Genomic DNA, 57,671 nt, shown 5'->3' with positions numbered 1-57,671 from the left:
ATACTTGCTTTTGGCAGTAATTTTCTCTTTGCCTTATTTCTTTAAACTGTAATTCGTCATGAATAACCGAAATTATAATATCTACTTCAATACACATACCATCAGTGGCATTACCATTTGTGCTATCCTCTATGTGATATTCTTTGCGGGTTCATTTGCATTTTTTAGACATGAAATTGCTGCCTGGCAGAATAATACATCCTATAAAACCTACCGTGAAGATCATCAAAACTTTGACCGATTGCTAGATTCACTTAAGGGGCAGACCAATTTACACGGACGTGATATTACCTTTTATATGCACCGCGAAGGCACAGCAGCTTACGTAGCACTGAGTGCATCTAACGACACAATCATAAACAAAGAAAATTTAGCCAAGATAACGCCCGAACAAAAAGCTGCAAAGAAAAATGGCCGAAGAAGAGGAGGAGAGGATGATTCGAAAAACTTTACCTACAATTTCGCCAATAAAAAATATGGTGATTATGTACAGAATTATGATATGGGAGAGTTTTTATTCCGTTTACATTTCTTGGCCCAGCTTAATCAAGTACCGATTAGGGTAGGCATAGCACCATTTGGTTATCTTATCGCAGGCATAACAGCTTTTATTTTTCTATTTGCTCTTATCACTGGGTTACTGCTACATTGGGACAAGATTGTGTCAAATTTCTTTGTATTCAGGCCTTTCAGCAAATGGAAAACAGTATGGACCGATATGCACACTGCCTTAGGTGTTATTGGTTTCCCTTTTCAATTTATCTTCGCCGTGACCGGAACCTTTTTGATTATCAATTCGGTATTGGCTTTACCACTTAGTAAGCTGCTTTATGACGGTGATCAACAAAAAATGTATCAAGATATAGGTGTTAGTGCGGATATAAATTTCCCCTATACCTATAAGCCCCTTGATGCACATGTTAAGATCGCTCCATTTTTGGATTTGGCAAAATATAAATGGCCAGAATCCGATTTTCAGCGCATCACGATCAAAAATTACGCAGATTCCAATATGCATGTTGTCATGGAGCTTGAGCCGCATTTTAATAAAAGTTTTGCCGGATCGGGTATATTATCCGTTAGAGTTGCCGATAATACAATTGTTGCCGAAAAATCCCCTGTAAGCGAAGCTACCTATGCAGACGGGGTCCGCAGCATTATATATCGGCTGCATTATGGCGATTATGGAGGCTATCCGCTTAAGATGGTGTACTTTATTTTGGGAGCTATGGGTTGTCTGGTCATTATCTCAGGTATATTAATCTGGTTAGTTGCGCGTGACAAAAACAATGTAATTCCACGAAAACGAAAATTCAATTTCTGGGCAGCCAATATCTTTACCGCTATATGTCTGACGATGCTGCCTGTCACAGCCTTGGCTTTCATTGCAATCAAATTGAGCCCAGCAGTCAATCAGGACTTTATCTATCGGGTGTATTTTTACAGTTGGTTGCTGTTTTCTCTGTACTATATACTTCGAAAAAGCATTAGAAGAACCAATCGCGAAACCTTGCTGATTGGAAGTGTCTTAGCATTTTTTATCCCATTAGTCAACGGTTTTATGACCGGAAGCTGGATTTGGGATACGTTTCACAATGGTCAACGTGATATTTTTGTCGTCGATTTTTTATGGCTTATGATAGGCATTATTGGTATAATCGCCTATAACAAGACCAAAAAATTCTTTGAAACTATTCGTTAGCAAGGATTCTTTTCTCTGCGAGTAAATATACTTCGTTTTTTCAATTCTCAGCGCGCTCACAAAGCGCCCTTGAAACGTGTATAGGAACGGGTTAAATTCCTCTAAGAGCAGATCCTGGTAGATAACTCCTCACGGCGTAGAACAATTCTTATCCAATGATACCAAACTGATGATCGCGGAAATATTTGATACGGAGTTGAGCCGTGATGGAAAAGTGGTAATATTTCCCAAAGAAGGTCCCAATGGTATTCCTCTTACAATACGGCCTTGAAAAATCGCCCAAGGCGCATCAGATCCTGTGCCGTCTTTTCGTTCCAGTCTACGGCATAGTTAAGCCGAATACAATTCTTAAACTGATCGTGCTGTGTAAACATTCTTCCGGGAGCAAAGCTCAACTTTTGTCTGAGGGCATAATCGTAGAGCATCGTTGAGTCAATCTTAGCATCTAGTTCTAGCCAAAGTACAAATCCGCCCTCAGGCTGTGACATTTTTGTGTTTTCCGGAAAATGGGTCTCAATGCTGTTTCTAAAATTGACATAATTGCTGTACAATTTTTTTCTGAAGCTATTGAGGTGATGGTCGTACCTGCCGATCTGTAAGAATTTGGAAACCGCCTCTTGATAAATAGCAGGCTGCGAAATCGTCTGTATGAGTTTTTGTTTTAGGATTTTATCCTTGTATTGCCCGGGCTCAACCCATCCAAGCCGAAAACTTGGCGCCAATACTTTGGTAAATGATCCACACCACATCACCAGTCCCTCTTCATCAAAATATTTGCACGGCTTGGGCCGTGACGAACCGAAATAGATGTTTCCATACAGGTCGTCTTCAATCAATGGAATATGGTAGTGTGAGAGCAGTTTGACGAGTTCCTTTTTATGCTCATCGGGCATGAGCGCACCCAGTGGATTGCTAAAGTTGGTAACGAAGCAACAGACATCAATTTTATGAATAACTTTTTTCAGGGCATCTAATTCAATTCCCGTAATAGGGTGGGTCGGAATCTCGATGGTTTTGAGCCCCAGTAGTTGAAAGGCCTGAATAAAACCAAAATAAAGGGGGCTTTCCACCGCTATGGTGTCGCCGGGTTTAGTGACGGCACGAAGGCAGCTGTAGATGGCATTCATGGCACCCGACGTGATAATAAGATCCTCGTCACTTATTTTTCCTTCAAGTACCAATGACCATTTGGCAATTTCTTTCCGCAAGCTCGGACTTCCCTGTACCTGTCCATATTGATCACCATAATCATGCAGGTCATGAACCGACTCTATAATGCATCGATTGAGTTTCTGAATCGGAAGTAATGATGCACTCGGTAAACCCAGTGAAAAGCGTGTAATTTCCTTGTCTTCCAAGGAGTGGAAAACTTTATCGATCAATGCCGCGGGATCTTGTTTCTTTTCGTCGATTTTGAAGGTAGAAATGGAGGGAATCGCCATCCGACGAAGCCCAGACCGGCTAACGAAATAGCCTGATTTTGGACGTGATTCAATGAGCGATCGACTCTCTAGTTCCATATAGGCACTTTTTGCCGTATTTAAACTTACATTGTATAATTTCTGAGCGCTGCGGACAGAAGGCAAACGATCGCCATAGACCAAAGAACCATTTTTGATCTGGTTCTCGACAATATTGGCTATTTTTTTATATAACAGTTGCTGTTCCATCCTTATGCTAATTTACTGTTTCTGTTTTGATTTAACCAGTTATTATATCGGTGGATTCCTTTTCTGAGCGATTCTTCCGAACCAAATAGGTCCATCAACTGCTGTTCAAAGAAGGATTGCGCTTTGTCCATAAATACGATGGAAAGCGTATCCGAAATAGGACCCTCGTAGGTCATTTCGACCGACAGTAAATTCTTTTTGCAGAGTATTACAGATGAAAAGGCTTTTAATTGATTGCCTTGGTCGAGCACTAGGAAAGGCATGCTTATGCGTGCTGTATCTACCTGCTTTTTGTTTTGCATTTCTTTGATAAGCGCTAAATCAGAAAGTTCCACTTGTCTGATCAGATACGGTTGATGTGCAGTTGTCGCCATAAGAATAAATCTTTTTGCTAATTTAAGAAGGGTACAGGATGCTGTTTAGGTACAGAGTGCCGTTAAAATAGGGGTACAGAAAAAAATTAGGTTGTCCTTTGATTTTTGTAATTTCCATTTGAGATCTTTACATTATTCCCACTTTACCCGTAGTTACGATTGATCCGGATGTCATCTTTCTCATTTTTCTGCCGCCCTTGCTTTGCGAGGCTTCTTGGTCAGTTTTGTTTAGGGAGATGAAGAAATGGTGGCTTTCCATCTCCTAGTTACATTATTCGATAAATATTTTGGTGATTTCTTTAAGGCTTCGACTGATGAATTCTGGGGATCCCATCGTATTTAAGGCAGTATTTAATAGTATAAAAAGTTATATGATATTATAATTCACCAAAAGTAATGCTTTNNAAAGCATTACTTTTGGTGAATACAAAATGTACTATGATACAGCGATTAATCAAAAATAAGTTGGAGCAAGCACTTTTTAAGGGGAAAACTATCCTACTAATTGGTCCGCGGCAAGTAGGTAAAACTACCCTGATCAAAGAGATACTTTCTGGTGACGATTATTTATTTTTGGATGGGGATGATCCCTTGGTAAGGACTTATCTCAACAGTCCTAACACAAAAGAGATTGAAACAATTATTGGTCAAGCTAAAGTGGTATTTATTGATGAAGCACAGCGTATCGAAAATATTGGTTTAACAGCAAAAATTATACATGACCAATTTAAAGATGTACAGCTTATCCTCAGTGGATCCTCGGCGCTTGAGTTGAAAAACCATACACATGAGCCATTGACAGGACGTAAGAGAGAGTTCAATCTTTTCCCTATTTCTTATGCAGAATATGAGCATAGTACTGGCTTTCTTAATGCTGCAGGCGATCTGGAAACTAGACTGGTTTATGGATTTTATCCAGAATCGATTACTAGCCGCGGTGACGAACGGGAAGTACTCAATGAGATCTCTCAAAGTTATTTGTATCGGGATATTTTGACCTTAGCGAATATAAAAAAACCAGAAGTTCTCGAGAAGATCCTTCAAGCCTTAGCCTTTCAAATTGGATCCGAAGTGAGCTATAATGAAATTGCCCAGCTTACAGGAGTTGATAAAAACACTGTTGCCAATTATATTCATCTCTTGGAAATTTCTTACATTATATTCCCCTTGACTTCCTTTAGCCGAAACCTGCGTAATGAAATAAAGACAAATCGAAAAATATATTTTTATGACAACGGAATCCGCAATGCTGTGATACAAAACTTTAATCCAATCGAATTAAGGGATGATGTGGGGGCACTCTGGGAGAATTTTCTGATTTCAGAACGCTTAAAACACAACAGTTATAGCCGGCGCTTTGTCAATAAATACTTCTGGCGGACTAAACAGCAGCAAGAAATCGATTATGTAGAAGAAGTGGACGGCAAAATAACCGGTTATGAATTTAAATGGAACCCTAAGGCGAAAGCAAAAATACCGTCAAATTTTGTAGAAGCCTATAGCGCAGATGTTCAGGTAATCTCAAAGGATAATTTTAGAGCGTTTATTGGTCTTGAATAATCGTTGAAATAAGGGGGCTCAGGCTTCTATTTTTAATAATCTCTTCTATTCAACTTGTTCGACCAGCTGTTGGCTAGAAATCCTCTCAAAATAGCTTTCCATCTCTTGGTTACACCTTTCTATAAAAGTTTTTGTGCGTTTTTGCAATTCTATAACTGCTAATGGATCTCCTTTATAATTTGCATTGTGCGTAAATTGTTGTTGTGCTTCCGTTATGTTTTTAAAGGCCTTAAGCGGCTCTTCATGATCTAAGCAAAATGTGGCGTAGACATCAGGAACTATCAATTTGCAGAGTTGCATGAGGAAAGTGAGATTGACCCGTTGCGGTTTGTATTGAAGTACGCTATTGATTACACCGAGACAAGTCTGCTCCAACGCCTGCGATAGCATATAATATATGGCCTCGATGCTTATTGACGACCAGTCTTCCTCATAAGGTAAGTATAATGTACGCGCGTTATTATAGCGCGTCTTCCATTGTTGACGTACATATTCAAGATGTAACTGTGGAGTGGCGATGCTTTCCCGATCGATATTGGCTATGGATGGATTCTGAAACCAGATGTCGCCCACTTTGAGGAGCGACACAAAAAATGGATGCCCGTTTGAGAGCTGTTTGGTGAAAGCTTTCGTGTTTTCCGCGACCATTGTAAGTGATACATTTTTGGGAAGCATATCTGTTATGAGCTGCGTTAGATTATTGATCTCGGTGCTTAAAGTATCATAAGCGACCAAGATATAGTAAGCATGCGTGATGCAATCATTTTTTACCCTTTTCAGCGCATTATGATAGTTGTGATGATCAGAATCATAACCGAAACATACGACCAGCGCAGGAGTGCAATAGCGCTCTATAGCGTTTAAAATGAGGTCTCGATAATTAGCGTTACAATAACTTTGATTGTATATTTCATTGTTATTTTTGCAATTTTCAACTTCGAAGTTAGTGACTGCAGGCGAGTTAAGTTTTGACTTAATTTCTTTGAATAAAATATTCGAATAATCGTATATCCAGTTTAATGTATTGATAGCAATCTGATAGGCTGTTTCTAATACATCTTCATCGATAAGATAATCTTGATTATAGCGATAACCAATATAAGCTTCATCGATTTTAGCTAAGGCTTGCTTTTCTTCTTTGTTGTCGATTAGTATCGCCAGTTTAGAGTCAAAATTTTTAAGATAGCCCATACTACCTGTAAGCGAATGTGATTTTCGATCATCATTCAAAAGGATATGTTCTGCAGTTTTCAGGGATAGTTCGATGGCCTGATGTAGCATAAAGGCTGCGTGAGCATGGTTGTTACTATCCAAATAGTAAAAGTGTCCATCTATAAACGATCTGATTTTACTTTTTTCTTTGTCGATATATGATCTTGTTTTTTCGATAATCTCTGTAGCTGTATAATCCGGAAAGATCAGTGGGATTTCTTGCGCCGGATTTTGATAAACGCGGTTTTTAGGCTGGTAGATAAGATGAGTGCGAGCCTGTCCGAGATCCAGTTGTTTTTGTGCTTCGTGCGTAAGGCACACTTTGATATATAAGTCTGATGGGCGGTTTTTGACAATTTTGTTAATCAGGCTACTCGGATCCGAATGTCGCATTCCTTTATTTGATGCTATATTAATCTGTAGCATCTGAAACTTTTTATTATCGTGGTCAAAAGTCCAATGGTAGATTTCATCGACAGCAACGGCACGAAGGATTGCCTCAATAATAGGGTTAATATCGGTGTTCATAATATGGATTGAATAAATGGGCTTTATATTTCTGTTTCTAGAGGAGCTGTTTGTTTTTGATTGAGAGATTCTATCTCTTCAGAAAAAGCTGTTAAATAGGCGAGTTCTATTATTTTGATCATAGTCTGGTAAATTCGTGTACTGTAATCTGAATAGGCGCCGGTATATCGGTTTTTGGCGAGCCCATAGTTGATCCATTCAAACAAGATTTCATTCCACTCTTGCTGATCGTATAATTTAACTGTTGCCAATAGTGCTGACAAAGGATTGTCCAGTTCTTCATTTAAAACATAATAAAGCACGATCTCTTTATTCATGTGCCCAATCAAAACTGATTGGCATTCGGGCAATATCGAAAATGAATCGTCCATGCCGACTGGAAGAATAGGGGATTCCTCAGATTTATTGGATAACATTTCCAATAAGGCGTAAACGCAGGTATAGTTAAAGAGTAAATTTGCGCCAGAAAATTTACTGTTTTCGTGGTCCGCCGACCAGAATTCTTTTTCGTCGATGACCGTTTGGTACCAATATCGGATGTCTTCTCGCCAACCATTTAGATCGTCTCTATCAAAGAAATCTTTTAATGCTGAGATGGAATAAGGTTGGGAAGCAAGCCAGTCAGGCAATATGATGCATTTTTTGGTGTGAAGTATTTCGTCTTCCGTTTCGTCCAAAGATTGCTGGGTTTGGCACTGCTCATTTGCAATGTCTTCTTGATTTTCTATAACATTGTCGGGAAGTATTTTATTTTCATAGATCTTTCCGAGAGAAGCCACCAGACGCATTAAGAATTCTTTTACAGCAAGTATTGCATGGCCGTTATTGCCTAAAAAATCATTATACCTGTCTCCTAAACTTATCCATAAATCATCAAGAATGTCGTACCATTTTTGCAAAGACTGATAGGAAAAAAATCGACTAATGCTGTCTGCTGCTGTGTCAATATTACGTGCCGGTGAGTCTGTTGCTAATAGCTGACTCCAGTAGTCTGAAACACGTTTATTGAACTTCAACGGTTGTTCTATTGTTTTTAGTTTACATCTCCTAAAAATGACATACGCCAATTCTACCTGTTCAATTAATTTTTTGGTGAGATATCCGTTAGAGGAACGCGGTGGGCTCATCTTTGCGTTTGAAGCCGCGTTGATTAACATATTTAAGTCTGCTAACCAGTCCCGTATGGACGTTTCGCTTTCAAAGAACTCTATAAGATATTTCATCGGATCGTCGATGTGTTCTTGGGTTAAATAGCGAAAATGTTTCGCTTTTAGTTTCTTTTGCGTATTTTTCATCAGATTATATTTTTTTAGTTGATGAAACTGCTACTAGGGCAAATACTGATCCGTGCACTGATCTAAAGCCTTTTCGGTTTCATATTTAAGGTTTTTGATTAAATGTTGTGTTTATAATTATCAATGGTAAAGCTAATTTAAACACTAATTTTCGATTAAACAAATTTTATATTGATAATTATTGATTATGAGTTCTTTTTTAACGAGAATTAAAGTTATTGCAGATAGAGAAGGACTGAGTGTAACAGCCTTTGAAACTGCAGTAGGAGCGAGTAGGGGTGTATTTACACGTGCTTTAAGCAATAACACTGATGTGCAGGCAAAGTGGTTAGTGAGTATTGTTGAAAAATTTCCAGCGTACTCTTCGGAATGGTTATTAAAGGGTGAAGGTGAGATGTTAAAACCCGCTCTTGCTCAGGAGGAGGACGAGAGAGGCTATGTAACTAATGAAATAGATGGCATAACCAATGCAGTAGTCAATTCATTAAAACAGGTTATATCGTCACAAAATATCACTATTAAGTCTCAAGAAAAGACAATTATTTCGTTAGAGCGATTATTGTCGATACAAGAGCAAGAAATAAAATCTTTAAGGAACAAATAAAGCACAAACATTTTTTAAAAAAGGGGCAAAAGTGAATGTAAAGGAACGCGTGCTGCTGATCGCCGAAACCAAAGGCATCAGTAAAACCGAATTTTTCAGAGATGTGCAACTTTCCTATGCAAACTTTAAAGGAGGGCAGAAGAATACCGCACTTAGTTCGGATGCCATGATCGCTATATTGTCCAAACATCCCGATATTAGTCCCGCATGGTTGTTGATGGGCGAAGGAACCATGATGCGGAAGTATGAGAAAGTAGAGGTAAGTGCACCGCCTGTCGAAACAACTCCAGCCACAGCCGAGGGCCTCGGAATTTATAAGCAGTTGATCAATGCTTTAGAGCAAACGGTCAAAGCACAAGAAAAGACAATCCTCTCATTGGAAGGTCAGGTGAGTTTACTGCAACGCAAATAGTGACATCCGGTAGTTTATACATCTGATCGTTCCCTAGCTCAAAAAATACCTGATTCCGGTGATTTCATTGGCCCCTTTTTTGTTTAATTTGGTTATCGAAATGGTGTTTGTTTAACCAGCATCAATGAAGGCTGCAATTGCATTTGTAGAAAAGGTATTACCTGCTATTGATCGCAATGGAACGGCAACTAGTCATGCATTCAAAGAATTAATTTGTGTCAAAAAAAGGATTACTTATACTCTGCTTTTTTGTTAGTTGGTTTATCAATTACGCAGTAGCACAGCCAGCAGGTCAGCGACCAATGTATACCTCAACATGGGGGCACCTTTACCGTGAAGCAGGAAATAATAAAGATCTCTTGGGAGTTTTCCCGACTGAGGCACCTGTCTACCTGCTAGATTCCACCAATACACAGTATAAGGTGCAGGTGAGTAATGGCGATATTGGTTTTATAGACCGTCAGCCCCTGAAAAGCGCTATGTATGGAAAGAAGTCGGCCGGGGAGCCGCAGCAATATTTCTATCGCGGAACAACGGGTGCTCAATGCCCACATTTCTATATACAGGTCTCGCAATTGCGCGTGCGTAAGGCATCCAATACAACAAGTACCGCTGTGCGTAGGGCAGGTCTCAATGAAATGGTGTGCATCGATTATGTGCCGCTGTATACTGACGGATGGGTGTATATTGGTGACCACTTTCATCAGCGACCTGAATATATTCAGATGAAATATCTGGGTGCCCAACTCACCTACGAAAAGGTTTTAAAAGATTATTTGGACGTCAAAGGAAAGGATCAGGAAAAGGAGCTGGCGGCGGTAGGCCGTCTGCGGGAAATAGGCTGGACCAAGTATTCCAAATTGAAAGAAGCTCTTACTTATTGGAAGGAAACCTACACCAAAGCAGGAGTAGTGGATCCCAAAGTTGATATCGATTTTGAATTGGTCTTGGCCGATAAGTTTCACAATGAACTCCAGTCTGAAGTATATGCAAAGAAACTAAAAGCTTTAAACTTTCATTTCGAGTGGAAAGGCGTATCTTTATTTGACGGAAAGATCACAGATGCTCAAATGAAGCAACTGGCTTTGCAACGGGTTTCCGAAATCCCGGATATGCCCGAATGTGGGTGGGAGCCACAGTACTATTATAAAACACCCAATATGATCGTTGCCTTTGAAAAAAATAATAAAGGGCGAGTGGCGGGTAGTTTGTACCAGCTATTTTTTAGTGCTGGCGAAACCATTGTCATGGGGAGTGAGCGGATGGATGCTAATTATGCAGAAAAAGACTTTGTAGACCACTTTGGCGACCTGCTTTCGGCGAATTGGATCACTGATCCGCATGTATATTATATCCAGAACGGCGATGCTGGGCTATTTATCTTCAGATTTGCCGATGGGAAACTCGCCAGCTACGAATGTATGTTTTACTGTTAATATTCGAAAATAGCGTCGGGGGCACGTAAAGACCATTAAGTGTCTGAAAATGTCCTTCGTTTGTGTCCTTAGCAGGAGTTTTATTAAACAGGAGGAACGGGGATGCTCAGAAATAAGGCCCTTTGAAGGGAAATTAAAATTCCGCTTTCAAAGGGCCTTAGTATGTTGTTGAAAACTTAAATTACACTATTTGCATTTCAAAGAGTTGCGCAATATGGCCTTTCAGTTTTTCTTTCACATCTACCATGTCGACTTCTTTGCCAAGTTCCCGCTTTAATGACGTAACATCTTTATCGTCTATGCCACAAGGAATGATATTGCTAAAATAGTCAAGATCTGTATTGACATTGAAGGCAAAGCCATGCATGGTCACCCAGCGTGAAGCGCGTACTCCCATCGCACATATTTTGCGCGCTGTTGGCTTATCCGGTTCAATCCATACACCCGTAAACCCGGGATATCTTCCGGCTTCAATACCAAAATCAGCACAGGTCAATATGATCGCTTCTTCCAGTGTGCGCAGATAAAGGTGGATATCCGTAAAGAAGTTGTCAAGATCCAGAATCGGGTAGCCGACAATCTGCCCGGGGCCGTGATACGTAATGTCACCACCGCGGTTGATCTTATAGAATTTGGCCTCCTTCTCTTCGAGCCCTTTTTCATCTAATAGCAAGTATTCCTCGTGCCCGCTTTTCCCCAAGGTGTAAACATGCGGATGTGCTGTGAAGATCAAGTAATTTGGGGTAATGGTCGTTGTCGCATTGACCCTATTGTCGTGCTTGATATCCAATACTCCCTTAAAGATGGATTCTTGTCTGTCCCATGCTTCTTGGTAATCGACAAGACCCCAATCTTGAAACTGCACCTCTTTGTTCATTTCGTATTTTTTTAAACTGTGAATGGGCATAAGGCCCATTTACAGGATTGTTTGTCAAAATTAATACAATAAGTTATTGTATGGATAACGTTCATTGTGCATCTTCACAATGATATCGTACAGTTTTTGTTTGAACTCTTCGATATTCGTTTTATTTGTTGCTGATAGGAAGATTGCAGGATCTGCATTTTTTGCCATCCATGAATTACGGAAATCATCCAATGTGACCTCGATCTCTTCGCCATCATGCCCTTCTTCAACAGCCGGTTTGTAAAGATCAATCTTGTTAAATACCGTAATCACTGGTTTGTCCAATGCCTTAAGATCTTTCAATGTCTCATTTACTGCTTGGATATGGTCCTCAAAGTTGGGGTGTGAGATGTCGACTACATGGATCAGTACATCGGCTTCGCGAACTTCATCCAATGTCGATTTGAAACATTCCACCAAATGGTGCGGTAGTTTACGGATAAAGCCGACCGTATCTGAAAGCAGGAAGGGGAGGTTGTCGATCACAACTTTGCGTACTGTGGTGTCCAGTGTAGCAAAAAGTTTATTCTCGATCAGTACGTCAGACTTGGAGATCATATTCATAATCGTCGATTTTCCTACGTTGGTATAACCTACCAAAGCTACACGGATCATCTCACCACGGTTTTTCCGTTGCGTCTCGTTTTGCTTGTCGATTGCTTTTAGGCGTTCTTTGAACAAAGAAATTTTGTCCAGGATTATACGTCTATCGGTTTCAATCTGTGATTCACCCGGACCACGCATACCAATACCCCCCCGCTGACGTTCCAAGTGGGTCCACATACGGGTCAGACGTGGTAAAAGATATTGCAATTGGGCCAATTCTACTTGTGTCTTTGCCTGTGCAGTTTTGGCATGACGGGCAAAGATGTCCAAGATCAGATTGGAACGGTCCAGTATCTTGCGTTTGAGTTCTTTTTCAATATTGCGCAGCTGGGAAGGTGAAAGCTCGTCGTCGAAAACAACGATGTCAATTTCTTCAGCTTCAACATAAGCTTTTATTTCTTCCAGCTTTCCGCTGCCGACAAATGTGGCACGGTCTGGGAAACCCAACTTTTGTGTAAACATGCCTTTGGTCTCCCCACCGGCAGTCTGCACAAGAAATTCAAGTTCCTCCAAGTATTCCTTTGCTTTTGTTTCCGTTACGCTTGGGGTGATGACACTCACCAAGACGGCTGTTTCGGGCTTTATAGCTGTATCGTGTATTTTAAATCTGGCCATTTTGTACTATTAAGTCTTTTAAGTGAAATCGAAAGGTCATTGAGCAGTGCTCTGCAAACTATTTATTACCTAACTCTTGTTATTCATTCACTTTTTTAATTATTGTTCAATGAGCCCGAAAGCTCGATGTTTGTTTGAAAAGGTAAATTTAAGAATTTATGTATTTGTACACCACACAAGACTGATGCCGATTATGACATAATTCTCCATTAACCAATAAATTTCCTGTGATTTGCTTACCAGGGCAACTCAAAATATGTAAGCGTTCGGTCGCCATCTTTTGCCTAGTAAAAGAAGGGATATTTTCTATATCATGTTCATAATGATGCAAAAGTAAATAAATTTGGTTTTATATACAAAAAAGATAAGGTGCTTTTAGGAAGCCCTGCCCTGATGGATCAATTTTCCTAGCGAAAATGACATGCGGTTAAGAAATCTTGTCCCAGGCGATACCATCTGATTTTCTTGCGAGGAAGTTTCGGAGCAAATGATTTTTTTCGCTTTGGAGCATCGGGTCTTCTTTGAAGATTTCGATAACGGTATTTCGGCACTCGGTGAGCAGCGCTTGATCTGTGGCCAGATTTGCCATTTTGAGATCAAGAACACCCGACTGCTGTGTCCCGGATATATCGCCCGGCCCACGGAGCTGCAGATCCACTTCTGCAATTTCAAATCCATCGTTGGTACGCACCATGGTATCCAGTCTCAACCGTCCTTCTTTGCTCAGTTTATTCCCCGACATCAGGATACAGAAAGACTGTTCGGCACCACGGCCTACGCGGCCACGCAATTGGTGCAGCTGGGATAGCCCAAAACGTTCGGAATTTTCAATGACCATGACCGAAGCATTCGGGACATTGACCCCGACCTCAATAACGGTGGTAGCAACCATGATCTGCGTTTCGTGTTTGACAAAGCGCTGCATTTCAAAGTCTTTATCTTTTACGGGCATTTTGCCATGGACAATGCTGATCTTATACTGTGGTAGCGGAAATTCACGTTGCAAATTTTCTAGGCCTGCTTCTAAATATATCAGATCAAGTTTTTCGCTTTCCTTGATGAGCGGGTACACCACATAGACCTGCCTGCCTTTGGCAATCTCCTCACGCATAAAACCAAACATTCGTAAACGCGAACTTTCAAAAAAGTGGACAGTTTTGATTGGTTTACGTCCTGCTGGTAATTCGTCTATGACGGAAATGTCCAAGTCGCCGTACATGGTCATGGCTAGTGTCCGTGGGATTGGTGTCGCTGTCATAACCAGCATATGCGGTGGAATGACATTCTTGCGCCAGAGTTTTGCCCGCTGTTCTACACCAAAACGGTGCTGTTCGTCAATTACTACGAAGCCTAGGTTGTTGAATTTTACCTTATCCTCGATCAGGGCATGGGTGCCAATCAAAATATCCAGGCTACCATCCTCCAGGGCCTGGTGGATCAGACGACGTTCTTTCGTACTGGTGGAGCCAGTGAGAAGCTTTATCGTAACAATATCTTCGCCCACAAGATCTTTAAGTCCATGATAATGCTGGGTCGCCAGGATTTCTGTCGGAGCCATCATGCACGCCTGAAATCCATTGTCTACAGCGAGCAGCATGCTCATCAGGGCAACAACAGTTTTCCCGGACCCTACATCGCCCTGTACGAGGCGGTTCATCTGCGCGCCTGTGTTGGTATCCAGGCGAATTTCCTTCACAACGCGTTTCTGCGCTCCTGTTAAAGGAAATGGAAGGCGCTCGTTAAAGAACGTGTTGAATTTTTCACCGACTTTATTGAAGCGCTGGCCTCTAAACTTCTGGGTATTGAGCTGTTTATTGTTGAGCAACTTGAGCTGTATAAAGAATAGCTCTTCAAACTTGATGCGTTTAATCGCTTGGTTCAGCTCCTTTTGATCGCTTGGAAAATGTATGGATGCAAAAGCTTGTTGTCTGGAAATCAAACGATGCTTAATGATGACATCCTGAGGAAGCAATTCGTCAATACCACGGAATACGGTTTCCAGTGCAGTCTGCTGCAAGCGTTGGATCCCTTTGGTATCCAGATTGAACTTTTTGAGTTTTTCTGTCGACGAATACACCGGCTGCAAACTCATGTTGCCGATCTGTTTAACCTGCGGATTATATAAATCCATTTCGGGATGCGTAATGGAAAGCTGCCCATTGAATTCGCTCGGCTTGCCGTAAATAATATAGGCTGAGCCGACTTTTAATGATTTTTGGAGCCATGGGATGGACTGGAACCAGACCAGCTCCATGGAGCCCGTTTCGTCTTTGAAAGAACCGACAAGACGTTTCGTTCTTTTCTCGCCCACGAGTTGTAGCGAAACCAATCGCCCCAGTACCTGTGCCGCCATCATATCGGGATGAAGTTTCCGGATTTTATGAAACGCTGTACGGTCGATATAACGGAAAGGATATTGCGTCAGTAGATCACCAATGGTAAATACCTGTAACTCTTTCTTGAGCACATCTGCCTTTTGTGGACCTACACCTTTGAGGTATTCTATGGGGGTAATTAAACTTAATTCAGCCATTCTTCTTGAATGGCTAAATTACGAAAAATTTATGCGTTTATGGAGCCGTTTCTTGGGCTAGTGTGACTATTTTGAAGCAGATTCTTCATATTTAATGTCTGCTTTTCCTTCTTTACAGATCACGCCCAATGGTTTGCGATAAGGTATACAATTTATTTTGGGAGCCACCATTGGCTGGTATATCTCCATCAACCGGTTGTTGTCATTGATCATATTTTGCAAGGTTGTTTTGTCAACGGATTTGTGATAGGGAAGGTAACTTGTCCCACATACTGTCCGTATTTCCATCATTTCCCATTCTGTGGCGTCAGTACATGATTTTGGACTGGCAAAGGCAACGATTTTGCTGTACTTCTCATTGGAGAGCGACTCAAGTTCCTTTTCTGTTTTGTCCTTGTAGGGATTTTCTAAATGTGACTCCGATTTACAAACAACAAATAGCATGCAACATGCCAATAGGGTGGTAATACTCAAAATTGAGAGATTTTTCATAATCTTCTTCTTGGTTTTATTAATCAGACGGGTAATTCTTGGTCTTTGCTACAAAGGATTTCCATGAAGTTTTTGTCAAGAGAAATTTGATTTTGAACTCTATTGCGCATAATTTTCATTAGATTGTAGGTTTGAAACAACAATATGTTAGTAAAAATGTAGTTTTAAAACAACAAAATTTAGTTATTTTTGTAATATAGAAACGACAATATGGAAACTTTGATCAATTTTCAAGATATTCTTTTGCAGGGCATCAACAATGATTTCAGGAGATACCTTCATGAAAAAATTAACTGGAATCAACGGATGATAGGGATCAAAGGTGCACGTGGGGCAGGTAAGACGACGATTTTATTGCAGCATATGAAATATGATCTGGGCGCATTAAAAGATAAAAGTCTCTATATTACCGCTGATCATACCTGGTTTTACAACCATAGTTTATTAGATACCGCAATGGATTGGTATCAACAGGGGGGGCAACTCCTTCTGATTGATGAAGTACATAAGTATCCTAACTGGTCCAGGGAACTCAAAAATATTTATGATGGGATTCCCGGTATGCGCGTTATATTTTCGGCATCATCGGCTTTAGACATCTATCGTGGTCAAGCCGATTTAAGCAGGCGAGTGGTGAGCTATACATTGGCAGGACTTTCTTTTAGAGAATATCTCCAGTTCTCGGGAGTGGCCTCATTCTCTCCGATGACATTTGAAGACATTCAAAAGCAACATCGCGAGATCAGTGTGAATATTACTTCCTCCATAAGACCGCTGCCACTATTTGCAAAGTATCTGCGATCGGGTTATCTGCCTATATTTACCGAAGGTGAAAACGAATATTTGCCTAAACTAGAGCAAATTATAGATGCGGTCGTTGATATTGATCTTGCTTACATTGCATCTTACAATGCTGGTACGGCTGTGAAAGTAAAACGCTTATTAGCAGTAATAGCAGAATCCGCTCCTTTCAAGCCTAATATTTCCGCCTTAGCAGCCAAAATGGATATTTCCAGAGATCGCATATTAGAATACATCTATCAATTGAAGGACGCAGGACTCTTAAATGTTTTATCCGCACAAGGGAAAGGCGTATCGCGGCTACAAAAGCCGGACAAACTTTTCTTGGAAAATACCAACCTTTCTTATGCAATTCACCCAGATCCAAACCAAGGAAATCTACGGGAAACTTTTTTATTGAATCAATTGCTTCATGCAGGGCTGGAAGTATCCGAACCGCAGACTGGCGACTTTTTAGTCGAGCAGGTTCATATCGAAGTGGGCGGTAAAAATAAAGGTAGTCAGCAGGTTCGAAATGCGGATCGTTATCTGATTGCGGCAGATGGTATAGAAACAGGTTTTGGCGCAAAGATTCCGCTATGGTTATTCGGATTTTTATATTAGTATTCCCGCTGGATCATTGACCCGCTTCCCACATTGGGATCTTGCGTTGAACGGGACAGTAAAAATTATATAAAAACGGGGCTATTCAAAACTTGAATAGCCCCGTTTGAGAATTTATCCCGGATGATCTCTCGATTAGAAATTACCCTTATTTAAATCCCACCAAAGTCTGGTACCCCCGTTGTCAGGTCCGCCCAACAACGAGATTGCAGATTGTACTTCAGCTGCATTAGTGTTGTATTCATTTTGTGGGAACGGTAAGCGACGGATCTGTATTTTAGTATCGATCAGTCCACCGCTATTGTTGACCACAACTGGGAATAGACGTGGATATCCAGTACGGCGGAATTCACTCCAAGCTTCTTGTCCTTCCGGAAAGATCGCCAACCATTTTTGGGTGATAATACGTTCTAGTTTTTCCTCATTGCTTGCACCTTCGTTCCACTTGATGGTTAATGTACTTGGCGATTTAGCATTGTTTTCTTTATTGACTGGATCTTCATAGTCTGCGGCAGTACTTGTATTATCATTCAAATAGTTGCTCAACCCTGACGTTACACCCCATTGCGTGAAGGAAGTCTCCACTCCTTTCTCATAAAGTGATTGTGCTGTGCCCCCTGCATTGTTCCAGCCTCTTAAAGCCGCCTCGGCACGTAAGAAGTAGACTTCTGCTGCCGTCATTAGGACGGGAGCTGTGTTTGCAGTTAGTGTAGGTGTATTTCCTTCTGTATTGAGTGCAGAAAAATTTAGGTGTGTTTCCTTTTTTATATTGACTCCTCCTGCACGGATACCGATATACTTTCCTTTAGAGCCAAGGAGTAAAGTATCTGTTGATACTGGGGTAACGGGGGACATATATTTGGCGATCCTTGGATCTTTTAGTCCTACCATATAGGATGTGAGTGTTGCATTGATGCGCGTGTCAGTCCAATTTTTAGAAATGAACCAGAGGGGGTTGGTAAATGTGCCATTGGTTGGTACTGTAACTTTAAAATTCTCTGTGTTGTTTTCCAAAACGCCGCCATTGATAGGGTTTAATGCTATTTCAGCTTGTGTTTTTGCTAATTGCGGATTTACTTTTACAATGCGCATAGCAAGACGTAGCCGAAGTGAGTTAGCTAGTTTAAGCCAATTTTTAAATCGTGTCTGATTATCCATATTTGGATAAATCAAGTCAATTGCTTCAATTTTGTTAGTCATAGGACTCTGGGCATTGAATGATTTTAATGCTTCTACTGCCTGCTCTAGCTCAGTAAAGAATGCCGCATAAATATCAGATTGTTTATCATAAGGGGTAGTTTCCTCCGCTGATCCAACTTTGATGTATGGAATTGGCCCATATATATCAGTAACACGACTGGTGGCTTCTACTTTAAGGATTTTTGCGACCGCTCCAAGAGCAGGATACGTTTTATCCAGTCCGTTTTTTTGTAATTTGTCAATAGGATTAATTACACTGAGATAAAGAGCTTTATAAGCTTCCCCATTCCATTCACTTTTCATCGCGTAATTAAGGTTGCTTAGCTTAAAATCTGTGGCTGGCATCATGTATCCTGAAAAAACGTCTGCATTCAGGTTTTGTTGCAATTGAAAGGAATTGGGATCTCCACCGCCAGAGAAATTGTATATTGCCATCTGCGGCCTTTTAAACAATATCTCCAAGTCTTTTCCTCCAGCAGCTAGTTCCGCGTCGGTCAATCCGATATTATTTTTGTTGTAATCCTCAAAATTCTTGGTACAACCGCTTAAGGTACCTCCAATGAGTAACCCTGTAGCGATAAATTTGCTTATATTATTGAACGTATATTTCATGTGAGTATTCTTAAAAAGTTGCATTTAACGTAAGTCCGTAATTACGGGTTGCAGGCATCATAAAAATATCTATCCCGCTTAACGAATTGCCTGTTGACATGGCTACTTCTGGATCAAAAGGAGCCTTTTTGGAGATGTAGAAGAGATTTCTTCCTACGGCGTTGATACGAAGTTTTTTAAAGAAACTATCTTTAATATTAAAATTATAGCCAAAGGTTAATTCGCGTAATCTAACCACTGTTCCATCATAGATGTATTGGCTACTTGCAGGACTTATACCCCCTGTCTTACTATACCATGATTCGGCATCAATATTTGTGACAGGTGTTCCGTTTGATGTGGCACCGTTGATAGTTACTCCGCCATTTGCACGAGCATCTCCAGTTACTTTCGATACACCATTTCCGTCGAGCAAAGCTTGCGTTAATGACATTACTTGATAATCAAACTTACCGTCGATCAGAAAACTCAGGCTAAAATTCTTGTAGTTAAACGTATTGTTCCAACCCAGTTGCCAGATTGGATTCGAATTTCCTAATTTGACGTAATCCGAATTTATTTGAGGTGTTCCATCGCCATCCACGACAATCCGACCTTGGACATCACGAACAAAATCCTTTCCGTAGATGTCGCCGAAAGAACCACCAACTTGGAATTTTGAGGCATAGTTGCCGAAATTTCCAGCGCCTGTTAGTGCAAACTCTGTTACACGATCGTCTAATTTGATAATCTTGTTTTTATTGTAGGTGAAGTTTAGGCTGGTGTTCCAAGTGAAACTGTCATTTTTGATCGCATCAACTGAAACTAATGCCTCAACCCCTTGATTTTGGATATCTCCGGCATTAATTGCAAATTGATTATATAAAGATGCTTGATTGGCCGCAATTTTGAAAAACTGGTTCTTAGTATTCGTCTTGTAATAAGTTACATCCACATTCAAACGGTTGTTCCACATACGCCATTCGGTACCAAGTTCCAGTGAATGTGTTTTCTCCGGTTTTAATGTTCTAAGAAAAGCGATATCATTTAAGGTCAATACGGAGTAAGAACCCACGGTATTGGTCAATAACGTTGTATACGGAGGAAGGTCATTTCCTACAATTGCATAAGAACCTCTGATCTTTGCCAAGTTAATGAATTCAGGCAACTGTAATTTGTCATTTAACACAATTCCTAGTCCTACAGATGGATAAAAGAAAGATTTGGAGTCTGTAAACGCTAATGTGCTTGCCCAATCATTACGCGCTGTAAGATCGAGATAAAGCCATTGGTCATAAGATAGATTTGTACTTGCAAATATTGATTGTAACTGTCTGCGATTGTTAGACAAAGTGGACGGGGCTGGTGTTGTTGAGTTCTGAATAATAAACTGGTTTGGGTATTCTAAACCAACGGTCCCGCTTGAATAGTTAACACCCTCCGTTTTCCAATCCGTGATACTTGTACCAACCAATCCTGTAATTTGAAATTTGTCATTGATGTGAAAGTTCATGTTAGCGATCAAATCCCCGTATTGCTGTGTAATCGTTGTATTTGTATAATCATAATTACCGTTTGGTCTACCGAGGGGCGTTGGTGTGCCTGCATATACTTTGCGGTCCCATACTTCGCTTGTGCGGTCTAAACTCCCACGGGCTTGGACATTGATCCAAGGTGCAATCTGATATTTAGCGCTACCATTTAGTAGGAGACGATTCCGCGTTGAACGGGTTGGATTTCTATTGACTATCCACCATGGGTTTTGCTGTGTTGTTTCTACGTCACTTAAAGTGTACCAATTTTGATCGTATAGATTCCGGGAACTATTAAACGTTTCAAATTGTTTGTAGTCAGCGATATCTAGGTTGCGTGGTAATAGGTACAGCCCGATTAAAGGATTGAAGTAAAATCCAGAGGAAGGGGCGTTATCCAGTTTTTGTGTGATATAGTTTGCACTACCTTCTACTGTTAGTTTATCATCAAAGAATTTGGCACTTTCCTTTAAATTGAAATTGTGACGCATCAGGTCATTTTCTGGGAGAATACCTTTTGCAAGCGTATTTGCATAGGAGAAGTACGTTTGATTTTTTTCGTTACCTCCAGACAATGTCAATGAATTGGTGAAGTTGCTACCTGTGCGGAAAAATTCGCCAACATTGTCATAGTTAGCACCGTTGGTTTTGTCTCCCCAGCTTGATAAACTGGTTGTATTGCTTTTACCACCTGACCCTCGTCCGTATTGGCTTTGAAACTCAGGTAACGATACAGCCTGCTCTAGCTGCGCGCTTGATGAAAAATTGACAGTAGTACGGCCTTGTTTGCCAGATTTGGTTGTAATCAAAATAACACCATTGGCGGCTTGACTGCCATATAATGCAGCTGCTGAGGCTCCTTTTAATACAGAGATATTTTCTACATCTTCTGGGTTGATTAAAGCGATTGGATCTCCACCGTCACGATCACCCCCATAGATATTTCCAGGTTGTGAAGCTACTGTCTGGTTATTGATCGGAACCCCATCGACAACATAAAGTACCTGGTTGTTGCCAGAGGCCGACTTGTTACCACGCAAAATAACTTTCGCCGAGCCACCTGGTCCTGAAGAGCTGGAAGCAATATTAACGCCGGCTACTTTACCGTTTAAATTATTTGCCAAGTTGGTGCTTTTGACTTTGTTCAATTCGTCACCATTGACCTGTTGTGTTGAGTATGTTAATGATTTTTGTGCACGGCTAATACCTAGTGCGGTGACCACGACACTTTCCAACTGCTGTGTTTGTTCTTCTAAACTCACCGTTACTGTCGTTTCTCCAGGACCCAATGTTACCGTTTTATTTTCATAACCGACAGTACTGATGTTCAATATGCGATTTTTGTCATCTACATTGATCTGAAATGCGCCTTTTACATCTGTAGAACTTGCATTGGAAGTGCCCAGCACTTTAATTGTGGCGCCTGGAATAGGGGCTTTGGTTTTAGCGTCAACAACCGTTCCCTTTATCTGGTTGGTTTGCGCATGCAATAAGGATGATGAAAAAAGCATTGTCGGAACAATACCCAACACCCTCAAAGTAGAGTATAATTTGTTATTCATATAGTATATGTGTTATATTCAGTTTTTTATATACGTATTTTCATAACGGTGAAGTTCTAATGGAGCGGGCTAATTCCATTTAGCATTTTGGTTAGGGAAACAGTATTGAATATTGCTGGAGATTGAAGCAAGTGATTATTGTATAGTATTCAATACTCTAAATCGATGGGATTAGAGGCGTGTGATTCCTTTAATTAGATGCTAATTTACTACTGTTGATGGCAAATCAAAAATTTTAAGAAATAAAGTTGATACAAATGGTGTTATTTTTTATATAACTGTTTGTTTATTAGTTATGTACGTTTTTTTTCTTTTTTTGTTCTGTTCGAGGGTTGTATTATTTAAATTAGAGCCATTTACTGCTTTTTTAGTTTGAGATCCTTAACTGTTTTTAGATTTCCTTTCAGGCGGTCATTATTGAAGTAATAAATAGGATGTCGTCTATTGGAAAACTCTTTTTTTTCTGAATTTTTGAGCCTTTTTTGGGTACTACTGTTAATAATTGAATTTATAGCAGGGTCTGCCAGAGAACCAAAATCAGCTTCGATATTATCTATCACAGTTCGGTCGGCGGGTATACCTTTAAAATAATGACCTTCATTTTTCGAATTTAAAAGTTGGTACGTACTCAGGTAAAGGTCAAATTGCTTTACTTTAATTGGGAAAAAGCCGATTGGTTTACCATAAGTCTGCACCTTTTCTTGGCCCGTTCTTGATACACCTATAATTTGCACATCCAGATATGGTTTAAAAATATTAATTAACAGCTCACTCGCTGATGCGGTGATGTCACTAACGATAAAATAGATTTTTTTAAGACCATGCAAGCCTGATTCTTTGCTGAAATAGTTGGTATTGGCTCCTTCTGTATAATCTAAGTCATGCAGGGTAATCAGTCTACCATTCTCATAAGTAGCATTTCCATTTTGATCTAGAACGTATTGGGACTTTAAAATGTCAGCGTTCCCCATTTGCATTAGATCGTTATAACGTTCGGAATACATAATTTTCTTGTCCACTGACAAGGGGGCAATCAAGTTCGCGAAAAAATTAACACTAGTTTGAAAGCCTCCCTGATTGTATCTCAGATCGACAATCAATTCTGAGACATTGGATTGTTTGAATGTTAAAAATGCGGGTTCTAGAACCTTTTTGGTATTTTCCTCAGAAGTAAAACTGTTATAGGCTAAATATCCGATTTTAGTTTTGTTTCTGTCTAATACTAACTTTTTGATAATAGGATTTTCTTCATATATAGCTGCATTTAATCGGACTTCTCTTCTTCCTAGATTTAGATCAAGTATTTCAAATTTGATAAAGGATAGATTAAGTGCAATTTCCCATTGTTTGATAAAGGACTTTTCTGAAATGACCTTCTCTCCATTTATAGTCATAATTTGCATTCCCCTGGTTAACCCTGCTTTCCCTGCAGGTGAATTGGGATCTACATAAATAAGTCTAACATTATTATTTTCAACGGCAACAGAAATACCAAAGGGATTTGATAGGGTATAATCCTTTGCTATGTTTTCATCGCTAGAAGTCATCGGTTGAACTATCGAAGAGTATTTTGGCAATTTTGGACTGAAAGGATTGTACTCATAAAGTTCATTTGTTGTTGGATCTTTTGCATAACGTGTTAATTGAAAAATTTCATTTTCATAGAGGTTGATTTCATTTGTTTGTGCATAAAAAAATGCTTTGGGATTGAAACGATCAATTGCGGGCAATTGATCGTTCCATAAATATACTTGTTGAGCAATGAGATAGATGGAATCTAACTTCTCTACTATTTTGCGCTGATTGGATGAAATGTCATAAATAGGAATGTCTTTTTTATTGCAAGAGTACAATAAAATTACTATTACACTAGTCACAAAAATATTAATCGACTTAGCTTTCATTCTTTGTTGCTCCTAATCTAGTTTTAATATTCTATAGGTCATTAAACTCTAACTTTTCAAATTTTTTATAATCGTTAAATAATTCCGGTAAAACATGATAATAATTGGCATTCGGCTTTAATTTGAATGTGTTGTTTTGAATAAGTATCTCTCGCGATTTAGGATATCCTGTGAAATTATCCGCTTCTTGATAATAATGTTTTTCTGAAAGAGCATCCTCTATTTTAGCTTCGAAACCATAATTTTTAAAAAACGTATTTTTTGGTATTGTATATTCACCGTTTCCGTAAAGTCGACCAAAGTAATTTCCTTGAGATTTTGTGTGTTTAATGATATCATATTTAAACTCTAAAAAGTTTGGTACAGTTAATCTTATCGTAGCGCCCGGATCTTGATAACATGCTAAATAGGCTTCGGCTCTACATGATAATTGAGTGCTCAAATTCACGCTAGGATGGGAGTTTCCCTGATATAGTCCTGGTTTTTTTACTTCCTGTTTAAAGTTTCTGTACTCAATCCTTAAATATGGCTTATCAAAAGGTCCATAATTAATTTGAAATGGTGCTGCGAAAAGTTCATTGCCTTCTTTTAGCAGCGCTAACTGAAATGCAATTGGCACACCGGGGTTTTCTTTTGAATAGGTACTATTGGCAGTCAAGGTCTGAATAAATCCTGCCAGCCCCTGGATTTTTTCCGCTGGGGATGAGTCCGATCCGACACCTGTATATTTGACTTTAATGGAAGCTTCGTTGATTATTTTCTTCTCTTCTTCGGTCATATCTCTGCCGAGCCCAATAATGCCTTTAAGGATATCAATCTGTTTATAGACGGCCTTGTATAATTTTTCGCTGCTATATCCAGATTCAATCACCATGATTCCCATTCTGCCATAAGTTACACTTTTGACAAAAAGAGGGGTCACACCGCCTGTAATTTTCTGCATATCTAACCCTCTAGGATCGAATAATTTATCATACCCATTGTAGTCCTCGACATCTATAGTGAAATTTTCCTGTGCAAACCGGATCTTCATAGCCGATTTTGAGGCAATCATATGATTCTCGCCTTGTTTTATTGTCTTCGTGTCGACTAAGAATGCATCTATTTTTTTATTAAAACCATATAGCGTCTTTAATTCTTCATAGACGCGAAAAGTATCTCTATCCACGTCCAATTTGGCGGCGCCGATATCATCGGGATATAAGCGCTCTAAATCATTCAAAGCTGCATTAAATAGTGCTCTTTCTGCAATGGGCCTGGGTAAGTTTGTATAAGCAACTTTATCTGGCGAAATAGGCATAGATGTAGATATAGTGACTGGACGAATATGATCTGAGATTCCAAGTAACATTTTGGGATCAAAATTCGGACCATCTACACTTCTACCATCAATAATTGAACCCGGATAGATAATCTTGCTCATCTCTGGTTCCACAATGGTAAACATCTGTGCCTTATATTTCTGATACAGGAAGATCTGAGAACCTTTCACGTCTATCGTGTCAGGTTCCCTTTCTACCCAAGCACGTTTGCCACCACTCCTAGATGGGTTGTCGGTGCTGCTTTTTTTTACGAATCCATGGGTATCGATCGGTTTGGGAAATGCATTCGTGTTTATGGTGAACGGATCTAATCTTGGATCTTTCAATGCCTTCAAGCTATCGTCAAGTGTAGTTTTGTGAACATCAAAATGATCTTTTGAACATCCCCAAACAACTAAAAGCAGGCAGAAGTAATATAATATATTTTGGGTTTTTTGGATATTTCTTTTTTTATAACTTTTTAGTGTTTTATTCATTTTAATTTTCATTTTTTTAAGTCGCGAGCTAAACTACTTGGACATTATGAATTCTAGATAATTAATAGCGCTGAATATTGAAAACAGTTTTAAACCTAGAATTGTCTTTTAGGTACTTGGCAGTATAGGAGATCGGTACACCTGGATCACTGGCTGTAAACGTTCCCACGTTTTCTGATATAAAATTTGAGAGGTTCTCCGGATCAGGATCCAACAATAACTGAACTGTATTACTCCCTATTTTGCTCCCTAATAAATAAATTGTTATTCTACTGCCAGCGAACAGCGATTTTTCTTCTTGTGTGTATGATTCTGTCGTTTTTTTCAAAATTTTCTTAACGACTTTTTCGAAGACACTTTTCATATCATTACCGAGCTTATTGGATTCCAGTACTAGTAAACCAAAGCGACCATAAGTAACCGAATTGATATAGACTGGAGAAAAACCATTAAATAAATTGGGCGGAATTGATTTAATATCAATAAGTTCTCCCTCTACTGGATCAGACATATCAAAGGTGAAATTTTTGACAGTATAGCTGGCAACATATTTCGAAAAATATCTGGTTGAATTAGAGCTTTCGTTAAATGAAGTGTTTGTCGAAGAAAATAATTTTTTCTCATTTACATTATAGCCAAATGCAAGCTTGACTTCTTCATATTTATTGAATCCCGCAAAGTATTGAGTAAAATCAACAATGGTCTCGCCGGAAAAGTCCGGTGCCATCAAAGCGTCTCTTAAAAACATCCTGCTATTCGCTAGACTTGCAGTTGGTATTGTTCCAAATGATTTGCTTGATGGGAATGAAAGTTGCACACTGATTGGCGCTCTATCATAGCCGAAAAGAGTTTCAAATTTATCAGTTGCTATCGAGGATGCTTTTAAAATGGCCCCCGGATAGATGTAACTCGAGTTTGATGGGGTTACTATCATTTCGTCAGACTCATAATATGAAACGGTCCCGACTCCCGATGCGGTTGTTGTGTCCCGTAGATGGGTCAAAACAGCTTTTTTACTTTTGCCAGATAAGGATTCTGCTTCAAGTTTCTTGTTTTCAACAATAACCGGTGCGATAGGCTCGATTTTTAAATCTTTAAAATAATTTGATAGTAAATTTTTTTTACTCTTTTCCATATCGGCGCTCTTTTGATAGGGAGTGTCCTTTTTACATCCGATTATTACTAGAAAGAATAAGATGGATAGAATATACAGTTTTCTTCTCATGACCATTGTTGATTATTATAGGAAATTAATATGTAATATTCAGTTGAAACTTATTCCTGAAAGTTCCAAAATCACGTAAATAGTTCAATGAATAATACAAAATAGCTCCCGGATTTTCTGGTGTAAAGTTTCCATTTTGGGCAATTACCTTTGCAAATCCCGCTAGACCTCCTGTTACTGCCTCAACGGTGCTTTTTCCATCTACTCCGACTATATAAACCTTTATTCTTGCATTTTGGATGATTGCTTTTTGTTCCTTGGTAAGTCGTAAATTAAGTTCTGCATAAAATTTATCACCCAATTTTTCCGTAGCGGATAAACCTAACATTTCGGCTGAAAGGTTGAAAGCTACGTTCAATGTTTGTTTTACCATTGAATAAGATGAATCAGACTCCATGATGAATATTCCCTTGCGCCCATAGGTTACTGAACTTACAATTAACGGTTCGTATGGTCCAATTGTTTTAATATCAAAGCTTTCCTTTAAAAAAGGTTCATATATAGGTGGTTCTATATTAACAGAAAAGTTTTCTTGCGTAAATTCCGCGCGCACTTTTGTCTTGAAACTGGACTTGCTAAGTGTATCCAAATAGTCAATTTTCAATATTTTTCCTAAATCCAAATTTGCACCAAATGATTTTTTCAGCTCCTCAGTCTTCTGAAATTGGCTCTGTTCATAGGTAAACGATTGAATTTGGATACCGGAACCCGCTTTTAGCGCATTTCTCAAATATTCATTCTCTACTCTTTTTGATGGTAAGGTAGTTCTATAAATACTGTCAGTAGGGAAGTTTACATATATAGTGATTGGATTACGATGTTGTGGAGAAATAAAGACCGTTTTAACATTGTCAACATTAATTGCATCCTCTCCTTTAATAATAGCTCCAAGGTATAATTGTCTTCTGGTTTCGTCTAGGACAGCTGGTATTTCGGTAGATTCATAAAAATCAGTTTTCCCTTTTCCGTTAGCCCATGTACTGTCCCTTAGAAAGGTCATGGAGTTTTGCTTTGTTTTGTTGAACAGCCCTTGTATTCCATTCTTTTCAAAATTGGATAAGTTAAATATTGTAGGTTCAAAGGTGTACTTTTTGAAACCTTTGGCTTGGGTGTTGATTTCTTTTTCCTCATTTGGTACCAAATCTTTTACTTTGGAACACGATGTGGCCAGTAAGCCGATCAATGTTACCGGTAGGATAATACTTTTAATAGTTTTCACGTGTTTTTTTTTATAAAATTAAGCGGCAAAGTTATTAAATTATATTAATTTACTTTTCCTTAAACATATTACTACACATTTGTGTATTGCTATTATCAATACTTATTTGAATTTATGATAATTTATATCAACAGTGCAGCCTTCAAAACGAATTAGAAATATTCTATGTTTAATAATAGATGGAGAAAAATTTAGCAATAAGCGGATTTTTATCCAATCAATTGCAAAATGATTAACTTGTATGTTAATAGCAACAAATACTACTCATTATTGCGGCAAAAAAAGAGTGAGGTAATGGTTTTTCTTGCTGCTTTTGATCCGGTAGGACAAAAAGGGGACCAAGGCGATGTTTAATGTTTAAAATTTAACTCATTAGTCTTATCGTTTGAATAAGCTACACACTTTAATATCACCGGTGCATCCGGATTTGTTGGATTTAAATACGGGGGCAAAGATCAGTCTCTTAGCAATACAATGAGCTAGGTAGCGAATAATCATTTCAGAGAAGTCAAGATGTGCCTATGTAAAAGGGGGAGATAGAAACATGCGTTTGCATGCTTTTAAAGATTAGGTGAGTTTACTAACAATAGGTGGGGATGCATCCTAAAGGACAAATATAGTTCTTTTTTGATATATTATAACGACAGTAGTAAAGGCCCTTGAAAATTTTAATTTTTAATTTATCATTTTAATCAAATTTATAGTACACTAAATATCAATATACTTGGTAAGGGAGCTCTTGTGGTATCATTAGAAGGGTATGATTGATGAGGATTGATCAGCGCCCTAGATGGCCGTTGGTAAATAGAAAAGTTGGCAATAAAAGCTTGCACCAGAGAAGTTCTGTTCTTTTAAAATTACTATACTAATTTTAGATTTTTCAGTTTTATGAGATATTTGCAATGCACAGCTATGCTGGAGTGTCGGTACAAGACAGGTACATAAAATCGGGTGCTTGAGGCCTTGATCGTACAGAAAAAGTATACTCTTAAAGTACTGTGATAAAACTAACAACCTTTTTTAAAATCAATTATGAAGTGGAAACTGATTTCACATACATGAATTATGTTAACGTTAAAAATCAGGTATTCTTAAATGTTTATTTACAGAGAAATTGTAAAGAATATTGTTAATTTTTACTATGCCTGTATAGTTTAATTAATTCATTTTACTCTTTCGCAAATTACTAATGTTGAAAATAGCTATCGCAATCAATATTATACCATAAGCTACATACTTAATGAATGGGACAGGTTCTTGAAAATAGGTCGCTGCCAAAGTAAATGCGATCAGCGGATTAATATACAAAAGAACACCAGTCGTGGTGGATGAAATGCCGATGAGGGCATACATGCTCAAAAAAAGAGGGATGATCGTAAACAGAGATGCGATGAGCACTATGGTGCCCCAAAACACGGGCTCATTAGGGATGGTGTGATGATTATAGATCAGTTTGGGTATCACAAACAATGCACATATACTGAGTTGAAGGACCAATTGATTGAGCTTGTCAAAGCCTGTCGATACCCGTTGCACGATCAGATAAAACGCGTAACAGGATGCGATAGTAATCGCCCATAGGACATCATTCAATGAACCTCTTGCCAGTAGGCATACGCTGCTGAAAGCGATGAAAAGTGCAATTTTTTGCCATCCAGTCAATTTTTCCTTGAGCATGAGATAGGCTCCTGCCGCGGTAATTAGGGGGCAGGTCAGATAGGCCAATGCGGCGGATTGAATGCTCACATGGTTGACAGCATAGATGTAAGTAAACCAGTTCCCAAAAATCAGCGCGGAGGCTACAAGCATAAGGCCCGTTTGAATGAGCTTGTCTGCCCGTGACAGAAGCCCAAATTTGCGAATATCAGCTGCTAGCATTTTTCTCCGAAAAAGAAGCAAGTATACCCATAAGACCAACAGGGCGGTGATAATTCTAAAATAAAGGATATCTTCGGCAGGATAGCCACGTATCCACCTTACAGGTATAGACATAAATCCCCAAATAAAGGGAGCCAAAAAAGCCGCGAAAAGATATTTTCCGCGGCTTGCTGTTTCGTTGCTATTTTCCACGGATTAATCTTTCCACGCAATGACTGAAATCTCGACATTTACATGCTTCGGCAATGTTTTTACCGCAACACACTCCCGGGCTGGCTGGGCTTCTTTAAAATATTCAGCATAGACTTCATTGACTAAAGCAAAATTTTCCATATCACTTAGGAAAATGGATGCTTTGACAACATCTTCAAAAGTATATCCAGCATTTGTCAGGATAGCTTCGATATTTTTCAGCACCTGATGCGCCTCGTCTTTTATACCAGATGCAATTAACTCCATTGTTTCGGGAACCAGTGGGATTTGCCCAGAGACATATAATGTATTGCCAGCTTTAATCGCCTGGTTATAGGGGCCTATTGCAGCCGGAGCTTTGTCCGTATTGAAGATTTCTTTTTTTGACATGAATTACAGTGTTTAGGAAGTAAAAAATATTTTGTAGATCAGTCCCAATAAAAAGACAATAATGGCCGTTGCATTAATAATATGCATGGCTTTTATATTCCCATTCGTCGGGCGTTCTGCATTGCGCTTTCTAAATAAGTACATGGAACTAAGTTACAACAGTAAATTAGAAAGTTAAAATGAAAAGATCAAAAACTTTGAGCGTACATTTATCGACTGTGAAACAAATCGTTTACAAGGGACAGTATATTTTCGAATTTTGGTAAATTGGTAAACGAAATAAAAATCTATGAATAAGCTAGCGTTAATTGGAGGTAAGATATATACTGGTGAGGCGATCTTTGAAGAAAAAGCATTACTGATTAATGAAGGTAAAATTGCCGCAATTGTTGATAAGCATGATGTGCCTACGGATTACACCAGTTATCCAGTCAATGGGTGTAATATTTGTGCAGGACTGATCGATCTGCAACTGTATGGCGACGGATCGGACTTGTATTCCGCCGAGCGTAGTGTAGCCTCTTTGGAACGCATCGCCGAGGGCTTGGTCGGTAAAGGCACGACTTCTTTTATGATGACCCTGGCGACCAATACCATACCCGTCTTTAAGGATGCCATTCGCGTGGCAGAAGGCTTCCGGCACGATGCATTTTTAGGGTTACATCTAGAAGGTCCCTTTTTGAATCCTAAAAAACGAGGTGCGCATCCTGCGGAATTAATCATCGAGCCTACAAAGGAAAAGATTGACGAGCTCTTGGCGGGAAATCAGGTTGTCAAGATGATGACCATAGCACCCGAATGTATATCAGACGATTTGTTACAGCATTTACAGGGTTATAATTTGCTGCTCAGTGCTGGGCATAGTGATGCTACATTTGAAGAAGGAACGCGCGGCTATGATCTTGGGATCCCAACAAGTACCCATCTATTTAACGCCATGTCGCCTTTGCACCATCGCGAAGTTGGGTTGGTTGGCGCGATTTTTAACCATTCGACAGCGCGGGCAAGTATTATTGTCGACGGGCATCACGTCAGCTTTGAAGCTGTGAAAATTGCGAAACGTCAGATGGGAATGCGTCTGTTTATGATTACCGATGCTGTAGCCGCTTGCGATAAAGATATCTATCAGCATGTACTGAATGATGGCTATTACTCGCTGCCGGACGGAACCATTTCGGGGGCGGCAATCTCCTTATTTGAGGGCGTGAAAAATGCGGTGCAAAAGGTGGGCATACCACTCTATGAAGCGATCCGAATGGCGACGGTGTATCCGGCAAACCTGCTAAAGCGAGCGGATATCGGAAATCTAAATGCAGGAAGCATAGCGAATGTCATTGTCTTTAATGACGATTTTCAGCTGGAACAGGTGATCTTTAAAGGCGAGTTAAAGCGCTGATCCATTTCGCAGAAGATTGGCCCATTGTCCAAGATTGACTAATATTATATGTATCTTCGTTCGTTATTTTGAAAAAACACTATTCTATAGATTGATGAAACGTTCCCTATTATTTTTAGCGACAGCACTTTTTGTTTTATCTTCTTGTTCATCCAAGAAAAATAAGAAACACGAGCCTGTCAATACCACAACGACCAATGTCGAAATTGTAAAAAAGGATCCTCCCACATTACCTAAGCGCGAACGGGTGAAAAATACAGTTGAGACAAAAGCGCAGCCAGTTGCAGAGAAAAAGAAGGACATTGTCGTCAATCTCCCAGCTTTACCCCGTGAGTTTCGTGCAGCCTGGGTGGCCTCTGTTGCCAATATCAATTGGCCGAGCAAAAATAACCTGAGTACAGCAGAGCAGCAACAGGAAGCTATAGGTATTTTAGATTTCTTGAAAAATAATAATTTTAATGCAGTAATTTTTCAGGTGCGTCCATCAGCAGATGCATTTTATAAAAGTGATCTTGAGCCTTGGTCATATTTTTTGACGGGAACAGAAGGGCAGGCACCATCCCCTTATTATGATCCCCTAGATTTTTGGGTAGAACAGGCACATAAAAGAGGGATCGAGCTTCACGTTTGGTTAAACCCTTACCGTGCACATCATACTGCTGGCGGTGCTGTTACGTCTGCTTCTATGGCACGTAAAATGCCCGAATCTGTTGTCAAACTCAAACAAGGGTATTACTGGTTTGATCCATCCAAACAATCTACGCAGGACCATGCTGCTCGCGTGGTAATGGATATTGTCAAACGTTATGATATCGATGGCGTACATTTTGACGATTACTTCTATCCTTATGCTGAATATAATGGTGGCCAGGATTTTCCTGATTTGGACAGTTACAATGAATACAAACGTAATGGTGGTACGCTTTCCCGAGGTGACTTCCGGAGAAATAGTGTAAACACCTTTATCGAGCGTATTTATAAAGATATTAAAAAGGAAAAGAATTTTGTCAAATTTGGGATCAGCCCGTTCGGCATCTGGAAACCTGGTTATCCGGCAGGGATCCAGGGATCGAGTCAGTATGATATGCTTTATGCGGATGCTAAATTATGGTTGAACAAAGGTTGGATCGACTATTTTGCTCCCCAATTGTATTGGCCGATACAACCCGCTAAGCAGAGTTATACCGCGCTGTTAAAATGGTGGGAAAGTGAAAATACCTTGGGACGCCACCTTTGGCCGGGTATCAATACAGTGGGCAGGCGCGGGACAGAATATGTTCAAGAAATTGTTAATCAAGTAGAGGCTGCACGGACACTATTGCCTGATAATCGGGAGGGTGTAATCCACTGGAGTTTGGCAGGGCTGACCAAAAACCCGGCCATGACACAGGCTTTGGTTAATGGACCCTACCAGGTGAAAGCGCTGGTGCCAACAAGTCCCTGGTTAAATGCAAATCCACTTTTGAAACCATCCTTGTTACTAACGCCGCAAGGTGGAAATATTTTTGCGAAGTGGCAGCATCAGCAAATTGATCAGGTTGCAAAATGGGTATTGTATCTCAACTATGGGGGGGTATGGCAATACGAGATTTTGGATACTGGAGTCACGAGTAAAGAGATCCCAATGACATCGAACAACAAAAAGCTTCAGTATGTTGCGGTAAAAGCTGTCGATCGTCTGAGTAATGAAGGACCGTATGCTGCTGAGCATATAAAATAAGTGGTTTCCAGACCATCAGGATTAAAGAAAAGGGATATCTGTATTACGGATATCCCTTTTTTGAGAAATTAACTATCCCCAACCGTGTTTACCAAGTTGTCAATGTTTTGCTTTGAATTGTAACCGATCCGATGTACATTTATAGGTATGGAGGAAATCTATAAAACAGTAAGCGATTCTGTGATTCGGATGTCACAGCTGATGTTGCCATCCAATGCTAATTTTGGCGGTAAAATTCACGGGGGCTATATTTTGTCCTTGATGGATCAGATCTCATTTGCTGTTGCTCCCAAATTTTCAGCGCATTATTGTGTGACGGCTTCGGTTGGCAAAGTGGATTTTTTGAAGCCTATTGAAGTGGGCGAACTCGTTACCTTGATCGCTTCGGTAAATTACGTGGGCAACTCATCTATGGAAGGCGGTATTCGAGTAGAAGCGATGAACATTCAGACGGGCGAAACCAAACATTGTAATTCCTCCTACTTTACGATGGTGGCCAAAGATGAAACAGGGAGGCCAGCCCGCGTACCGAGGTTAATACTGGAGACTGAAAAAGACATATTTTTGTTCTACCGCTGTGTGGTGAAGATGGAAGTTGACAAAGAAAGAGATCGTGCCATTCACGACATGGAAACAGACTCTGCCGAGCAGCAAGCTTATATTCAGAAACACTTTGATGTACAGATCAATCTTGCTCCGTAGCAGATTGAAGGCTTCACTACCATTCGACAGTACCTAGATATTTGCTGTCTGTACATTCGTCGCTTCCATCTGATTTATGGAAGAACACATAGATGTGGTAGGTGCCAATATGCTCTTGTCTTAGAAGTTTTACCGTTTGTTTTTGTTGGACAAGCGTATTCATGCCCTCATTGGCAAATGCAAGTTCTTCTGGGCCAGATAGAATCAGTCGACAGCTGCTTGCATTGAGGCCAGAAGCTACACTTAGCTTTGTGTCATAATCCCAGAAGAGGGTGAATGTTTCTGTCTCTTTATCTATCTCAAATCTATAGGAGGTAATCGGATTAAGGATTCCTTTACTAATACGGAAGTTTTCATAGTTGATGGCATAGCCCGTTGCGGTTTTTTCTATAGCATTATTAAGATTATAGGACATGGCGTTGCTATAAGCCTTTTTATTGGGGTTATAGTTTTTAAATCCGATCCGTAACAAATAGAGCATTGAGGAGCTGAATTTTTGGATGAGAGAAAACCTTAAACGCGACTGGATTTGATTCACAGTAGGCTTTTTTGTGCTTTTCTTTGGTAAGCCCCTTGCATAGGTTTTGTTTCCATTTGTAACAAAAACTATTGATCCTGCTTTCCCCGAAAGTGTGCCGTTGGCACCGTTTTTAATGACTGCCATAATCGATATCAATTAGTGTTTATTTTTCCCTTAAGTTAACAAATTAATACGTATTTGTCAATATCAAGTTCGGCCTTCTCTCGTTATTTTTACGTAACTAGATCGGTACTTGCTCGGTGTTTCTTCGGTTGTAACCGAAGAAACACCGAGCAAGTACCGAGGAAGTACCGAACAAGCACCGAAGGATCTCCGAAAATGGTATCTATTTGTTAACGTAAATTGTGGTAGACAGGGGCAGCCTGCGTAAGCGCGCTGGTATTTATTGGATGATGCATGTATTGGTGATTTTTTATATTTATGCCTATATTTTTACCATCAAATAATGTAAAACAGGTTCTATGGGCACTTTTAATAAAGATTTTAGATGTTTTTAAGAGATGTTTTGCTTTTATTTTGCTAAGCTGTGCGGTTTTGTATCTATTTTGAGGTGGAATGCCAGTTTTTTTGCTGTTAAATTGTGCGTTAATGTGTTTGTTGTCATTTCTTTTTTAAATAATTGCGCATAAACTTGCATAAATACGATGCTTTTCATAGTATTGTGTAGCAATTGAAAAAACCGTGGACTGGAATCTCCTGTCGCGGGCAATTATTAACAACTAACTAAAAACCATGAATAAAAAATTTCTCTTATTCTGTTCAGGGGTGATGATCTCCACTAGCTTGTGGGCGCAGACCAAAACTGTAACGGGTAAAGTGACGAATGCTTCTGATGGAGGTAACATGGCCAATGTCACCGTGAGTATCAAAGGTAAAGCTGTCAGTACACAAACGAAGCCCGATGGCAGTTTTACGATCAGTGCAGAGCCAGGTGATATTTTGATTTTTAGAGCAGTAGGTTCTCAAGAAAGGCAACAATTAGTTGGCACAAATGCGACGATCAATGTTGCACTTTCTGGTAGCGAGGAAGCTCTCGAAGAAGTTGTTGTGACGGCAATGGGAATCAAGAAGGAAAAAAAGGCGCTAGGGTATGCTGTCCAAGATATTAAATCGGATGAGTTGATGAAGAATAAAAATCCGAATGTGATCAATTCATTAAATGGCAAGATTGCTGGTGTGAATGTGACAAATTCGGGAGGAGCGCCAGGAGCATCTGCTTCCATCGTTATTCGTGGCGGTACATCCCTCGAACGGGATAATCAACCCTTATTTGTTATCGATGGTATGCCAATGGATAATTCCACTGGGCAAGGTGATAATTCCGCCTTTGATGGTAATACGAATATTTCCACCACGAATGGTAATCGTGCGTTGGATTTAAATCCGGAGGATATTGAATCTATATCGGTTTTGAAAGGGCCTGCAGCTGCGGCACTGTATGGCTTGCGGGCAGCAGCGGGTGCTATTGTCGTAACGACCAAAAAGGGGAAAGATGGGGCTACTTCGATAGGAATAAACTCACGCTTTGGTGTGAATTGGGTAAATCGCTTGCCGAAGTTACAAGATAAATTTAAGCAGGGTTCTAATTATAAAGGGAATAGGATTACGGATAATACGTATCTGTCTTGGGGAGATGCTTTTCAACCTGGAGAAACTGTTTATGATAATTTAGGGGACTTCTATCAAAATGCAACGAGTTTTGATAACTCATTCAATGTGTCAGGGGGTAATGCAAAGGGTAATTTTTATTTATCTGGCTCGAATTTAGACCAATCAGGTATTGTGCCCACCACCGATTTTAAACGTACTACTTTCCGATTTAACGGCGAACAAAAAGTTGGTGTTTTTACATTTGGCGCAAACGCATCCTACTCGCATAGTACCACGCAGAAAACCTTAACCGGGTCTGGTCTTTGGGGAGGTTCTGGGTTGGGATATATGGAATCTATTCTAGCTTTTCCGCGTAATGTGGACATGAAAAACTGGATAGATCCTAGTGGCAAACAGATTTTACTGTTACCGAACGTGGCGCTTGAAGATAATGTTGATAATCCGTATTGGACAATCCATAAAAACCCTCAAAATGACAAGACAAACCGTTTTCTAGGGAATGTATATACGAATGTAAAGATTACGGATTGGTTAGATGCGACTTACAAGTTAGGTGTTGATAATTACACCACGAATTTTAGATCCATTATAACGCCCGGCTCAGCCGTAAAGGAAGCTTGGCAAAAAGGAATGCTCTCCGAAAGTATTCGTCAATATAATTATATCAATTCCAATTTTATGTTGAATTTCCATAAACAAATTAAACAGGATTGGGATGTTAATTTCCTGCTGGGTACAACAGCAGAGGATACATATCTTCAAGCAAATTCCATGCGTGCAGAGAAATTCTCTATTCCGAATTTTGAAAGCATAAACAATGCGGATGCAAAGAATAAGTATTTCAATGAATCCATCACCAAAAAAAGATTGCTAGGTGTCTATGGGGATTTGCGTATCGGTTATAAAAACCTATTATTCCTAAGTGCTACAGGTCGTAATGATTGGTCTTCTACCTTGCCGATACAAAATCGTTCGTTCTTTTATCCTTCTTTTTCTGGGAGTTTAATCTTCACGGAACTCATGGAGAAAAGCGATATTTTGAATTATGGTAAGTTGCGAGCTTCATGGGCACAGGTCGGTAAAGATGCGCCTGCTTATCAAACAGCAACCTATTTGTTTGAGCCTCAATTGACCGTTGGGGGTGGGTTTAGAAATTATTGGACGAGGGGTAATGATCAATTGAAACCTGAGACAACGACCTCTTTTGAAGTTGGTACTGATCTGAAGTTATTCAAAAACAAGTTAGGTTTAGAATTTACGTATTATAAAAACAATTCTAAAGATCAAATCTTGCAACCTCGCGTTTCAAATGCAACAGGATATATATTAAGTTTTGTCAATACGGGCGAGATTGAAAATAAAGGTATAGAGGTGTCTATTAATACCTCTCCAATTAAAAAAGAAGATTTTAGATGGGATTTGGCTTTGAATTTCTCTCATAACAAAGGAGTGGTGAAGTCATTGCCAGCTTCTTTACCTATTTTGTATGTTACTGATGTTCAAGTGGGTAATGGAAAGGCTGCTTCTTTTGGTAATGGAAATTTTATGGGTATAAGTGGTTCAACCTGGCAGCGCGATGCTGACGGAAATTTGTTGTTGGATTGGAAAACAGGATATCCGTTGACATCAACCGATGCCACTAAGCCGATAGGGAACAGAGAGCCGAGTTTTATTGGGGGGCTAAATAATACCTTTGTCTATAAAAACTGGGAGCTATCATTCTTATTTGATTTTAGAAAAGGTGGAGATATCTTAAATGGCACAGAGTATCTTTTGGCCTATAATGGCTTAAGTAAAGTGACGGAAAACAGAGGTGATAAACTTTCCTTTACGGGGATGGCGCTTAATCCGGAGACGAAAGCATATGAGATGATTACGAAGGAAGTGGTTGCAACAGAAGACTATTACAGAGATATTTATTCGCTCAATACTCCAAATTTCGTTGAAACTGTAAATTGGTTGCGTCTCCGTTCCTTAAGTCTGACGTATAGCTTGCCTCCTGACTTTTTGAAGCGTTCTAAAATATTTAAAGCGGCATCAGTCACAGCGACCGGAACAAATCTCTGGTTGTGGACAAATTATTCTGGTATGGATCCAGAGGTGAGTGCTGCTGGAGCAGGCGTGATAGGTTCTGGTTCTGTAGGTGTGGATTATGCTGGTGTACCGGCGACTGCTGGAGTAACCTTTGGTTTAAATCTAAAGTTTTAAAAAATGAAAAAGTTTATTTATATAGTAGCTGCAGCCTCAGCACTCGCTTTGGGTTCGTGTAGCAAATGGCTTGATGTAAATGAAAACCCTAATTCGGCGAATACGACTGTTCCGACAGCTGTGCAACGTTTGCCCCCTATACTGGCTCAATTTGCTGATGGGTATGAAAGTGCCGGCACAAGAGTTTCTTTTATTACACAGCAACTGGCAGTGGTAAATGCGAATAGCAATAACTGGAATTTGACAAGATGGAATCTGACCAATGCCGCTGTGGGATGGCCGTGGCAAGCCTGGTATGTCAATACTGCTGTAAATATTCAGCCGCTGATCGATGCCGCTAATAAGGTGGGCGCAAATCATTATGTGGGTGTTGGTAAGATTATAAAGGCATGGGGTTTTGGATATATGGTCGACTGTTATGGAATTTTGCCTTATGATGAATTTGATAATAAAGATATTCTTACCCCTAAGTTTGATGACGGAGAATATATCTATGGGAAAGTGCTGCCGCTGCTTGATGAAGCAATTTTAGATCTTAGTAAAGCACAAGATCAGTATGCACCTTCTTTGAAAGAAGGCGATACCTATAACGGTGGTGATGTACAAAAGTGGATAAAATTGGCCTATGGTCTAAAGGCGCGTTTTTTAAACCATTATAGTAAAAAGGCAAATTATAATCCGGATGAAATTCTGTCTTTATTGGCTAAGGCTCCTTCTTCAAGTATTGATGGTACTACGTATCAGTATGTGGATGAAGGTAAAGATGTCAGTGATAATTCTAAAGCTGCTCTGCAATGGGCGAATACCGGTACTACTGCAAGAATAACGAAACTATATTACGACTATATCACCAATAATTATACGGGTGCTCCGACAGGAGCGAATAATATGGTAGACCCTCGCTTGGATCTATTAGTTCCTAGTATGGATAACGGTAAAGGAGCATTGGTGCGTTCAAAAGTGGTGGATATGCAATCTTCTTTACCCGCTACAGGTCCTGTAGCGGTGACTTTCAACGAAAAAAATAATCAGTTTTCCCATGCTGATTCTGTCTATATATCCTTGCGAAGCAATACGGCAGCTTCTACTGGGCGTGTTTTGTCAACCGGAACATGGTATACGCGGAAAGGTGGAAAAGGTTTATTGTTAACCGGTGCCGAAATGAAATTTATAGAAGCAGAGATACGTTTCAAAAAGGGACAGCTTGCTCAGGCTCTCCAGGCGTATAAAGATGGAATTAAAATTCATATGGAAATACTGGGAGTAGCCAGTGGAGATCTGACAAAGTTCTTGGCGAGTACATCTGTTGTTCAGGATGCTTCCAAGCTGACGTTAAGCCAAATTATGATTCAAAAGTATATAGCGCTTTCTTACTCGCAAGAGCAATGGGCAGACTTGCGTAGAATGGATTTTTGCACAGATGCGTCTGGTAATTATAACGAGGCAATCGGTATTTATAAAGGTTTCAATCGTCCTAGTCATGTTTTTGCAAATTCTTTTCCTAATCCAACTGATTGGCCAAGGAGATTTGCAATAGCTTCTTACGAAAACAGCTATAATCTTGACCAAGTGAAAAAGGCCGATCCTGATGCAGGTTCGCCAACATATATTACTAAACCCGTATTTTGGGATAAAAAATAAGTGTATAAACGAATGTTTTTTAAGGCTTGAAGGTATATCCTTCAGGCCTTTTTCAATAGCATGATTACTGACCTAAATTTTTAATTTGTTAGATTTGTATAATGAGATCTATTCTGTTAGTTGTTAATTGCCTCGTGGCGGCGATGTTGTTCGCCCAATCTCCCAAGATCTTTCAAAAACCAATTACTTGGAATCAGGAACGAATACAGCTTTCCTTGGATTATTTGAAAAATAGACATGGTCTGACCCAGTCAGCCCCGATTATTCATCCTAAAATGATTGTTGTGCACTGGACTGCAAACAATAGTGTGAAAGCAACATTCAACACTTTCAATCCGGTGAAATTGCCGGGAAGACCTGAGCTGACCAAAGCAAGTGCTTTGAATGTATCTTCCCAATTTGTCATTGATCGTGATGGCACTATTTACCAATTTTTGCCCGATTCTATCTTTGCGCGACATACAATAGGGCTCAACTATTGTGCGATCGGTATCGAGAATATCGGTAGCCGTCAGTTTCCACTAACCAATGCACAACTGAAAGCTAATGAAGAACTGATTCGCTATCTCAGCAAAAAATACCCGATAGAATTTGTTTTGGGACACCATGAATATCAGCGTTTCAAAAAAACAAGTTGGTGGAAAGAGACAGATCCAAATTATATTACAGGTAAAGACGATCCGGGCGATAAATTCATGAATGAATTGCGGTCAGAGCTGAATGATTTAAAATTAAAGAGACTACCCTAGTCTCTTTTTTTGTTTTGAGAATTTTTAATGTTATTGCCACTTGTTGCGTTTTGTTACTTAATGGTGTCGCTCATACTATTCTCGGTTTTAAGAATGAATTCCATGAAATGGCTCCAATCTGCGGCTTCTACTTTTCCGAATTGTCTTTTTTTTTGCTTTGTTATTCGTTTTTATGAGTTATGTGCTTGACTTTATGCGAACAAAATGAAAATAATAGCTTATGTTTTGCATTTTTGTGCTATATTAGAGGTGAAAAGAAGAACAAACCAATATTTTTACCTAAAAATAGCAGCTGCTTATGAACAAATAATGTGCGTATTTTGCGTTTTGTTACCGTACTAGGTTACGGTGCAACCTATTTAAAACCGAATTGATCTAATGAATTAAAATTTAAAATTATGAAAAGGAGTTTGCTCATTTTTTTGGGTTTACTATGTTTTTGTGGTGCTGCCCTAGCACAAAAAAATATTGCCGGCAGAGTGACCAGTGCAAGTGGAGCCGGTTTGGCTGGAGTTACCGTGCGGGAGACTGGAAAAGGGGGGCAGGCAGCGACGAATAGTCAAGGTAATTACAAGATAACAGTTTCTGAAGGTGCGTCTTTGGTATTCCGATATGTGGGGTATCAATCGCAGGAAGTTGCGGTAAATGGCCGGTCAGTCATCAATGTTGTTCTCCAAGAGAATAATGCATCCCTAGATGAAGTTGTGGTAACAGCGATGGGTATTGAGCGGTCAAAAAAATCCTTGGGTTATTCTACACCGAAAGTTAGCGGAGAGGATGTTTCGGATACACAGCGGGAAGGTTTTTTTCAAGGCTTGCAAGGACGTGTACCGGGCTTGTCCATTAACAGTACGTCGGGTATGCCCGGCGCCTCGGCTCAAATCGTGCTTCGGGGTTTTGCCTCTATTTCAGGGGATAATAATGCATTGATTGTTGTCGATGGCGTGCCGATTAACAATTCGACAGTCAATGAAAATGATCTAGCAATGAATGGAGCCAATCGGGATCTGGATTATTCCAATCGGGCACTGGATATTAACCCTTCGGATATTGAAACTTATGTCGTGATGAAGGGGCCAGAGGCAACAGCATTATATGGGAGTTCGGGTGCTGGAGGTGCAATCATTATTACAACAAAGAAAGCTAAGAGTGGTAAATTTGGGGTTGATTATAGCTATTCGGGAAGAATGGAGTTTGTTAATAAATTTCCTGAACGGCAGTATACCTACATGCAAGGGTTGAATGGGAATTATGATGGTACATCCTCCTACGCATTAGGTCCAAAATACAAGGAGGAAATGCTGTTGCATAAAGATAATGTGAAAAATTTCTTTCGTCATGGATATAATCAAAAGCATAACTTAACCTTTAATGGTGGTAATGAAAATCTAAGCTATCGCTGGTCAAATGAATATAATGATAATACGGGTATCGTTCCCAATACACGTTACACGCGTTTCTCTTCGCGATTAAATTCTACTGCTAAATTTTCAAATAAATTTGAATTGAATACTTCTTTCAACTTTATCTTTTCGGACAATGATAAAGCAAGAAAAGGAACTACAGGTTATTTAATGACACTGATGCGCTTTAATCCGCTCTACGACGTCAGGAATTGGATCGATGAAAAAGGCAATCGTGTATTAAATACCAAGGATATTTATAATGAACTGGATAACCCTTTTTGGGATGTGTATCGGAACATTGCCAACGATAAAACCAACCGCACGCTGGCTTCTTCAAATTTTACCTATAAACCATTGTCCTGGCTCAGATTTGAAGGTGTTGTGGGGATAGATTATTCCAGCACAAAAGGTGAAAGCGTTTATCATCCGCAGTCCTATTCCGGCTCGGGTTCCTCCACTTCACCTACCGGTGGTAAGTATAGTACTTATCAGAATAATACGCGTATCCTGTACGGTAATGCGCGTTTTTCGGCCAATAAAACTTTTGGTGATTATTCAATCAGTGCGTTTTTAGGTGGTGAAATTCGCGATCAAAGCTCAATTACGGATTCGCAATACGGAACTAATTTTTTTGATCCGAACTTCTACAGTATCAATAATACCTATGCGTCGACGCGTCTGGCAAAAAATATCATCAACAACTACCGGTCTATCGGATTCTTTGGTCAGGCTGTATTAGGGTATAAAACTTTGCTGTATCTGACCTTATCTGGGCGTTTGGATGGGACATCACGTTTAATGCCGAATGATCCCTATTTCTCATATCCTTCGGGTTCTTTGGCCTTTAATTTTACAGATTTAAATCCAATTAAGGCAGTCTCGGATGTGATTTCAGATGGAAAAATTAGATTTTCAGCAGGTAAAACAGGTAAAGGGCCACTTCGGTCTTATTTTATCAAATCGAATTATGAGCCTCAGTACTCTACAGGCGGTGGATATGCTTATGGTTTCAATGGGGGAAATGATAAACTCGTTGCTGAAATGACGAATGAGCTTGAGGCTGGGATAGAATTTTCTTTGTTTAAAAAGTTTGTTTCTTTTGATTTTAGTTATTTCTCCAGACTGAGTGATGGTCAGATTATTTTGCCCCGACTGAGTTATGGCTCGGGCTTCGTTTTAAAAATGATGAACGGAGGTAAAGTCAAAAATGTGGGTACCGAGCTTCAGGCAATATTCAATCCGATTGTCAAGAATAATTTCAACTGGAACCTTGTGTTCAACTTTACCCAATATAAAGGCCGTGTGTTGTCGCTAGCTGAAGATTTGCCGGAACTGTATGATTCGGATACTTGGCTGCTCAGCGGGGTGCGCTCGGCTGTATTGCCTGGTTACAGTATGGGTGCTCTTTCCGGAACGCAGTTTATGCGTAATACGAAAGGCGACGTACTGATCGATCCGGCAACTGGTTTGCCGGTCGCTGGGACAGACCGCTATTACCCGATTGCCGACCGCCTGCCGAAGTTTACGCTGGGGATGGTCAACAAGTTCAATTATAAAGATTGGTACCTGACATTTTTGTGGGACTGGCGTAAAGGTGGCGATGTATTGAATGGACTGGATTATAATATGTATACGCTGGGTATGTCGACGAAAACGCTAAATAGAGAAGATCCGCGGGTGATAAGGGGTGTTTTGAAGGATGGATTGGAGAATTCGGAAAATCCTACAATCAACCATATTGCGGTAACACCATATACTTCCTCCGCTTATTATTTTACCAATATCGAGCCGGGTATGTTCGTGGAACGGAATATCTACACAATGAGACTGCGTGATATTACGTTAAGTTATCGGTTGCCAAAAAGACTGACACGGTTCTTAGGTGAAAGGTCTTCACTAAAGGCGTTTTTTACAGCTACTGACCTCGTTATGTTTACAAATTATACTGGATTGGATCCCGAAAGTAACTCGAATACAACCGGCATAGGTGGAATGGGAGGATATGGAATAGATTTTGGTAATATGGCCAGACCGAAGGGCTTCAACCTTGGCGTTAACCTACAATTATAAAATTATGAAAGCAAAAATAGTCACGGCTTTGTTGTTATTGACTTTGATAATGACAGGTTGTAAAAAATTTATGGATATCAATGATAATCCATCTTATCCACAAAATGTTAAGGCCGAGATTTTGTTGGCTCCCATTATATTTCATATGGCAAACGGTTATGCGCAGGATCAGACCATTATGAATAAGTTTAATCAGTCCATTATGGGAGCTTCTGCTGACGATGCTTCAAAAGTTTGGGAAAGGCATGGGTTTAGACTACAGAGTGATGTTGGTGGAGTGATGTGGCGAATGGTCTATTTTAACCATGGGCGGAACCTGGCTAATATGATCAGGGATGCCGTGGAAAATGAGAAATACGAGTATGCAGCAATAGGTTATGCCGTTAAGGCCTGGGGGTACCAAATGCTTACGGATTATCATGGTCCAGTGATTATGAAAGAAGCTTTGCGCGATCAGCTTAGCTTCCAATATGACGATCAAAAAGAAGTTTATGCGCAGGTGAGGGTATGGTGTGATTCTGCTTTGTATTATATGGATCAAAAAAGCCCACTCGATTATAGTGCTAATTTGAGTTCAGAAAAAGGAGACAATCTTTTTCGGGGCGATATGGGTAAATGGCGCAAGTTTGTTTATGGTATTCGCGCCCTTCAGTATATCCATTTGGTGAATAAGCCTGATTTTAAATCAAAATATGCAGATTCTGTTATTTATTACGTCAACCAGTCGTTGGCATCAAATGATGACGATGCGGCGGTTAAGTTTTTGGGCGATAAAGCCGAGACCTCAAGTGTGGTCGGGCCATTGTATGGAGTTTATACGAGTACGTACTATAGCCGTGCCGGTCAACCTATTGTAAGTTATTTATCTGGAGGGCTAAGGGGTATCGTAACGGCGCCTTCACGTGTCGCAAGTGACCCGCGCCTTTTAAGAATAATCAATAGGAATTTAGATAACGCCGCCGATACGGTCTTTTCTGGGGCTCTGCCAAATGTAACCAATTCGGCGACAATTATACCTTCGGTTCTGGGTAAGATCGTGGGAGGTGTGTATGAAGGAAAATTCATTTTTAGAGACAAAGTCGATTTTCCATTGATGACGTATGCACAACTGCAGTTGGTTAAGTCGGAGGCTCTTTTTATTAAGGGATCGCTGCCTGAGGCCTATGAAGCTTATCTGAATGCAATTCGCTCGCATATGACTTTTGTGAACAAGTATATCAATACCAATGCTGAAACTGCTATCAGTGAAGCGCAGATCAAATCATATTTGACGAGTAGTGAAATCCCGCAGACTTCGGCTGATCTGATGCTTTCCGATATTATGGGACAGAAATATATCGTACAATGGGGCTGGGGCGGATTGGAACAGTGGTGTGATCTGCGCAAGTATAATTACGACACGAATATTTTTAAGCAGTATCAGTCACTTAGCGGTTCGGGCTTGCAATATCAGGCTTACTGTTATAGGGTGCGTCCCCGTTATAACTCGGAGTATGCGTGGAATGCAAAAGAGTTGGATAAGTGGGGAGCCTTGGATCCATATTATGTCACCAAACCTACCTGGTTTGTAACAAAAGATAATTAATCCATTAAAGATTAAAGTATGAAAAGTTTGAAAATTATATTAGGTGCCTGCTTGTTTCTTTTTGGTTTTTATTCTTGTGATAAAGCCATACAGAATTTTGGCGATGTGGAATTTATGGGGGCAGACGATGCAATTGTTAAAATCAACATGGCTTCTGTTTATCCAGACGATCGTTATATGTATGTAAAGTTTGATGGCCAGCGCGTTACTCCGCTTATCCGGGGCAGAGAGCCTTTTCCAGGCGGCGGTTATAATACCCGTGGTGATTCTCGTCCGGACTTTCTGAAATGGAAATCGGGTTCTGTTAATGTGCAGGTTGGATTGCCTTATAAGACGGATAGTGGTTTGGATTCCATCATATTATACCAATCTACGGTGAAGTTTGAGGCGGGTAAGCGTTATACGCTGCATGTGACGGATACTGCAAAAAATACAAGAATGATTTTGAATGAAGAAGATTTAACGCGTCCAGATAGTACACAGGCGCGCTACCGTTTTACAAATCTAATGCCTAATGTGGAAGCTATAGATCTCTATTATGGTGCTGCCGTAACATCCTCTGAGCCAACACAGGACTCATTGGTCGCTAAAAATGTGAAGTATTTGGAGACTAGTCCGTATTTTGAGTTAAATCGTATCACAACCCGTACCTGGAAGATACGTCGGGCAGGATCGCCTATCACAAACGCTTCGGTATTAGCTTCTTATTCAAATGCCGGTGCGATTTTGGACCGAAGATCATATACTGTCTATGCGCTGGGGTACGAAGGTTTTACATCTACCATCATGAAACCTTATGTTTCATTTTTCTTAATTCGATAGTCATGAAAAATAAAAAATATAGAAATAAACTGTGTATAACTGCATCGTTTTACTTGCTCCTTTCGCTGGTGGCCTGTAAACAGCGGGATGATTATCCTGTATTTGAGCAAAAAGAGCCTGTGGTGACTACTCCGGAAGTGATACCGCCTGACAATGAGATCGGTACGCTCATAAAAAAGATTATGGACAAAACGGATATTATCTCAATTTTTAAGCTGGATTCTACGACAACCCTTGCAAATGGAATAAAGCGTACGCATGTTCGTTATGTGAATAAATTAAATCAGGCCATGAGTATGCAGATTTTAGAGGTGGATCTTTCGAAGTCTAATGTAAAGGTGGCAGCACTAAGTCCTTTCGATGATTATCTATTTACGGTGCAGACTATGGCAGATATGGCTAAATATAATGAAGGCCGTTCTGGAGGTAAAGTAATAGCAGCAATCAATGGAGATGTCGTAACCTCTTCGGCGCCGACAGGTTCGTTCATCTTTAGAAGTCGACTGTTGAAAACGACCACCACGACAGCGACATCAAATACAAGGCCCTTCTTGGGGGTGAAAAAGGACGGCTCTGTTTTTGTAGGCAATAAACCATCGGAATCATCGTCGATGGACGCATATAATTTAAATGATCTTGCGTCATTGGTGTCTGGGGGTACATGGCTGTTATATAAAGGTGCTACTGTGGCTTCGACGGCAACAACGGTACAGGCGAATACAGCCGTGGGAATCAGTGCTGATAAAAATTATTTGTATGCTGTTGTGGTGGATGGTGGTACGAATGCTTTTTCCGTTGGTATTACCTATAATGATTTAGGAAAGATTATGCAATCAATCGGAGCTTCTGATGCTTTTGTTACAAATGGTGGAGCTGCATCCGTAATGGTGCAACGCATAGAAAATGACGCGCAGACCGGCGGAGTAAGCTGGAAAGTGGTCAATAAACCGGTAGCAGCTGCAGGTGGTTCTAGTGCCAATGGTATTGGTTTTGTGGTAAAATAGTTTCTATCTAAATAGCATGCATAAGGGCTTTTGGAAGAGATATCCGAAAGCCCTTTTGCATGATATGGAATTTATGCAAGGCTCAGACGGTCGTAAATCTTGGGCGCTGAAATAGTCGATGTGTTCGTTGGCTTTTTGGGGTAAAAGATTATAGAGGCACGCAGGCGTTGCCGCCAATAGCGGCAGGGTGGTGAGGTAATAAAATAGTTGCAGTTTTTTGCTGAATGGCAATTTGGTGGTTTGATAGCCAATGTTTTAGTTGCTTTCTAATACTGATTTATGCGTGTTATGCGTGCTGTTTTAAAAATAATGTGTTTGTTACTTGTTCGTATTTTTATCCCGCGACGTCATAATGAATTTAATATTGAGATATTTCTTTAAATGGTTGTAATTCTACTGTTTAACTCATATTTTTAGTGGCTGTGCGGTGATTCATAATTGATGGCTTTATTCCATTTTTAACTTTGAGAAAAAGTGAACACTTACTTTCTTTTGCGTTTTTGTGACAAGTTTTGTTTTAAAAACGAAAACTTCTACTTACTTTTATCCTGATTTTCAATTATTCATGCATAAAACTGCATTTCTGCATGAGCTAAAAGTCTATTTATGATGAAAACTACCTTATTAAAACTTGCCTTTGTGATTTCGATTGCCGGTTTTGTCTCTTGCGGCAGTTCACTAAAGTCTGCTCAGGTCAATACGGCAAATGGGATACGCGTAGCGGGGGCTGCGGAGAATGTGATTCTGCCAGGAGCGGACCAGCTCGATTTATATCTGCCTCAATTAAAAGGTAAGAAGGTAGGTATTATGGGGAATCAAACCTCGATTGTTGGTTCCGATAAAAAGCATCTTGTTGATGTATTGATGGAGAACAAAGTTGACTTAAAGTTTGCTTTTGCTCCTGAGCACGGTTTCCGTGGTAATGTTGAACGTGGCGAGAAGTTTGGGAATGATGTGGATCAGAAAACAGGTTTGCCTTTGTTTACATTATATGGTGGCAATAAAAAGCAGGATTCCATTGTGAATTCCATTGATGTCATGATTTTCGATCTACAAGATGTGGGTGCGCGTTTTTATACCTATATCACTTCATTGCATCGTGTCATGGAACTTTGTGCAAAACATAATAAAAAACTGATCATTCTAGATCGCCCAAACCCAAATGGCGATCAAGTAGATGGTCCTGTAAGGCATGACGATAAATTTAAATCCGATGTGTCTTGGCATAAGATAGCTATGATTCACGGTCTGACTATTGGAGAGCTTGCACAGATGATCAATGGAGAACGTTGGTTGGAGAATGGGCGCCAGGCGGATATACAGATTGTGAAGGTGCAAAACTGGGATCACAAAACAATGTATGATTTGCCCGTAGTTCCCTCGCCAAGTTTACCCAATCCACTGTCTGTACGTTTATATCTTTCATTGTGCCTTTTCGAAGGGACTGACATTTCGGTAGGACGTGGTACAGATTGGCCTTTTCAGGTTTTAGGATATACAAATCCGGTATACGGTTCTTTTACGTTTACCCCCGGCGAACGCCATGGTATGTCGAAGCATGTGGAAGGAAAAGGGGCTACAAATTATGGTATAGACCTACGGGCTTTAGATCCAGCGAGTCAAAAATTCACCTTAAAATATCTATTGGATTTTTATCAAAAGACGCCGGATAAATCCACTTTTTTTGCACGGCCTGAATTTTTTGATAAACTGGCAGGCACTGATCAATTACGAAAGCAGATCCTTGCTGGTCAATCCGAGAAACAGATTCGTGCGTCGTGGTCCGATGACTTAAAAGCATATAAGCAAATGCGTCAAAAGTATCTGCTTTACACTGATTTTGAATAGCAATAACTAACAAATATTAACTAGAATCATTTATTTTAAAACTCTATAATCAATGAGAAAATTTGTACTATTTTCTGTTGCTCTTGGATTGAGTTTTCCTTCTGAATCCTATTCTTTTACAAAGAAAGAAGGTACGTTGAACAGTGGTAATTTAACAAGCGCTCTTCTACGTTCTTCTGCAAAAGGTGCGGTTCAAAATACGGTGCAAGGTACTGTAAAGGATGGAAAAGGTCCAGTCTCTGGGGTAAGTGTATTTTTGATTGGCGGTACTGCGTCAACAAAGACCGATGCTCAAGGACAATTTAAAATTACAGCTGCCGTGGGGAGCAAGTTGCGTTTTTCATCTGTTGGATACGTGACGAAGGAAGTTTCCGTAACTTCAGGTTCGCTTGATGTGACGCTAGCCGACGATAATCAAGCGTTGGATGAAGTTGTGGTGGTGGGGTACGGTACTCAGAAAAAAGGTAACTTAACTGGTGCTGTTTCTACTATTAATGTAAAGGATAATCTTCAGGGCCGTGCTATTGCAGATGTTGGCCGCGGTATTCAAGGTACGACACCGGGTCTGACTGTTGTGGTGCCTAGTGGAGAAGTTGGTTCCGATCCGGTGATGAAAATCCGTGGTCAAATGGGTTCGATTGCTGGGGGATCTAGTCCGCTTATTTTATTGGATAATGTGGAGATTCCAAGTATCCAATTGGTTAATCCTGCTGATGTCGAGTCTATTTCGGTACTGAAGGATGCAGCTGCTTCTTCTATTTATGGTGCTAAAGCTGCATTTGGTGTGGTATTGATTACCACAAAAAAAGGAGCAAAGGGTGGCGATAGCTTCAATATCAATTATTCCAATAACTTCTCCTTCCAGAACTCTGCCGTAGATTATAATATGGGCGATGTGAATGCGCTCAAATACTCTTTGGAAGCAGCTGAACGTGTCGGGGAATCTGAGACAGGTGCTTTTTACAAAATTAACCGCGAAAGCTATCAGCGGGCATTGGATTGGAAAAAGAATTACGGTAACTCCATTGGTGCTAATGATCCTACTGTTTATGGCCGTGATTGGTATGTCAATCCTGCCGAACCTACTAAAAAGTATGGTGTTCGTACCTACAACGTAGAGGATTATATGATCCGTAAGGCTGCCCCTACTTCTCAGCATGATTTAAGTATTTCGGGTACATCGGGTAAGACACAATATAATTTGAGCATGGGGTTGTTGAGTCAGTCTGGTATGATGAAAACAACGGATCATGACAAGTTTAACCGTACAAATGCGGCATTGCGCATATCCTCTGATATTAATAAATATTTAACGGTGCGCGGTGGTGCTATGGTGTCGCGCCGTAAAAAAGAGTACCCTTATACAACAAGTTCAACGACCGCAGATCCGTGGTTGTATCTCTATCGCTGGAGCTCATTGTATCCGATGGGGTATGACGACAGAGGTAATATGATTCGTAGCCCATGGAGCGAGACGTCTTCCGCAAATACGGCGAGTTTCCAAAATAACTACATCAATTTGAATTTAGGAGCAACTGTGAATATCAAGAAGAACTGGAAAGTTGATTTTGATTACACATTCTCCAATCAAGAGGAAATCACAACGCAGCCTGGTACACGTTTTACTGCGGCAGATTCTTGGGTTGCGGGTGTAGCGAGAAAAGATGCTTCGGGTAATCCGATCTATGTAAATTCTGATGGTCAGGTGGTTGCTGCAGGTGCTACAGGAGCGATGGCTGCATATGATCTGAATTACTATACGTATACGGCTAATGGAGCAAATCCTGATCACTTTTTGAGAGCTTCAGGTGCTCGTCGTAATAATACTATCAATGCGTTCACGACCTATGATTTAAATCTGGACGATGATCATGATTTCAAATTTATTGCCGGTGTTAACCGTGTGACGTTGGATTATGATATGAACTCTTCGCAAACATTTAACTTATTGGATATTCGTAATCCACAATTGGGTTTCGGTGTAAATACGTCTGCGCAATTGGCGAAAGGTGATGCTGCATGGGAGGCACAACTAGGCTATTTCGGACGTGTAAATTATGCCTATAAAAATAAATACCTTGTGGAGGCAAACATTCGCTATGATGGTTCTTCGAAATTTCCGAAAGATTTGAAATGGCAATGGTTCCCATCTTTCTCGGCAGGTTGGGTAGCTTCGGAAGAGAGTTTTATGGAATGGGCTAAGCCTACACTTAATCAGTTGAAGTTTAGAGGTTCGTGGGGATCTATTGGTGATCAAACTGTACCACCGAGTTTATACACATCGACCATGATACCGGGGGATGTAGCTTGGTTGGGTGCTGACGGTAGCCGTTATTTTACGATTGGAACTCCTTCGGCAGTAAGAAGTGAATTGAAGTGGCAGCGTATTGAAACGACAGACATAGGTTTGGATATGCGCATGTTCAAAAATAAATTGGGATTAGTTTTCGATTGGTATAGAAGAGATACTAAAAACATGATCGTCCCAAGTGGTGATGTTAGTGCAACTTTTGGAGCTCCTGCACCACAGGGTAACTTTGGCGCCTTACGTACACAAGGATGGGAACTCGCTTTAGATTTTAACCATCGTTTTGAAGGCGGCTTTGGCTTTAATGTCAGAGGAACGTTATCGGATGCGAAAACGACTATTCTGCAATATACAAACACGCGGGTAATTTCAGATTACTATAATGGTAAAGATGTGGGTGAAATCTGGGGTTATCGTACTGATAGATTATATCAGGCGGGTGATTTTGAATATGATGCTTCGGGAAAGATGGTGGAGATTGAAATTAATAAAAAGAAATTTAATAAGCTTTCAGATCCTAACGGCGCTTACAATACCTTCCCGACAAGCAGTAATTTTAAATTTGGTCCTGGTGACGTGAAATTTACTGACTTGAATGGCGATGGTCAGATTAATGCCGGAGCTGGTACCTTGGATGATCATGGTGATATGGAGATTATCGGTAACGAAACACCGCGTTATGAATACGGCTTCCGTTTGGGATTTGACTATAAGGGCTTTGATCTTTCTGGATTTATGCAGGGGGTTGGAAAACGTCAGATCTGGGGTAATGGTTTCTTGACGATTCCTGGTTATAACGCTTCGGATGGTGCTATGCCTTCAGCAATTGCTGATAATTTCTGGTCGGCAGACCATACAGGTGCTTTCTATCCGAGAGCATATAATAATGCGGCAAGCAATGATGCAAACAATATGGTTAAACAGTCCCGTTACCTATTGGATATGTCGTATTTACGTATTAAAAATATCACATTGGGTTATACCTTTCCGTCGACATTGACGCGAAAAGCATTTATCAAAACGGCAAGAGTATATACTTCATTGGAAAACTTCTTCACTTTTGATAAGCTGAACGGCTTACCGGTAGACCCAGAGGCAATCAATGGATTTTCTATTTTTAATGCTACAAATTATAACTCGGGTAGAACAGGTGTTGGTACACCAATGTTTAAGTCGGTGTCGTTTGGTGTTCAGGTTAATTTTTAAAATTTACAACAATGAAATTTACAAAGAAAATAGCATTTTTGGCGCTTGGAGCAACGTTGGTGCTATCATCCTGTAATAAAGACGTGCTTGATCGTAATCAGTTGACAAGCTTGGAAGATGATAAAGGTTGGGGCAACGAACTTGCGCTGCGCCTGTACGCTAACGGTTTTTATGCCAATTATTTTACGGGATATAATACAGGTTTCGCTAAGGCTTATGCGCCGGTGACAGGTTATGATTTTTCGGATGATCTAACGAAGAAAAATATTCAGGATAATTTTGAGAATACGATTCCTACAAGTCGAAAAAATCAATATTCCAGCACGATAGCTTTAATGGAAACTCCTGAAATGATCCGTGAGTATGCGGGTCCAACTTGGAGTTTTACTTATGTGCGCAAAGCAAATATCTTTATCGACCGTATTGAGAACAAAACCAAACCGAATATCAATGATGAAACGTACCGTCATTGGATGGCGGTAGCTCGTTTTTTCAGAGGGTTTGAGTATAGCCGATTGGTCGAAGTGTTTGGTGACGTACCTTATTATGATAAGGAATTGAAAGATACTGAACTGGATTTGATGTACAAGGATCGCGACAGCCGTGCGGTAGTAATGGATCATGTGTATGACGATTTTCAGTATGTACTGGATAATATGCGTACAAATGATGGTAAGCAATATTTGAATAAATATGTGGCGGCATCGTTTATCTCCAGACTGATGTTGTTTGAAGGTTCCTTTTTGTATTATCACAATTTAGATAAGGAAAGAGCAAAAAAATACCTTGAAATGGCACAAAAAGCCGCGGAAGTTGTTATGGCTTCCAATGCCTATAATTTTAGCAGTGATTTCAAAAGCTTATTTGCTTCGGATGATTTAAGTGCTAATAAGGAGGTGATTATGTACCGCGCTTATGATGCTACGAAAAGCGCAACGCATAGTGTAGGATCGTATAGTAATGGTACAGAAGGCCAGAGTAATGCTGCTAATCTTGTGTTGATTAAATCTTTTATCTGTAACGACGGTAAGCCATGGCAAAGTTCTTCTTTGGCAAATGCAAATAGCTTTACGCTGAAAGATCTGGCGCTTACGCGTGATCCACGTTTTGAGGCTTCCATCTACGAGAAACCCCTAACATCTTCGTCGACACTTTTCTATGCGTATAAGTTTGCATCCCGAGAAGCTTTGGGTTATTTGGGCAAAACTTATCCGGCAGCTTGGGCTTCCAGTACAAATACCTCGGATGCTCCTGTGATCCGCCTGGCGGAAGTTGTGCTGAACTGGGTTGAGGCGAAGCAAATTTTGGCAGAAGGTTTCGGTGGTGTTGCAGTGACACAGACTGATATCGATAAATCCATTAATGCGATCCGTAATCGTCCACTTGACGCTGTTGCGGTTGCAAAGGGTGTTCAGAAAACAGCTCCATTGCAAGTTGGCGCCATTGCAAATGATCCTTCCCGCGATGCTGACGTTTCGCCGTTGATGTGGGAAATCAGACGTGAGCGACGTATGGAGTTTGTTTATGAAGGATTACGTCTGCTTGATATCAAGCGTTGGAAGAAGTTGAATTACATGGATTTCAGCAAAAACAACGACTATTTCTTGGGTCCTTGGATCAATGTTAAACAAGATATGCCGGCCTTGTTGGTGGATAGCAAAAAAGGTTTGTTGAAAGTGGTGGATGCGAATGGTAATACCATTTCGTATGATGGTACGAATGGCGATAAGTTAATTGGTTATTATCGCGTTGAGGACGTACGCAACCGGGAATCATTTACAGATCGCTCTTATATTGCGCCTGTTGGATTAGAGCAGGTGAATGAATATGCTGCCAAAGGTTATAAGTTAACCCAAACTAAAGGGTGGTAATTTAATTTACATATCTATTAAGCCTTGTCTATGTTTATAGACAAGGCTTTTTTATGCTCTAATAGCGAATGCTGTCTAGGCGCATCTCAACCAATATCTAACATTGCTTTTGCATAAAAACGCAATATTATTTCTGTTTTATGCATAAAAACGCTATTTTTAAGAAAACATTACGCATGAGGTTTCCAATTATTACCTTTTTTATTGCATTATCTTGCATTTTTAATGTCTCGATTGCACAGCAGTCTTTCAAATTCGCTCACGTGACCGATACGCATGTTGGCGGTGCAACAGGAGCGGAAGATTTGCGACGTACAGTAAAGGATCTAAATACGGTGAAAGATATTGATTTCGTGATACTGTCTGGTGATATCACCGAGTTTGGTGCTGATCATGAGCTCAAGCTGGCTAAGCGTATTTTGGATAGCTTGCAGCTTCCCTGGTATGTTATTCCGGGGAATCATGATGGAAATTGGTCTGAAAATGGAGCGAATACTTTTCGCACCGTTTTTGGTGGTGAAACTTTTTTCTTCAAGCACAAAGGCTATGCATTTATGGGGACCAATTCTGGTCCGAATATGCGGATGAGCCCCGGTCAGATTCCACGCGAAAATCTGGTCTGGATGGACGCTGTTTTTGCCGCGAATCCGGATAAACAGCTGCCATTGATCTATATTAACCACTATCCACAAGATTCATCGTTGAATAACTGGTTTGACGCGTTGAAAAGGGTTAAAACACGGAATGTTCAACTGGCAATTTGTGGGCACGGGCATATCAATAAATTATACGATTGGGAAGGAATTCCTGGTGTAATGGGGCGCTCTAATCTGCGGGCAAATAAGGAAATTGGTGGTTATAATATTGTAACCATTGCAGACGGTAAGGCCACTTATCAAGAGCGTAACCCGGGAATGGGTACCCAGGAAAAGCCCTGGCTCGTTGTCCCTCTTTTCAATCATCATTTTGAAAATGAAACCGCGACTTACCCACGACCTAGTTATGCTGTCAATACAAAATATGCCAATCAAGTTAAGGTCAATTGGACTTTTGAAGATGCAAGTGATATCGGAGCGGGACTGACGGTTTACAAAAATAGCGTGATTACATCAAACACTGCCGGAGATATCTTTGCACTCGATTTAAAGACCGGCAGGAAGTTGTGGGCATTCCGTACTGGTGGTAAAGTGTATTCCACGCCTGCAGTTTCGAAAGGAATCGTGGTGGCTGGATCATCGGATCATGCAATTTATGCCGTGGATGCTCGGAATGGTCGATTACTGTGGAAGGTGCAGACAGAGAAAGCTGTTTTGGGATCGCCATTACTACACGATGGCGTCGCTTTTATCGGCGGTTCTGATGGTAAGTTTAGAGCGTTGGATATTAAAACAGGTGCTGTAAAATGGAGTTTTGATCAGGTCAAAGGATTTGTGTCAACATTACCGACCTATTATTTGGGCAATGTCATTTTCGGTTCATGGAGTAATGGGTTTTATGCCCTGAATGCCAAGACAGGTCGTCTTTCCTGGGAATGGAACAATGGACAGGCCAATCGCATGTTTTCTGCTGCTGCATGTAATCCAGTCGGCGTAAATAATCGTGTTTTTGTGGTTGCGCCCGATCGTTTTATGACAGCGCTGGACGCGAAATCAGGAGCAGTTATTTGGCGGGAAAAAAGAGATACAATTCGAGTACGGGAGTCGATGGGGCTTTCTGCAGATCGTAAATTGGTTTATGTAAAGACAATGGATGGTGATCTGTTGGGTGTATCGGTGGCCGGAAACAGCATGGATGTTGTTTGGAAGTCTGCATTGAAGTTACCTTATGAGTTGACGCCGTCGGCTATTAGTACAAACGGTAGATTGGTGTTTGTGCCGAGTCATTCGGGTTTACTTTCTGCAGTAAGCGCAAAAACAGGCGAAGTTGTATGGCAATATAAAATATCGAATGGAATGCTAAATCCCGTTGCAATAAATGGTCAAAAAGGTGTGATTGCGAGCACAATGGATGGTAAAATAGTGTCGTTAGCATTTTAAACAATTGGACGTAAAGATCTTTTTTGAAAATAAATGCCTTGATATGATAAAAAAATGTCTAAACTTCTTAAATTTACGTCAAGCTTTTATGCTTGTTTTTGCATGT

The 57,671-nt window shown here is 40.2% G+C and carries 40 protein-coding genes (2 of these 40 cut by a window edge); 22 read left to right on the top strand and 18 right to left on the bottom strand.

Annotation, left to right across the window (positions count from 1 at the left end):
* A protein-coding gene (locus tag B3139_RS14395) for a hypothetical protein (RefSeq protein WP_293884226.1) crosses the window boundary here: on the top strand, window positions 1-52 show its 3' portion. The gene continues 227 nt to the left of window position 1, outside the view; only the last 52 of its 279 coding nucleotides appear in the window; its start codon lies beyond the left edge, outside the window; its stop codon occupies window positions 50-52.
* 6 nt (window positions 53-58) lie between these two features.
* Window positions 59-1,702, top strand: coding sequence for a PepSY-associated TM helix domain-containing protein (locus tag B3139_RS14390; protein WP_293884224.1), 1,644 nt, complete (start codon window positions 59-61; stop codon window positions 1,700-1,702).
* Between the two features lie 254 nt (window positions 1,703-1,956).
* Here B3139_RS14390 and B3139_RS14385 read toward each other — a convergent pair whose 3' ends face one another.
* Together B3139_RS14385 and B3139_RS14380 are read right to left on the bottom strand one after the other, a co-directional pair.
* The gene (locus B3139_RS14385) at window positions 1,957-3,372 is read right to left on the bottom strand and encodes a PLP-dependent aminotransferase family protein (protein ID WP_293884222.1); all 1,416 of its coding nucleotides are present in this window, start codon (window positions 3,370-3,372) and stop codon (window positions 1,957-1,959) included.
* 2 nt (window positions 3,373-3,374) lie between these two features.
* Entirely contained in the window at window positions 3,375-3,746 is a 372-nt protein-coding gene (locus B3139_RS14380; RefSeq protein WP_293884220.1) for a hypothetical protein, read from the bottom strand.
* A gap of 438 nt (window positions 3,747-4,184) precedes the next feature.
* Here B3139_RS14380 and B3139_RS14375 point away from each other — a divergent pair, with 438 nt between their 5' ends.
* Window positions 4,185-5,306, top strand: a complete 1,122-nt coding sequence (locus B3139_RS14375; RefSeq protein ID WP_293884218.1) for an ATP-binding protein — start codon at window positions 4,185-4,187, stop codon at window positions 5,304-5,306.
* 45 nt (window positions 5,307-5,351) lie between these two features.
* On the opposite strand, the gene B3139_RS14370 is transcribed toward B3139_RS14375, so the two are convergent.
* Window positions 5,352-7,046, bottom strand: a complete 1,695-nt coding sequence (locus B3139_RS14370; protein WP_293884216.1) for a HEPN domain-containing protein — start codon at window positions 7,044-7,046, stop codon at window positions 5,352-5,354.
* A gap of 23 nt (window positions 7,047-7,069) precedes the next feature.
* Entirely contained in the window at window positions 7,070-8,341 is a 1,272-nt protein-coding gene (locus B3139_RS14365) for a hypothetical protein (protein ID WP_293884215.1), read from the bottom strand.
* A gap of 187 nt (window positions 8,342-8,528) precedes the next feature.
* Here B3139_RS14365 and B3139_RS14360 point away from each other — a divergent pair, with 187 nt between their 5' ends.
* From B3139_RS14360 to B3139_RS14350, 3 genes are all read left to right on the top strand, one after another.
* Window positions 8,529-8,945, top strand: coding sequence for a hypothetical protein (locus B3139_RS14360; RefSeq protein WP_209578481.1), 417 nt, complete (start codon window positions 8,529-8,531; stop codon window positions 8,943-8,945).
* Window positions 8,946-8,976: 31 nt separating this feature from the next.
* Window positions 8,977-9,357: a hypothetical protein gene (locus tag B3139_RS14355; RefSeq protein WP_293884212.1), complete on the top strand. Its 381-nt coding sequence runs from the start codon at window positions 8,977-8,979 to the stop codon at window positions 9,355-9,357.
* A gap of 215 nt (window positions 9,358-9,572) precedes the next feature.
* The gene (locus tag B3139_RS14350; protein ID WP_293884210.1) at window positions 9,573-10,793 is read left to right on the top strand and encodes a hypothetical protein; all 1,221 of its coding nucleotides are present in this window, start codon (window positions 9,573-9,575) and stop codon (window positions 10,791-10,793) included.
* Between the two features lie 181 nt (window positions 10,794-10,974).
* Here the strand turns inward: B3139_RS14350 and lipB are convergent, their stop codons facing one another.
* The 4 genes from lipB to B3139_RS14330 all read right to left on the bottom strand — a co-directional run bounded on the left by lipB (window position 10,975) and on the right by B3139_RS14330 (window position 15,946).
* Window positions 10,975-11,670 (bottom strand): lipoyl(octanoyl) transferase LipB, encoded by a 696-nt coding sequence (lipB, locus tag B3139_RS14345; RefSeq protein ID WP_293884208.1) that lies wholly within the window; start codon window positions 11,668-11,670, stop codon window positions 10,975-10,977.
* Between the two features lie 60 nt (window positions 11,671-11,730).
* Window positions 11,731-12,921 carry a GTPase HflX gene (gene hflX, locus B3139_RS14340; RefSeq protein WP_209578487.1) on the bottom strand — a complete coding sequence of 397 codons (1,191 nt, stop codon included), beginning with the start codon at window positions 12,919-12,921 and terminating at the stop codon, window positions 11,731-11,733.
* A 427-nt stretch (window positions 12,922-13,348) separates the two neighbouring features.
* Window positions 13,349-15,454 (bottom strand): ATP-dependent DNA helicase RecG, encoded by a 2,106-nt coding sequence (gene recG / locus B3139_RS14335; protein WP_293884205.1) that lies wholly within the window; start codon window positions 15,452-15,454, stop codon window positions 13,349-13,351.
* Window positions 15,455-15,520: 66 nt separating this feature from the next.
* Complete coding sequence (locus tag B3139_RS14330; protein WP_293884203.1) at window positions 15,521-15,946, bottom strand: hypothetical protein; 426 nt, start codon at window positions 15,944-15,946, stop codon at window positions 15,521-15,523.
* 210 nt (window positions 15,947-16,156) lie between these two features.
* Between B3139_RS14330 and B3139_RS14325 the strand changes: the two genes are divergently transcribed.
* Window positions 16,157-17,350, top strand: a complete 1,194-nt coding sequence (locus B3139_RS14325) for an ATP-binding protein (RefSeq protein ID WP_293884201.1) — start codon at window positions 16,157-16,159, stop codon at window positions 17,348-17,350.
* 135 nt (window positions 17,351-17,485) lie between these two features.
* On the opposite strand, the gene B3139_RS14320 is transcribed toward B3139_RS14325, so the two are convergent.
* From B3139_RS14320 to B3139_RS14280, 9 genes are all read right to left on the bottom strand, one after another.
* Window positions 17,486-19,162 (bottom strand): SusD/RagB family nutrient-binding outer membrane lipoprotein, encoded by a 1,677-nt coding sequence (locus B3139_RS14320; RefSeq protein WP_293884199.1) that lies wholly within the window; start codon window positions 19,160-19,162, stop codon window positions 17,486-17,488.
* Window positions 19,163-19,172: 10 nt separating this feature from the next.
* Window positions 19,173-22,235: a SusC/RagA family TonB-linked outer membrane protein gene (locus tag B3139_RS14315; RefSeq protein ID WP_293884197.1), complete on the bottom strand. Its 3,063-nt coding sequence runs from the start codon at window positions 22,233-22,235 to the stop codon at window positions 19,173-19,175.
* Between the two features lie 356 nt (window positions 22,236-22,591).
* A complete protein-coding gene (locus tag B3139_RS14310; RefSeq protein WP_293884195.1) occupies window positions 22,592-24,112 on the bottom strand; it encodes a S41 family peptidase in 1,521 nt (506 codons plus the stop codon).
* A 58-nt stretch (window positions 24,113-24,170) separates the two neighbouring features.
* Window positions 24,171-25,937: a thiol-activated cytolysin family protein gene (locus B3139_RS14305; RefSeq protein ID WP_293884193.1), complete on the bottom strand. Its 1,767-nt coding sequence runs from the start codon at window positions 25,935-25,937 to the stop codon at window positions 24,171-24,173.
* Between the two features lie 61 nt (window positions 25,938-25,998).
* On the bottom strand, window positions 25,999-27,162 hold the full coding sequence (locus B3139_RS14300; RefSeq protein WP_293884191.1) for a thiol-activated cytolysin family protein: 1,164 nt from the start codon (window positions 27,160-27,162) through the stop codon (window positions 25,999-26,001).
* 25 nt (window positions 27,163-27,187) lie between these two features.
* A complete protein-coding gene (locus tag B3139_RS14295; RefSeq protein WP_293884189.1) occupies window positions 27,188-28,381 on the bottom strand; it encodes a thiol-activated cytolysin family protein in 1,194 nt (397 codons plus the stop codon).
* A gap of 1,158 nt (window positions 28,382-29,539) precedes the next feature.
* On the bottom strand, window positions 29,540-30,451 hold the full coding sequence (locus B3139_RS14290; RefSeq protein ID WP_293884187.1) for an EamA family transporter: 912 nt from the start codon (window positions 30,449-30,451) through the stop codon (window positions 29,540-29,542).
* A gap of 3 nt (window positions 30,452-30,454) precedes the next feature.
* Window positions 30,455-30,841 (bottom strand): RidA family protein, encoded by a 387-nt coding sequence (locus B3139_RS14285; protein WP_293884185.1) that lies wholly within the window; start codon window positions 30,839-30,841, stop codon window positions 30,455-30,457.
* Window positions 30,842-30,853: 12 nt separating this feature from the next.
* Window positions 30,854-30,985: a DUF6728 family protein gene (locus tag B3139_RS14280; RefSeq protein WP_293884183.1), complete on the bottom strand. Its 132-nt coding sequence runs from the start codon at window positions 30,983-30,985 to the stop codon at window positions 30,854-30,856.
* Between the two features lie 145 nt (window positions 30,986-31,130).
* On the opposite strand from B3139_RS14280, the gene nagA reads away from it, so the two are divergent.
* From nagA to B3139_RS14265, 3 genes are all read left to right on the top strand, one after another.
* Window positions 31,131-32,237: an N-acetylglucosamine-6-phosphate deacetylase gene (gene nagA / locus B3139_RS14275; protein ID WP_293884181.1), complete on the top strand. Its 1,107-nt coding sequence runs from the start codon at window positions 31,131-31,133 to the stop codon at window positions 32,235-32,237.
* A 94-nt stretch (window positions 32,238-32,331) separates the two neighbouring features.
* Window positions 32,332-33,957 (top strand): glycoside hydrolase family 10 protein, encoded by a 1,626-nt coding sequence (locus B3139_RS14270; protein WP_293884179.1) that lies wholly within the window; start codon window positions 32,332-32,334, stop codon window positions 33,955-33,957.
* 147 nt (window positions 33,958-34,104) lie between these two features.
* Window positions 34,105-34,659 carry an acyl-CoA thioesterase gene (locus B3139_RS14265; protein WP_293884177.1) on the top strand — a complete coding sequence of 185 codons (555 nt, stop codon included), beginning with the start codon at window positions 34,105-34,107 and terminating at the stop codon, window positions 34,657-34,659.
* A gap of 16 nt (window positions 34,660-34,675) precedes the next feature.
* On the opposite strand, the gene B3139_RS14260 is transcribed toward B3139_RS14265, so the two are convergent.
* Window positions 34,676-35,323, bottom strand: coding sequence for a DUF6266 family protein (locus B3139_RS14260; protein WP_293884175.1), 648 nt, complete (start codon window positions 35,321-35,323; stop codon window positions 34,676-34,678).
* A 609-nt stretch (window positions 35,324-35,932) separates the two neighbouring features.
* Here B3139_RS14260 and B3139_RS14255 point away from each other — a divergent pair.
* The 12 genes from B3139_RS14255 to B3139_RS14200 form a co-directional block, all read left to right on the top strand.
* Entirely contained in the window at window positions 35,933-39,019 is a 3,087-nt protein-coding gene (locus tag B3139_RS14255) for a SusC/RagA family TonB-linked outer membrane protein (protein WP_293884173.1), read from the top strand.
* Window positions 39,020-39,022: 3 nt separating this feature from the next.
* On the top strand, window positions 39,023-40,660 hold the full coding sequence (locus B3139_RS14250; protein ID WP_293884171.1) for a SusD/RagB family nutrient-binding outer membrane lipoprotein: 1,638 nt from the start codon (window positions 39,023-39,025) through the stop codon (window positions 40,658-40,660).
* Window positions 40,661-40,761: 101 nt separating this feature from the next.
* Window positions 40,762-41,409 carry an N-acetylmuramoyl-L-alanine amidase gene (locus tag B3139_RS14245; protein WP_293884169.1) on the top strand — a complete coding sequence of 216 codons (648 nt, stop codon included), beginning with the start codon at window positions 40,762-40,764 and terminating at the stop codon, window positions 41,407-41,409.
* A gap of 398 nt (window positions 41,410-41,807) precedes the next feature.
* Window positions 41,808-44,885, top strand: a complete 3,078-nt coding sequence (locus tag B3139_RS14240; RefSeq protein ID WP_209578502.1) for a SusC/RagA family TonB-linked outer membrane protein — start codon at window positions 41,808-41,810, stop codon at window positions 44,883-44,885.
* Window positions 44,886-44,889: 4 nt separating this feature from the next.
* Complete coding sequence (locus tag B3139_RS14235) at window positions 44,890-46,470, top strand: SusD/RagB family nutrient-binding outer membrane lipoprotein (protein WP_209578503.1); 1,581 nt, start codon at window positions 44,890-44,892, stop codon at window positions 46,468-46,470.
* Window positions 46,471-46,488: 18 nt separating this feature from the next.
* Window positions 46,489-47,292, top strand: a complete 804-nt coding sequence (locus tag B3139_RS14230; protein WP_209578504.1) for a DUF4397 domain-containing protein — start codon at window positions 46,489-46,491, stop codon at window positions 47,290-47,292.
* A gap of 2 nt (window positions 47,293-47,294) precedes the next feature.
* Window positions 47,295-48,296 (top strand): phosphodiester glycosidase family protein, encoded by a 1,002-nt coding sequence (locus tag B3139_RS14225; RefSeq protein WP_209578505.1) that lies wholly within the window; start codon window positions 47,295-47,297, stop codon window positions 48,294-48,296.
* A 606-nt stretch (window positions 48,297-48,902) separates the two neighbouring features.
* Window positions 48,903-50,144: an exo-beta-N-acetylmuramidase NamZ family protein gene (locus B3139_RS14220; protein ID WP_293884165.1), complete on the top strand. Its 1,242-nt coding sequence runs from the start codon at window positions 48,903-48,905 to the stop codon at window positions 50,142-50,144.
* 52 nt (window positions 50,145-50,196) lie between these two features.
* Complete coding sequence (locus tag B3139_RS14215) at window positions 50,197-53,658, top strand: SusC/RagA family TonB-linked outer membrane protein (RefSeq protein WP_293884163.1); 3,462 nt, start codon at window positions 50,197-50,199, stop codon at window positions 53,656-53,658.
* Between the two features lie 11 nt (window positions 53,659-53,669).
* Window positions 53,670-55,529, top strand: a complete 1,860-nt coding sequence (locus B3139_RS14210) for a RagB/SusD family nutrient uptake outer membrane protein (RefSeq protein ID WP_293884161.1) — start codon at window positions 53,670-53,672, stop codon at window positions 55,527-55,529.
* Between the two features lie 176 nt (window positions 55,530-55,705).
* The gene (locus B3139_RS14205; protein WP_293884159.1) at window positions 55,706-57,565 is read left to right on the top strand and encodes a PQQ-binding-like beta-propeller repeat protein; all 1,860 of its coding nucleotides are present in this window, start codon (window positions 55,706-55,708) and stop codon (window positions 57,563-57,565) included.
* Window positions 57,566-57,608: 43 nt separating this feature from the next.
* Window positions 57,609-57,671, top strand: partial view of a glycoside hydrolase family 9 protein gene (locus B3139_RS14200; RefSeq protein WP_293884157.1) — the start only. The gene runs 1,764 nt beyond the window's last position; only the first 63 of its 1,827 coding nucleotides appear in the window; the start codon lies at window positions 57,609-57,611; its stop codon lies off the right edge, out of view.

The sequence above is a fragment of the Sphingobacterium sp. UBA1498 genome (assembly GCF_002325125.1).
In the GTDB taxonomy this organism is placed as follows: Bacteria; Bacteroidota; Bacteroidia; order Sphingobacteriales; family Sphingobacteriaceae; genus Sphingobacterium.
Note: the sequence above shows the minus strand (reverse complement) of the source record. Positions and strands in the feature narration are given on the sequence as shown.

Excerpts from the sequence above, each read along its gene's own strand:
- B3139_RS14390 (WP_293884224.1), top strand. The coding sequence starts at position 59 with ATGAATAACCGAAATTATAATATCTACTTCAATACACATACCATCAGT.
- B3139_RS14385 (WP_293884222.1), bottom strand. The coding sequence starts at position 3,372 with ATGGAACAGCAACTGTTATATAAAAAAATAGCCAATATTGTCGAGAAC.
- B3139_RS14380 (WP_293884220.1), bottom strand. The coding sequence starts at position 3,746 with ATGGCGACAACTGCACATCAACCGTATCTGATCAGACAAGTGGAACTT.
- B3139_RS14375 (WP_293884218.1), top strand. The coding sequence starts at position 4,185 with ATGATACAGCGATTAATCAAAAATAAGTTGGAGCAAGCACTTTTTAAG.
- B3139_RS14370 (WP_293884216.1), bottom strand. The coding sequence starts at position 7,046 with ATGAACACCGATATTAACCCTATTATTGAGGCAATCCTTCGTGCCGTT.
- B3139_RS14365 (WP_293884215.1), bottom strand. The coding sequence starts at position 8,341 with ATGAAAAATACGCAAAAGAAACTAAAAGCGAAACATTTTCGCTATTTA.
- B3139_RS14360 (WP_209578481.1), top strand. The coding sequence starts at position 8,529 with ATGAGTTCTTTTTTAACGAGAATTAAAGTTATTGCAGATAGAGAAGGA.
- lipB (WP_293884208.1), bottom strand. The coding sequence starts at position 11,670 with ATGAACAAAGAGGTGCAGTTTCAAGATTGGGGTCTTGTCGATTACCAA.
- hflX (WP_209578487.1), bottom strand. The coding sequence starts at position 12,921 with ATGGCCAGATTTAAAATACACGATACAGCTATAAAGCCCGAAACAGCC.
- recG (WP_293884205.1), bottom strand. The coding sequence starts at position 15,454 with ATGGCTGAATTAAGTTTAATTACCCCCATAGAATACCTCAAAGGTGTA.
- B3139_RS14330 (WP_293884203.1), bottom strand. The coding sequence starts at position 15,946 with ATGAAAAATCTCTCAATTTTGAGTATTACCACCCTATTGGCATGTTGC.
- B3139_RS14325 (WP_293884201.1), top strand. The coding sequence starts at position 16,157 with ATGGAAACTTTGATCAATTTTCAAGATATTCTTTTGCAGGGCATCAAC.
- B3139_RS14320 (WP_293884199.1), bottom strand. The coding sequence starts at position 19,162 with ATGAAATATACGTTCAATAATATAAGCAAATTTATCGCTACAGGGTTA.
- B3139_RS14315 (WP_293884197.1), bottom strand. The coding sequence starts at position 22,235 with ATGAATAACAAATTATACTCTACTTTGAGGGTGTTGGGTATTGTTCCG.
- B3139_RS14305 (WP_293884193.1), bottom strand. The coding sequence starts at position 25,937 with ATGAATAAAACACTAAAAAGTTATAAAAAAAGAAATATCCAAAAAACC.
- B3139_RS14300 (WP_293884191.1), bottom strand. The coding sequence starts at position 27,162 with ATGAGAAGAAAACTGTATATTCTATCCATCTTATTCTTTCTAGTAATA.
- B3139_RS14285 (WP_293884185.1), bottom strand. The coding sequence starts at position 30,841 with ATGTCAAAAAAAGAAATCTTCAATACGGACAAAGCTCCGGCTGCAATA.
- B3139_RS14280 (WP_293884183.1), bottom strand. The coding sequence starts at position 30,985 with ATGTACTTATTTAGAAAGCGCAATGCAGAACGCCCGACGAATGGGAAT.
- nagA (WP_293884181.1), top strand. The coding sequence starts at position 31,131 with ATGAATAAGCTAGCGTTAATTGGAGGTAAGATATATACTGGTGAGGCG.
- B3139_RS14270 (WP_293884179.1), top strand. The coding sequence starts at position 32,332 with ATGAAACGTTCCCTATTATTTTTAGCGACAGCACTTTTTGTTTTATCT.
- B3139_RS14265 (WP_293884177.1), top strand. The coding sequence starts at position 34,105 with ATGGAGGAAATCTATAAAACAGTAAGCGATTCTGTGATTCGGATGTCA.
- B3139_RS14260 (WP_293884175.1), bottom strand. The coding sequence starts at position 35,323 with ATGGCAGTCATTAAAAACGGTGCCAACGGCACACTTTCGGGGAAAGCA.
- B3139_RS14255 (WP_293884173.1), top strand. The coding sequence starts at position 35,933 with ATGAATAAAAAATTTCTCTTATTCTGTTCAGGGGTGATGATCTCCACT.
- B3139_RS14250 (WP_293884171.1), top strand. The coding sequence starts at position 39,023 with ATGAAAAAGTTTATTTATATAGTAGCTGCAGCCTCAGCACTCGCTTTG.
- B3139_RS14245 (WP_293884169.1), top strand. The coding sequence starts at position 40,762 with ATGAGATCTATTCTGTTAGTTGTTAATTGCCTCGTGGCGGCGATGTTG.
- B3139_RS14240 (WP_209578502.1), top strand. The coding sequence starts at position 41,808 with ATGAAAAGGAGTTTGCTCATTTTTTTGGGTTTACTATGTTTTTGTGGT.
- B3139_RS14235 (WP_209578503.1), top strand. The coding sequence starts at position 44,890 with ATGAAAGCAAAAATAGTCACGGCTTTGTTGTTATTGACTTTGATAATG.
- B3139_RS14230 (WP_209578504.1), top strand. The coding sequence starts at position 46,489 with ATGAAAAGTTTGAAAATTATATTAGGTGCCTGCTTGTTTCTTTTTGGT.
- B3139_RS14225 (WP_209578505.1), top strand. The coding sequence starts at position 47,295 with ATGAAAAATAAAAAATATAGAAATAAACTGTGTATAACTGCATCGTTT.
- B3139_RS14220 (WP_293884165.1), top strand. The coding sequence starts at position 48,903 with ATGATGAAAACTACCTTATTAAAACTTGCCTTTGTGATTTCGATTGCC.
- B3139_RS14215 (WP_293884163.1), top strand. The coding sequence starts at position 50,197 with ATGAGAAAATTTGTACTATTTTCTGTTGCTCTTGGATTGAGTTTTCCT.
- B3139_RS14210 (WP_293884161.1), top strand. The coding sequence starts at position 53,670 with ATGAAATTTACAAAGAAAATAGCATTTTTGGCGCTTGGAGCAACGTTG.
- B3139_RS14205 (WP_293884159.1), top strand. The coding sequence starts at position 55,706 with ATGAGGTTTCCAATTATTACCTTTTTTATTGCATTATCTTGCATTTTT.